The sequence below is a fragment of the Ligilactobacillus faecis genome (assembly GCF_029889745.1).
Taxonomy (GTDB): Bacteria; Bacillota; Bacilli; order Lactobacillales; family Lactobacillaceae; genus Ligilactobacillus; species Ligilactobacillus faecis.
Genome location: NZ_CP123639.1, coordinates 703,187 through 760,857 on the forward strand (window position 1 = coordinate 703,187; position 57,671 = coordinate 760,857).

Below are 57,671 nucleotides of genomic sequence, written 5' to 3' on the forward strand. Positions count from 1 at the left end.
CTGAAGATTCAACGTAAGCAGCTGTTGGGGTCGTTCCCATAACAGAACCAGCTAACATTGAAAATGAATCAGCCATCAAAGCGCGTCCGATCCGGGGCATCTTATCATTTTTCATCAATCCAGCTTGTTGAGCTAGACCAACTAACGTTCCGGCTGTATCAAAGAAAGAAACAAGTAAAAGAACTAGGATCACCGCAAACATCTGCGGCGTATTGATATCTCCTAAATGAGCTAGACCAACGCCAAAGGTTGGTTTCAAGCTTGGGATCGTAGAAACGATCCGGTCTGGCATCGGAATAAGTCCAGTGCAAAGCCCTAAAACGGCAGTCGCTAAGATCCCGATAAAGATCGAGCCTGGAACTTTACGTGCCATCAATAAAGCAGTGATGAAAAAGCCAAAAATCGTCAACCATGTTGTTGGAACAGTCAAAGACCCTAGTTCGACTAACGAAGATTTGCTAGCAACAACGATCCCGCCACCTTTGAGTCCAACAAAAGCGATAAAGATCCCGATCCCAGCTGCCATTGCTAATTTCAGATCATGTGGGATCGCATCGATCACGATCTCCCGGATCTTAAAAAGCGACAGAAGCGTAAAGATCACCGAAGCGACAACAACGCCTGCCATCGCCGTTTGCCATGAGATCCCCATCGTCAAAACGACTGAATATGTGAAGAAGGCATTATCTCCAAGACCTGGCGCGATCCCGATCGGATAATTGGCCAAAAAAGCCATCAATGTACAACCGATGATCGCTGATAAAGCGGTCGCTGTAAAAACAGCTCCTTTATCCATCCCAGCTGCTCCTAAAATATTGGCATTCACAAATAAAATATAGGCCATCGACACAAAGGTCGTCAGTCCGGCGACTGTTTCGCGTCGGGTGTTTGTCTTTAATTCCTTAAAATGAAATGTTTTTGCGATCCAGCTCTCGTTTGTAGCTGGTGCTTCTCCATTAGCCACTGCTTTCACCTCTGATTTATTTTTACTTTGTAAGTATTACACGAATAAAAACAAAAATCAACCCTAAAATAGTTCGTCTTTTATTTTCAGATAAAAAAAGCTACGCCATTTAACGTAGCTTTTTAACTTAATTTTGGAATAATTCGGTCGAAAGATAACGTTCACCATTATCTGGCGCAACTGTCAAAACTTTTTTACCTGGACCTAATTCTTTCGCTAACTCGAGTGCACCATAGATATTAGCACCAGCAGAGATCCCCGGTAAGAATCCTTCATTTTGACCAACTTTACGTGCCATTTCCAATGCTTTTTGACTTGGAACTTCAACGACTCCATCATAAAGCTCAGTATCTAAGATCGCAGGGACAAAACCAGCTGAAAGACCTTGGATCTTATGTTTACCTGCTTTACCTTCCTTTAAAACTGGAGATTCACTTGGTTCTAGCGCATAGATCTTGATATCTGGGCGCGCTGCTTTTAAAACATGTCCGACACCTGTCAGAGTTCCGCCAGTTCCAACCCCAGCAACAAAAGCATCGGGGAGATCTTCGCCAAAAGCAGCTAAGATCTCTTTAGCAGTCGTTTTTTCATGCACTGAGACATTAGCTGGATTGTCAAATTGCATCGGTAAGAAATAGCCTTCTTTTTGCGCTAGCTCTTTGGCTAATTTGATCGCGCCTCCCATGCCTTCACTTCCTGGCGCCAAGATCAATTCTGCTCCGTAAGCTTGCATCAATTTACGCCGTTCGATACTCATCGTTTCTGGCATCGTAATGATCAAACGGTAGCCTTTAGCCGTGGCGACTGCTGCCAAGCCAACACCAGTATTACCTGAAGTCGGTTCGATGATCGTTTGACCAGCAGACAATTGTCCGTTAGCTTCAGCTGCCTCGATCATCGCTAAAGCGATCCGATCCTTGACTGAACCAGCTGGATTGAAAAATTCTAGTTTGACATAAACATCAGCTGCCTTATCTGCAACGACATGATTCAACTTCACGATCGGAGTCTCGCCGATCGTCTCTAAGATCGAATGATACACTTTACTCATAATTAATCGGTCCTTTCAATTTTTAATAACGTTTTTAGCTTTTTTACGTGTTGCGATCAGCGTGAGCCAGTTCTTAAAAAAGAGCTGTTGGGCTTTTCCCCATGAAAATCTTTGAACTTGACTCGCATAAGTTGGGCGCGCTAAGTGAGCTTTTTGGTCTGGATAAGCGGCGACTTCGCGTTGATACTCTTTTTCTAACGCCTGTCGGCCATATTCTAGATGAGAAAATAAAAATGTTTGGTGCGCTTTTTTGGCTCCGATCAAAAAAGCATGTCCAGTCGAAGAATTAGCGCTGATCTGTAGTTCTCGTCGTTGGCTGACTTGGGCAAGATCGATATCAGCATAACGCGCATGCGGCGCTAAAAAACCATCCTTTAGCCCGTGTAAAAGTTTGGAAGGAGCTAAGATCTCCTGTGGGTAAACGCCAAAAACTTTTTGCGCTAGCAGATATTTCTCGATCCCATAAAAGTAATTGAGCGCAGCCATCGCTCCCCAACAAACGTACAGTTGCTCGATCTGATATTTTTCTAAACATGAAAAGAGCTCGTAGAGTTCATCGCTATACGTGATCTCTGTAAAAGATAATCTTTCAAGTGGCGCCCCAGTCACGATAAAACCGTCTAATTTTTTGACTTCGGCTAGCTCAAGTGGACGCGCATATTTAGCGACTTCTGGTGGGACTGAGCGCCCTTTATAGTGATCTTTTGGATAATAAAATGTTATTGCGACATTTATCCCTTGTCCCTCTAAGACCCGTAAAAAGCGGGCACGGGTATCTAACTTATCGTGCATCAAGTTTAAGACCCCGATCCGCAAAGCATCTGCGGGTTGACGCATGACATGACCCCCTTTTTTATGATCACAGCCAAGCTTTACTTGTATTCTGTAAGTTAAATTATACACTAGCTTTGCTTAAAAAACAATTAACGGTATCATCAGCACCTTTTTCATGTTACAATCTTGCTAATAAAAATAAGGATGTGATTGCGATGGCTTTACCATTAAGAAAAGATGTCCCGCAAGAACTCACTTGGGACTTAAGTGCACTTTATGCTGATGACGCTGCTTTTTTCGCTGATCTAGAAAAATTAGCTCAAAAAACGACAGCTTTTTCAGCGCGTTTCAAAGGGCAAGTGACTGATGCACAGCAATTGACAAAAGCTTTGATCGAACTTGAACAGCTTGAACGTTATGCAACTAAGATCGAACACTACGCTTTTTTGCAACAAGCAAGTGATATGACCGATCCGCACTACGACCATTTGCTCACACAAGCTGACCAAGCTTTAGCGACAAAAGAAGCAACTTTAGCTTTCTTTGAACTCGAAGCTGCCAACCTAGATCCAACCGAACTCGAGCTCGTCGCTCAAAAGACACCACGCTTTGCTTCTGTCATTCGCCATTTAAAGACGGCCAAAAAACACCAACTACCTCAAGCGACCGAAGAAGCTTTAGCCTTGCTTGCACCTACTTTCAAAGCACCCGAAAATATTTATACGACTACGCGAGCTGCTGATATGCGCTTTAGTGATTTTGCAGTGGCCGGTCAAACCTATCCGATGTCATTTGTCTTATACGAAAATACGTATCAGTATCATCCAGATCCCGAAGTTCGGCATAAGGCTTTTGCTTCATTTTCTAAGACCTTGCGCCGCTACCAAAATACCGTTGCAGCCACATACTACACCCAAGTTGCCAAAGAAAAAACATTAGCGACTTTACGTGGGTATGATTCTGTCGTCGATTACTTGCTCGAACAACAAGAATCAAACCGCGAGCTCTTTGATCGGCAGATCGATCTGATCATGGAAAAACTCGGCCCGATCATGCAACGCTACGTCAAGCTCATCCAAAAAGAGCATGGCTTAGATCGCTTGACTTTTGCTGACTTACAGATCGATCTTGATCCAACCTTTGCCCCTAAAGTCAAATTAGCCGACGCTCCCCACTACATCAAACAAGCTGTTGCACCTTTAGGGAGTGCCTACGAAAAACTAGTCTTACGCGCCTTTGATGAACGCTGGGTCGATTTTGCTTTGAATGAAGGCAAAGAGACGGGGGGCTTTGAGACAACACCTTACGGGCTCCACCCATATATCTTGATGTCTTGGACAGACGAATTAGCCGATGTCTATACTTTAGTCCACGAACTAGGACATGCGGGTCAAGCACTCTTGACGATGGAAAATAATTCGATCTTAGGAAGCGAACCTTCCATGTACTTAGTCGAAGCACCTTCGACGTTTAACGAATTACTGTTGACTCATTCATTGACTCAAACCAGTTCTGATCCGCGCTTAGAGCGCTTTGCCTATACGAAGATGTTGACAAATACGTTCTACCATAATTTTGTCACTCATCTCCTCGAAGCTGCCTTTCAACGTGAAGTCTATCGCTTGATCGATGCAGGCCAAACGTTTGATGGTGCCAAGCTTTCTGAAATCAAAAAACAAGTTCTACAGCGCTTTTGGGGCGAAGCAGTCGTGATCGATGATGATGCGGCCTTGACTTGGATGCGGCAATCGCACTACTACATGGGGCTTTATTCTTACACATATTCAGCCGGTTTGACCATCGCGACTCAAGCTTATCTCAAATTGCTAGCTGAACCTGAAACAACTGTCAAAGATTGGCTTGCCTTTTTGAAATTAGGTGACTCACTTCCACCGATAGCAGCAGCTAAAGTTGCTGGATGCGATATTTCGACTAAAGAGCCGTTAGAAAATACGCTCGACTTTTTAGCTCAAACAGTCGAGCGGATCGAAACTTTGACTACGCAGCTCTAGTTTCACGTGAAACACAAAACAGCATCAGATCTTCGCAAAGCAAAGTAATTTGCTTTCCAAAGATCTGATGCTGTTTTTTACTGATCACCCATACTAAAATAGGCACTCATAGTATTGTGATCAGCCGCTGTGATCCCAGCGATCGTCATAAAAACGAGGACTTTTCCTAAAATATGGATGAGATCTTTTTTCTCAAGCTCTTCTCTAGTTAAAGGTCCACCTGTCTGATCGACTAATTCATAGTAAGCTACATCCTTATACGAGAAGATCCCTAAGTTAAAGAAATTGAACTCGGCTAAGGCAACAAGTTCTTTTGTCCCTACGATAGCTGCTTTCAAATCGTCTTTTTCATCAACGACGACTACTTGCTCAGTAAATAAAGCTTGTACACCAACAGGGACTGACTTCGTTGGCTTTTCTTCAGGTAAAGTTTTGAGTTCTTCGCGTAACTCTAATAATTTCGCCTTAAATGTCAAAAATGTCTGCTCATCATGAGATCTCATCTCATCTGTGATATATAACCCATCCTTTAATTGGATGACAGGATAATGCATACACCGTTTGACCTCACGCCTGCCTGTCCAAAGGCGCTTATCCAAAATAAGATTACTATATTCTGAATACCTGGTCTGAGCTAAGCGCAATACCTTACCAAAATTTCCGATCAAATTGACTGTCATACCGTTCACATTTTGTTCAGTTAAAAAAGTTACGATAAAATCTTTCAACTTCATGCTTATCACCTATTTTCTTTACTTTCAGTTTGATGATAGCATATTTTTCAACTTTCCAAAACACTTTTTTAGGTCTACCTAAAAACTAACGCTTGCTCCATTTAGCTAAAAGCTCGATCCAGCTGGCATCATCATTTAAGCAAGCTAGAACATCAAATTTTTTTCCGCCAGCAGCCATGAATTTTTGCCGATTTTCGATCTCTAGCTCAAATAGTGTCTCTAAGCAATCTGACACAAAGGACGCTGAGACGACCAAAACCTTTTTATACCCTTTTTCAGGCAACGTCTGAAGCGTCTTATCTAACGCTGGCTCAAGCCATTTAGCTGGGCCAAATTTTGACTGATAACATTGTAAAAAAGTCAACTCAGGCAACCGCTCTTTGAGCATTTTAGTCATCAAGCAACACTGTTTTTCATACGGATCACCTTTTTTGACATAACTTTGCGGAATACCATGATAGGAAAGGATCACACAGTCATAATCTGCTTTTTTAGTCTGTTCTTCGATCTTAGTCGCTAAAAGTTCTAAATATTCTGAACGTTCACTAAATGACGTGAGCATCTTCAAATTTGGTTGATAATTTTTCCCTTGATAAAAGCGCATGATCTCGTCACTGACAGATCCGACAGTTGTCGTCGAATACTGCGGATAAAGTGGGATAAGGGTCAGGTCGGTGATCTCTTCGGCTGCAAAGGCTGCTAAAGCAGTCGTAAGTTGCGGATCACTATAACTAAAAGCATATCTCACCTTAGCTTCAGGACATTTTTTTTGTAAAAGCTCAGCTTGGCGCTTAGTATAGTATTCCAACGGAGAACCATATTCAGCTGACCAAATGGACTGATACATCTTAGCGGAAGTATAGGGACGGCGCGGTAAAATAAATAATTCTAATATTGGACGCCAAAGTATGGGAGACAGGGTGATCACTCGCTTATCTCCTAAAAAAGCCCGTAAATAACGACGGACACTTTGGGGCTCTGGGGTATCAGGTGTCCCTAAATTGATCAGTAAGATCCCTTGTTTTTGATTCATTTTTTACGAACTCCTTCTAAATATTTTTGATAAAGCACTTGCGCGATCGAACTTGGCAAGATCTTTTCAGCAACAAGAAGTTCTAAATATTCTTTGAAATTTGTATCTTCTTTTTCCTCTTGTCCAAGCGCTTGCTTTAACTTGCTAACTTTCTTTTTCAACACAAAATATGAACTTCCGTTTTGAGCTGAAAGTCGAGCAAGTTTAAAATCAGCTGCCGCTAATTGTTGCAAAAATGCCACATCATCTGCATCTAATGCTTCATGCCATTTTTTCCCCATAAGCTCATCCCCTTTTTTATTAAGATTATAAGCTAAATTATAGTAAACTGCATTACTTATTTCGATAAAATTTAAGTAAATTTAATTTTTGTTGAAGTTAACATTTTTTATTTGACCCTCAAAAGCTTAACCAAACTTAAACCGAAAAAAATTTCAAAAGTCAAGGGCACTTATTTTTTTCAAGTATTATATACTTGTCACATCAAGGGCTCTCCATTCCTTGATACACTTGAAAGGGGTGATATTTACTGTTATAGCGCTAGAAAAGATCTGTCATCTAGACTCTTTTTTTCCAGCCATTATTTGTTCTTTCTATAACAGTGCCTGATCGTCAGTCCACGAGTAGCAGTCCCTGACATCCTGCTTTAACTTTTCAGCTGCTACTCTCTCCCAGGGACGGATGTTCTGTGATTTCACACTCCAACTTAATAATTGCCAGGCCCGCGCCAAGTCTACCCCCTTGCGCGCGGGCTCTTTTTGTTTCACTATGCGGAAATCCCCTCATTTTCTTTGCTTACTTGTCAGAACTTGTTATCTTTAGCTACGCAAGGCAGGGAAGATCCATGGAAAATAAAAACCTTCTTTCAACTTTAGTCAATTTTTAAAGTTTATCACAGTCAATGGTAGTGTGCCAAAAGACAGTTAGGCCTCAAGCGAACAACAACTCTTTGTGAGCTCGACTTTTTAGTAAAACGAGGTAAACGGTACTTCTTGCCGACACCACCCATTTCAGCCAAAGAGCCCTAACAGCTCAACTGGTCAGCTATTCCGATCCTGAAACCACTCGTTGATAAGTCCAGTTTAAGTGCTTATGTCAGTTTGATCTTCAATGAGCAGATCGTTATCAGTCAAGTCATCCCTACAGCTTCACACTTAGTCGATCAAAAGCGTTTAGGTGAAAGTCTTCCGCTCAATACAACGACCATGGGAAAATGTGCTTTAGCCTTTCTTGAACCACAACAGCAAGTATATAAGAAGTGTTAGCATCATTAGCACAGGAAAAGTAAAATGCTCTAAGATATAGTCCAAACATTACTTTTAGATGAACTATTTTTTTAAATATAGCTTGTAATTGCTTCCGCTTAGGTATATGCTTTCCTTACCGTAACTGTGATTTTATAAAGGGGAAAAATAATGTTTATCACTACGCTCACTAAAAAAGATTGGTTTCGAATATTTAAATACCTATGGAAAACTAACTGTATGACCTATCCTTATTTCTACTTTGTAAAAGCATATCTATTTTCATTAGATATAATTGCTGTTTACTTTCTATACAATTTTCTTCGTACTAGTTTGACCTCCGATTTCATTTCATTAGCGATAATTATTGGTATCAGATTGTTTTTTCCGTCTATAATATTTTGGCTACTTTCCTCAAAAGAAATAATAATATTTTGGAAAGTTGCTTCGGTAAAGCCACCACATACATTAATTACGTTTGAAAATACCCCGACTGATGAAATACTACATCAAGTCAAGCAACGCTACCCTACTGCTCTAATTAATAGATCTTGTATTTTTTCACCACCGCTCAATAACAAATGGGATCTTCTGATTTTTGAGGATTATTATTTGTTGTACACTCACTATCGCACAATGCTCAAGGGGAAAAAGAAACGATTACACGTTATTCTTCCCATCAAACAAAGCGATATTAGTGATACTACTAAATTTATCGAACAGCTTGAACCTTTTTGTCAGCGCAAGATCGATCTTTCTGATGTCAAATTACATAACTAAAAGGGGGAAATATCCAATGTTTATCACCAAACTTACTAAACGCGATTGGTTTCGAATATTTAAATATCTATGGAATAATAATTGCGTATACAAACTTAATATCTATTCCATAAAAGCTTACCTGTTTTCATTAGATATATTCACTATTTATTTTCTCTATCTTTTCCTTCGTAATGGTTCAACCTCTGATCTTATTTCATCAGCAGTAATTGTAGGGATAAGACTAATTTTCCCTTCCATATTATTTTGGCGTCTTACTTTAAACCGATTGCCCCAAATATTGATTACATTTGAAAAAATTCCAGAAATTAAAATTCTGCGCAAAATAAAGCAACAGTATCCTTCTGCATTCATTAATCGCTTTGGTATTTTTTCACCACCACTCGATAACAAATGGGATCTTTTGATTTTTGAGGATTATTATTTGCTGTATACGAAATACCGCGAGACAAGCAACGGTAGAAGTAAAAAATTTCAAGTATTCGTTCCACTTAAAAAAACTGATATTGTCAATAAAAACGAATTTCTTAAATGTCTTGAACCTATCTGTCAACGCAAGATTGATCTTTCAAATACAAAATTACATTGTTAACTTTATATAAAAGAAAAATCCTCTTCTTTGTAGATTTGAACTTAATAAATCTACAAGAAGAGGATTTCATTTTAATCATTTAAATATGATCAATATCTTCTTTAAGAATTCCTAAAGCCACCAAAAATTCTATAATTAATTTTGGCAAATTAGCAATCCCATTTGCAATTACCATAATCATTCCTACAATAACAATCATAGCAACAACTGGATTTTGTTTCATAACTTTTACTGGATCCAATCCTAATTGATGATAATTTATAGGTGTCAATTTTGTACCAAAAACTACTGCCAACGTCTCTTCAAGATAGGCGTCTTCATATTTTTGGATGTTGAAAGTCATCGTAATATCAAGCGTTCCATCTGAACCTACTGAATGTTCAAACGTAACATTGCCAGCACTGATCTTACTTACAAAGTGAACTTCGTCAAGCTTTTCCATGATCAAACCAGACTGTACTGGTTCAAGACCTAGATCACCAAACATCTTATCGCTGATATTGGCAGAAAGCTTACCGTTTTCGATCGTAAAAATCGTGCCGTTTTTTGGTTCGAGCTCGGTTTTGACTTCGACTGTGATCGCAAAAGGTCCAAGGGGGACTGTGACCTTTTTTCCAAATTCTAGCCCGGCAACGTTGAGTGTTTTGCCGATATCTTTGAGTACGGCTTTCGGACTAACTACTTTAGGAAATGCTGTGATCACTACACCTTGATCACGTCCTGAAGAAGCGTCTTGATCGATCGGTGTGCCGCCGATCGGATACTCAGCAAACTGATCAAAGGCCCAGTTTTTTGGCATCTTAAACCCAAGATTCCCGCTCCAACCATAGGACATATCGGCTACAAAACTGCTTTTTACACCTAGTTTTTCACCATGGAGGCAAACATTTCGTGTCCCGTACAGGCCCACTGCATACTCGCTTCCTGTAAACATCTGCACGAGTGCGCTGATATATGGTTCGATCCCTGCCGCGATCTCACCTTCTTGCACGTCAACATCGACCGCAAAATAGATCGTTGTTCCCTTAGGAAAACCTAGCTTGCGGGCTGCATTGAGTGCAAGCTGTGCATCGATCACACCTTGATCACCCGAAAAATATTCGACTTCATAGCCACCATCTTCATAGATCGGAAAAAGGCGCAAGCCACCATCTGCGATCCGTTTGATCTCAGCTACTGTCAGGTTCTTTGGACGCTTATCTTTTCCGACTCCGACACTTCCAGTCAAATAGCGCCCCACGATCTTAAAGCCAAAACGTTTGAAGTTAGCAATATCAGTTGCTGTGAGTTGTTTTGAAGCATCACATGTATCAGAATCACGTTCAGTGAGTTGGCCCGGCGCGTTGGCATGGCAAAATCAGCTGTTTTACGCTATTTCAATAAAACACGTGAATTTCCGCTAAATCGGCTTCCGGCTTTTGCCAAAGTTTTAGGCGTCAAGCCGGAAACACTCCTTGGACTCTCGGAATATCCAGAAAATCTGCGACCTCTCTCAGGGAAAACGGTCCAGTTACCTGTTCTTGGTAATATCGCCTGTGGCATCCCGATCGATGCGATCGAAAATGTCGATGAGTATCTCTCTGTGCCAGCCGATACTTTACCTAAAGGAAAATTATTCTATCTAGTTGCCAAAGGTGATTCGATGGCACCAACGATCCCCGATGGGGCCTACGTTTTGATCCGTGAACAAGCCGAAGTCGAAGATGGTGAGATCGCAGCTGTTTTAGTAAATAACGACACCCAAGCTACCCTAAAGCGTGTCAAAAAAGAAGCTGGCTTTGTTTTACTTTTGCCTGACAACAATAACTACGATCCGATCATCATCACTAAAGATAACCCTGCTCGGATCATTGGCAAAGCGCTTCAGTTTTTCTCTGAACTTTGATCGTCAAAAAAGACCTCTAAAAGCATGAACTACTGGTTATAATGCCCTCTAAGTATACAGATGAAATAGAAATTTCATCTTATATTTGGAGGGTATTTTATATGTCTAGGAAATCAAAATACAGTGCAGAACAAAAATTAGCTATACTAAATGAACTAAATCGTTCTAGTATCAGTGAGGTAGCTAAAAAGTATGCGGTGGGCAAGAAAACTATTAGAACTTGGGGGTATCTATATAAATATCAGGGCATTGATGGCTTACGATCTACTCACAATAATCATAGATATTCAAAGGAATTTAAAGTATTTTTGGTCCAACAGTATCAAAAATCAGATGAGTCGCTTGAAATATTCGCAATCAAGCATGGGCTAAAGTCCAAAACACAACTGCTAGATTGGATTATGCAGTATAATGAATCAAAACTAAAGGCTTATACGCCAAGAAAGCGAGATTCAATTATGCTAGGAAGAAAAACTACTTTTGAAGAACGATTATCGATAATCGAAGAGTTGATCAAGCACGATGTCAATTACAACTGGGCCGTAGAAAAATATAACGTTAGTTATCAACAAGTTTATGGGTGGTATCAAAAGTATCGTAAAAGTGGCAATGATCCACAATCACTTCGTGATCGTCGAGGCAAAGCCAAGACACAAAAAGAGTGGACAGAAATTGATCAGCTAAAGGCTGAGAATCGATTATTAAAGGCCCAACTTCTCCGTAAAGAAATGGAGGAAGCATACGCAAAAAAAGTGATGGAAATACGCGATCGGGAGGCGAACGATTCTTCAAACAACAAGCCATCAAAGAACTAAATAAAGAATATGGTTGGTCAATCGTTAGCTTGTGTCAAATCGCTGGTATTACTAGAGACGCCTATTACAAATGGGTTCGCAGAAAGCCAAGCAAGCACGAAAATGAACAAGCAGAATTACTTAGTTCAATTCTAGAATTGGAAGAAAAACATAAGTGGACTTTGGGTTATTTAGGTATGACGACACAACTGGCTTTTGAAAATAAACTGAATTTTAAAGTAGGGTTAAAGCGAGTAACCAACTGTATGCGAAAACATGGAATTAGAGCAAATATCCGTAAAAAGAAACATAATCGAGTTAAACGCCATGAGGAGTATATAAATGATAACCTACTCGACGGACAATTTGATCGCCAAAGACCAAATGAAGTTTGGGTAACTGATACTACAGAAGTTCTGTATGGAGTAGATAAGTTAAAGAAGGCTCGAGTGCATATAGTTCTGGATCTGTATGGTCGTTATGCATTGAGTTACAATATTTCCGTTACAGAAACTGCAATTTCGGCAATTGAAGTATTTAGACGAGCATTTAAAATAGAACCTGATGCACATCCGATGATCCATACGGATCGCGGAGCAGCATACCGTTCTATTGATTTTAACGACTATTTAGCCAGTCGAAACTGTATTCATAGTATGTCTCACCCAGGACATCCTTGGGAAAACTCACCGATGGAACGTTGGTGGAATGACTTTAAACTAATTTGGTTAGCAAAACGCGCTCGACCTAAGACGTTGGAAGAATTAGAGGAATCAGTAAAAGAATCTATTGAATATTTCAACACGCAACGTGCATATACATCAAAAAACGGCTTGACCGCAGAAAAATTCCGCGTTCAAACCGCATAAACTATTTTTCTATTTAAACTGTATACTTGACGGGCCCTAGTGCCACTTTTAGAGGTCTTTACTTATTTATTTTTTACGGGCTTGTTTTTGTGTCTTTTCAGCCCATTCGATCGTTCGATCAACTAAAGTCGATTGACTATCGACAAGCGGAAGATCTGTGATCGGCGCGCGTTCTTGGGCTAACGAAAGCTCTGTGCAGCCTAAGATGACGACATCACAAGCTGTCTCAGCGATCATTTGGGCGACTAAACGCGAAAAGAGTTCGCCGTCGACATGATCTTTTTCTTTGATATTCGTATAGATCAACTCATCGGTCAAAGCTTGCACTGCCTCGCTTGGCCGCGCTAATTCGTAGCCGGCCGCTAAGATCTCTTTATCGTAGACGCCGTCATTGACTGTCCCTCGTGTTGCAACAAGTCCGACTTTTTTAGCCTCTGGGTAACGTCGCTTGATCTCTTGGACCGTCTCTTTAGGCATGTGCAAGATCGGGATATCAACGGCTTTCGCCAGTTCATCATAAAAATAATGCGCTGTGTTACATGGTAACGTGAAAAAATCTGGTCCAAGCGTAGCGTATTGTTTAAAATCTTCCAACAGTTCCGGTAAAGGATCTGGCTTAGTATGATCTAAAATATACGCCGTGCGGTCGGGAACAGTCGCATGATTGACTAACGTATAGTTATAGTAATCTTGGTCTTTATGTGCTTTTGTACGGAGGTTCAACTGGTGAATGTAACTCTCAGTCGCCATCGTGCCCATGCCACCAATAATCGTAAAAAAGTTTTTCATAGCTTCAAATTATCCTTTATTTTCTGCAAAATAACGGGCAAAGTTCTTCACGTAGTTATGGTTCATCCACTTGATCAATAACCAGCGTTTTAGATTCATATCTTCTGAATATTCGTACGTTGTTCCGTAACGGTTTTCTTTGATCAAGTCCAAGGCTTTTTGTTTTTCTGCATTTTCACGGGCGTACTTTTTGAATGTTTTAACAGGTACACCAAGCCAAAGTGCGGCGTGATCGTTATGCTCGTTACAATACAACGTTTCTTCATCTTTTAAGTCGCAAGTGACATAATCACGCACGACCCATTGAGCTAGATTATAGCCATTTAAAGTTACAAAAAAGCTACTGCGCCCTTGCCGAAGATTGATCTCAAAGAGTTTATACTTTTGATCTCGCACATCATATTTCATATCAAAATTGGCATAGCCAGTAAATTTGATCTCTTCTAAGAAACGCTTGATCGTATCGTAGATCTCTTGGTTATACTCTGGCATGATCGCCACATAGTTTCCGATCGCTGCTGGCGCTGGATCTTCCAACAATGGATGCCCTAAACACATCATCTTGACTTTATGATCTTGATCGACATAAGCGTTCAAAACACGCATATTACTGTCATCCCCTGGGATAAAGTCTTGTAAAATGAAATCTCCCGTATACCCGTTAGTATAAGCAAGGTCAACGATACGGTCAAATTCAGTGCGCGATTGGATCCGGAAAGCTTTTTTGCGTCCTTCAAATCGAACGTCTAACCATTCGATACTATTAGCTGGCTTCAAAGCTACTGGATAGTCAAAAGGTTGTTCGATCTTAGAAACACCAGCATCATGCATCTCTTTGGTGATGATCTTGGTAGCTGGGTAAGGCAGATCATATTTTTCACACATTTGGTAGAAGTTTTCTTTATTGTTCAGCTGATGTAGCATCTCAACATCAATATATGGACAAACGAAAACATCTTCTAATTCTTTTTTATGACGTACGATCAACTCTGCGTAGCCATCACCACATCCGATCAAGATCACCGGTCCTTCATGATCGCGGTAACGTTCTTTGATCTTCATCATTTCTTCGATCCACACTGGATCTTCAGCAAAACCATCGATCAATTCGAGATCAACGATCTTGGTAAAGCGCGTTGGAGCTAATTCTCGCTCTGCAAAGGCTTTGACTGGCTTATGGAACATCTCGTAAAATGAGCGCGCCATCCCATAAACATTAAAATCACTTCCCAATAAGATCGGGGTAAAATTTGCTGTTTCTAGTGCCATTAGTCGATTTCCTCCAAAATCTCTTGTGCCATTTCAACGTCAGTCGGATAAGCAATCTCCTGACCTTTGACTTTCATATACTTATCTTCACCACGACCAGCTAAAACAACGACATCCGCTGCCGTACTTGCACTGATTGCTTTTCTGACTGCTTCTTTTCGTTCTAGTTCATAGATGACTTCAACTTTTGGTGTGTCGATATGGCGTGCTATTTCCTGGGCAATTTTCAACGGATCTTCAAAACCAGGATCATCCGTTGTTAAATAAGCAATATCTGCTTCTTCACTCAAAGCTTTACCAAACCCTTCACGCCGTGAGATCCCTTTATCACCTGTGCTTCCAAGCACGACACGGATCTTACCGGCATGTGTTTGCTGGCGTAAGAAACGAAGCAAAGCACTCAAACTCGCATAATTATGCGCGTAATCGATATAGACCGTCCCGTGCGTTTTTGAAGCCACCATCTCCATGCGTCCAGGAACTTTGACTAACGGTAACGCCTTTTTAGCAACAGCTTTCCGCGCTCCAGCTAACGCAGAAGCGATCAACGCACTTGTGGCATTGCCTTCATTATAATCGCCAGCTAAGGCGATCTCATAGCGGCCATCGATATCTAACACTTTGCCTTTTTCAGTCAACGCTTTGACCTCAAAGCCACTTTGTTTGAGATCTTCAAAGTCATTTGTGATCTCAAAGTCGACCTCGACTGGGAAAGCGAGCTTTGCCCCCTTACGGCCATAAAGATAGACATTCTCGCTTCCAACACTTGCTTTAGCTGCTTGGTAAACATCTAATAAATGGTCTGTCTCAGCATTGATGACACACGTCCGCGAATTCAACAAAAGTTGTTCTTTACAGAATAAGTAATCTTCAAAAGTCGGGTGCTCATTCCGGCCGATGTGATCGGGAGAAATATTTAAAAAAAGCCCGATATCAAAGGTCAACCCATAGACGCGATCTTTTTTATATGCTTGTGACGAAACTTCCATGACTAAGTGGTCCATCCCATTTGCAACTGCTTGGCGCATATCGTGGAAAAGATCAAGCGACTCTGGTGTCGTTAGATCTGATTTGAAACGCTGTTCTGGTCGATTGCCTAAGATCCGATCGATCGTTGAAAAAAGAGCCGTTCGGTCGCCCGTTGCTTTCTCTAAGATCCCGCGGGCAAAATAAGCCGAAGTCGTCTTCCCCTTTGTCCCAGTATATGCAATGATGAACAGTTCGTTTTGCGGATAACCATAAAATGCTGCCCCCAAAAGCGCCATCGCCTTTTGGACCTCTGACACGATGATCGCTGTCATCCCTTCGCCTTCTGGATAATACTGTTCAGCTACATATGCAGTTGCACCTGCTGCTTTGGCTGCACTTAAGTACTCTTTCCGAAAGTTCCCCTTGCAAATAAATAATGTATTTTCAACTGCTTTACGTGAATCATAAGTGATCGTTGTAAATCGTTCTCTTTCAGGTGCAACTAAAAGAGATTGCAGTAATTGATGTTCTTCTAATAGCTTCTTGATCTCAGGTACAGCAAGCACACCGCCATCTCCTCATTTTAAATAATCATACTTAGTAATTATCGCATGTTTCACAGGAAAAATAAAACCTTCTACGTAATAAAAACTCTTATTTGCTATTTTAGCGTAGCGCTAGCCTCTTTTAAAGTCTTGTAAAAAAAACTTAAGCAAACCAAAAAGCTTAAACTCTTTTTAGAAATGTTATAATTAAAAGTAGTTATCTTTCACCTAAAAGGATGTGAGCCCATGTCAAAAAAACAGCAAAAAGCCCTTTATTTTGGGGTGATCACCGTTATTTTTACCTTTTTGTTCAACCATTTAGAAATAAATCTTTTATTAAAAGGTCTTTTAGCATTTCTTTGTCTTTACTCAAGTGCTCTATTGATCGACCGTTTCGTTTGACCAAAAAAGGGGCTGGGAAAAAACTACTAGCCTGAACTAAAAATACCTGATCAAATCTCGTTTTTGAGAAATTTGATCAGGTATTTTTCTTTTATGCTTGTTTTCGGATCGTTTTTTCAAAAATCCTCCCCCTATTTCTTTGAATAGGTGCCATAATTTTGATATATTGATCGTCAAAAGTATCAGTCCGATCTCATTTCGAACTGCTTTCTCTCCTCTAACATGTACTCGGCGTACGCCAAAATTACCCTTCATATCTCCGAAAATGGTTTCAACATCTGTACGTCTTCTCGCGTAGATCTTTGAACCCTTTTCACTTGAAAGGTCTTCTGCGGCACTATTTTTAAAAAATTCCCAGTTATAATTTATGGCTTTAGTTCGCTGATAGCCCTTAGGTGTCTTAGCTAAGTTTTCAAGTTCTTTAGTGGCCTGGAAAACATCAGCTACGTAAACTTTAAAGTTTCTTTTGAATCCATATTTGTCCACACTTGAACTGTATCTTTGAAACTTAAATACTACACCGTCAGGATCTGTATAATAATCATCTTCTGCATGATATGTCCAATTTTTGATATTGCGTGGATCTTTTTTGTATTTGCGACTCTGTTCTTTTTGATACATTGGATAGGGCATCAAGGGAATTTTTTCAAACATATCAGTAACAGCCTGATAGTTAGCTTCATTCCCATATCCAGCGTCCGCCACTATATATTTGAATAGTTCTAAGTTAGTAAAAGATTTTAAAAATGGCACTAATGTCCGTGTGTCCGTTGGGTTAGGAAATATATCATAATGTAGGACAAAGCGACCGCTAGTCGCGATCTGTAAATTGTAAGCAGGCTTTAGTTGCCCATTTTTCATATGATCTTCCTTTAAACGCATAAAAGTAGCGTCATTATCTGTTTTTGAGAAGCTATTTCGTCCCTGAAAGATCTTCCTATTACGTTCGTATCTTTCTTTTCTTGGCAGAAGATCAGTTTGGAGTTTGCGTTTGATGCTTTTTAGTCTTCGACGAGCTCGCTTATTTTTTGAACCACCTTTTATGACTTTAGGTTCAGTAGCGATATCTTCTTCAATCGCATCTAATTTAAGATCGGTCCCCTTAATAAGCTCCTTTATCGCATCACTGGACCCCAGCATATCTTTTGAAATAGCGATATCAACTTGGTGTTGGATCAGCTCGTCATAGGTCTTAGCTACTCTTTCATCAAGCGACTTTTCAAACTTATCAGAAGCATTTTTCCAGGTAAAACTATAGCGATTAGCATCAGCTTCTAATTTAGTACCATCAATAAATAAAGCTTCATCGGCATCTAACATACCATTTTTAGATAGAAGCAAGGTAAACAGCACAAAGGCTTTTTCGATGATTTCTTTAGCATGATCACTTGACCGGAAGTTATTGATAGTCTTATAACTAACAGAAGTATTTCCGCTTAACCACATCATTGGAAGATAGTATTGATTCAATTTAGCGATCTTTCTACCAGAAAAGACGGATTCATGGTAAGCAAATAAAGTCATTTTTAAAAGCATAGCTGGATGAAAAGCTGGACGACCGGTATGTGAAGTGTCCTCTAAAAGAATATCTTGGGGGATCGAATCAACAAAATGACTGATCAAAACAGCAATATGATCAGCAGGTAATTTCATTGAATAAGTGATATCCAATTCTAATTCAGATGTGTTATAATTTTTATACATGGTAGGTCTCTCCTTTATTATTTTTGGACAACTTAATATTAGCAAGAGATCGATCATATGAAAAGGCTCACGTTGAAAAAATTCGACGTGAGCCTCTTTCTTTATTAGAACTGAGTTTTTTCCCAGCCCCTTTTTATTACTTTTCAACGCGCGCGCCTAAAGTATCGACTTCTAATTTGATAAATTTACCTGTCAATCCTTGTTTTCGGGCTTTTTTGATCAAAGTCTCCATCTTAGCTGGACCGATCAACGTCATGACGGTTGGTCCGGCTCCACTCAAATATGTCCCGTCAGCATTGACTTCATGCGCCAATTTGCGCAAGAGCTGGAGATGCGGAACGAGTTTTTGGCGGTACGGCTCGTGATATAGATCTTGTTCGAGCAATTCTTTAACTAATGCTAAGTCATTTGTCAAAAGCGCTGCTACTAGAGCATTTCCAAGACTACCAGCCCTGACTGCTGTTTTATAGGAAAGCTCATTTGGTAAGACTTGGCGACTTTCTTTCGTGGCAAGTTCAAAATCTGGGATATAGGCTAAAAGTCCCTCAGCCGGAAATGAGGCGCAAATACTGTGCGGACGTCCATTTAACATGACTGAGACTGTCAGACCACCTAATAAGGCTGGCGCCACGTTGTCTGGATGACCTTCGAGATCTGTTGCCACTTGCAACAGATCTTCGGTCGTGTAAGCTGTCTGCGCAAAATATTGTGCAAGTTTCAACCCGGCAACGATCGCACTTGAACTGCTCCCTAAGCCACGCGCTAATGGGATCTGTGAAGTTACCTTCAAACGCTTAGGAGAAAGTTTAGGTTCAAGCGCTAATGCAGCTTTGATGATCAAATTTCTCTCATCATGTGGAATCTTATGTCCAAAGTCATGTTCGATCCGCCACTTGGAAGCTTCATCGTCTAATACTTCTAATGTCAAATAGCGATCAACAGCTAACCCTAAAGAATCAAAACCAGGGCCTAAATTTGCACTACTTGCAGGCACAACGATCTTGACGCTCATCTCTCATTTCCCCCTAAAACTTTATAAGCAGCTAAAAGTTCCATCTCTGGTAGAGCTTTTATCTCTTCTTTAACGGCATTTAACGTTGCTTCACTCATCGCGTGTGTCACCAAGGCTATCTGAGCTTGTTTATGACTAGCACTTGTTTGTTTGATCGCTTTAAAGCTTGCTTGGTGTTTTGCCATGATCTCAGTCAATTTCAACATTTGACCCGGGCGATCTGGGAGAGTCAACGAAAGGTAGTAGGGATAAATAACTTCACTTGCTGGAGCTAACGCTACATTATTTGAATAGCTGTTAAAGCGATTCCCTGTTGTTTCCATCACAATGTCTTTTGTCACGGCGATGATATCGCTCAAAACACTGTTGGCTGTAGGTAATTCGCCAGCACCTGGTCCGTAAAACATCGTTTCTCCGACAGCTTTTCCTGTCACTAAAACCGCATTATTTTCATTTTGGATCGCAGCTAGAGGATTTTTAGCAGGGATCAAAACTGGACCAACAGAAACATCGAGTTTGTCATTTTTTAGATCTGCGATCCCGAGTAGTTTGATCGTATAGCCTAAGTTAGCTGCTTCTTTGATATCTTCAACTGCAACATTTTCGATCCCTTCGAGTTTGACATCGGTTAAAGTCAGATCTTTGCCAAAAGCAAATTGAGTCAAAATGATCATCTTATAGGCAGCATCTTTGCCAGCAACATCATTAGTCGGGTCAGCTTCCGCAAAACCTTTTTCTTGGGCTAGTTGCAACGCTTGCGCATATGAGAGCCCATTTTGAGTCATCTGCGTCAAAATAAAGTTCGTCGTCCCGTTGACGATCCCTAAAACAGACTCGACTTGATCGGCCGCAAAAGAGTTGACGATCGTTCGTAAGATCGGGATCCCGCCTGCAACACTTGCCTCATAAAAGAGGTCACAGTGATTTTCTTTAGCTAAGGCTGAAAGCTCTGGCCCGTGTAAAGCGATCAGATCTTTGTTAGCTGTTACGACGTGCTTATGTTTAGCTAGCAGCTGTTTGATATAAGTCCGTGCTGTTTCGATCGTCCCCATCACTTCAACAACGATCTGGATCTCATCATCAAGTAAGACTTTATTAAAATCATCTGTTAATTCGATCCCGGTCAAGTCAACATTGCGCGGCGCGGTAACGTCACGCACAACGACTGTTTTGACTTTTAATTCGCACCCGGTGATGTCGGTGATCTTTTGGGCATTATCTTGTAAGAGGCGTACGACCCCACTTCCAACTGTTCCTAATCCTAAAACTCCGATCTTGATCGTTTTCATTTCCGACCCGCCTTTCTATCTTTAAGCGCTATTTTTTATTAATCTTAACATATTCAAATTTCCTCCAAAAGGTTTTAAATGTTTAATTTAATTTACTTAATAATTTTTACTTGTTATTTTAACCTTACTTTGGTAGTATAAACACAAATTTACCCGAGAGGAAGGACACCTATGGCCGTTTTGTATCGGAGCACGCGCGCTCAAACATCCCAAACGATTACCGCCTCACAGGCGATCTTGCAAGGGTTGAGTCCTGATGGTGGGCTTTTTGTTCCCGAAAAGCTCCCTCAAATCACTTTAAATTTACAAGAACTAGCGACACTATCTTATCAAGAACTAGCCTTTCGTCTATTACAACCTTTTTTTAGTGATTTTTCTGAAAGTGAATTAAGAGAATGCTTAAATAAAGCTTATGGAAAAAATTTCACTTCGCCAGAGATCACACCAACCGTGTTTAAAGATGGTCTTTTTTATTTAGAACTTTTCCACGGACCAACGATCGCTTTTAAAGATCTAGCTTTACAACTCTTACCGCATTTATTGACGACAGCGGCTAAAAAAAATGGCAGTTCACTTCAAACACTGATCTTGACTGCTACTTCAGGCGATACCGGTAAGGCGGCGATGGCAGGCTTTGCCGATGTCCCTGAAACACAGATCATCGTCTTTTATCCGCAAGATGGGGTCAGTGCGATCCAAGCTCGCCAAATGCAGACACAAACTGGCGCAAACACACATGTCGTTGCGATCACAGGCAATTTCGATGATGCTCAGACAAAAGTCAAAGAGATCTTTGACGACCAAGCTTTTGCAACAAAACTTCACACGGCAGGCTTTCAAACTTCATCGGCGAATTCGATCAATATCGGACGCTTATTTCCGCAAATGGTCTATTATTTTTACGCTTACGGCCAGTTGCTCAAACAAGGTCAACTCAAAGCTGGCCAAAAGATCGACTTTAGCGTCCCCACAGGCAATTTTGGGGATATTTTAGCTGGCTGGTATGCTAAAAAACTCGGACTCCCGATCGGGCGCCTCATCTGTGCCTCTAATGAAAATAACGTTTTAACAGACTTCTTTCAGACTGGTATCTACGATCGCCGTCGTGAATTTCATGTGACGACTTCCCCTTCCATGGATATCCTCGTCTCCAGTAATTTAGAACGTTTGCTCTTTTATGCTTTAGATAAAGATGGTGCTAAAGTAGCGCAACTGATGCATGAACTCAAACAAAATGGCCATTATACTTTACCAAAAGAAGCGCTAGCTAAACTTCAAGCAGAGTTTTTAGCTGATTTTGCAACAGAAGATCAAACAGCAGCTGAGATCAAGCGTGTATTTACTAAAACAGGCTATCCCCTTGATCCACATACTGCGGTTGCTTCGGCCGTTGCCTTCCGCCACACCCACACTACACCGCTTGTCGTTGTGGCGACGGCTAGTCCGTACAAATTTCCCGAAGCTGTTTTAGAAGCTTTAGGACATGAACACGCTTCAGGGCTTAAAGCAGTCAAACAGCTCCACGAAGTGATCAAATGGCCTTATCCACAAACGATCCAAACACTTTTTGAAGCACCAGTAAAAGAAGCACTAAATTGTGCACCAGAAGAGATGCCACAACTGATCTTTGAGATCTTGGCACAAGTTAAATAATTGGGGGAATTTTTTATGAAAGTCGTTAAATTTGGTGGAAGCTCACTTGCCAATGGTGAGCAATTCAAGAAAGTTATCCAGATCATCACTGCAAAACCAGAACGTCAAGCTGTGATCACTTCGGCTCCGGGAAAACGTTTTGCTGAAGATACAAAAGTGACTGATCTTTTGATCTCCTATGCAGAAAAATTTTTACGCTACGAAGATACAGCGGCGATCCAACAAACGCTCTATGAACGTTATCATGAGATCGCAACGTCTTTTGATGTTCCAGAAGCCGAGCTTTTTTGGCTCAAAAAAGGACTTCAAAAGTTGCAAGAAACGACTTATCCAAACGCCGACTATCTAATGGCAGCCTTCAAAGCTCACGGTGAGTATTTCAATGCCCGCCTCTTAGCTTTGATCTTGAATCATCTAGGGATCAAAGCGCGCTTTATCGATCCAAAAGAGATCGGCTTTCTTGTGAGTTCTGATCCGAATAATGCCACCGTCTTACCCGAAACGTATGAAAATTTAGCCCGTTTAGACTATGGCACAGAAAAACTGATATTCCCCGGATTTTTTGGGATAACGCGTGAAGGCGAGATTGCAACTTTTTCGCGGGGCGGTTCTGATATCACAGGTGCGATCGTAGCACGGGGTCTTTCGGCTGAGCTCTATGAGAATTTTACCGATGTCGATGCGATCTATGCGGCTAACCCTAAGATCGTCAAAGATCCCTATGCGATCACGAACATGACGTACCGTGAGATGCGAGAGCTCTCGTACGCAGGCTTTTCAGTTTTCCATGACGAAGCGATCGTCCCTGCGATCGAAGGCCGCGTCAAGATCAACGTCAAAAATACGAACCACCCCGAACGCCCTGGAACGATGATCATTCCTTATCAAGAATTCACGCCTCAGACGCGAGTAACGGGTATCACTAATGCTAAGCACTTTTCAGCCCTTTATCTCCATAAATTTTTACTCAACAAAGAGGCCGGGCTAACGCTAAAGATCCTGGAGATCCTGTATAAATATGGGATCTCATATGAACACATGCCATCTGGGATCGACGATCTGACGATCATTTTTGATAAGAGCCAACTCTCAGAGCAAAAGAAAGAAGCAGTCGCTCTCGATATTCGAGCTGCTTTACGTCCCGATGAGTTGCGGTGGATCGATGACTATTCTTTGATCATGATCGTTGGTGAAGGCATGCGCAACCAAGTCGGGATCATGCGCGATATCATTTGCGCGATCTCAGATCATAATATCAACCTCCACATGATCAACCAGGGAGCCTCTGAGATCTCGATCATGTTAGGTACCAAAAGCGCTGATGCTGATCGGGCAGTCAAATATATTTATGAAGCTTTCTTCGAATAATACAAATAAGCATCCTAAGTTCTATGACTCAGGATGCCTATTTAGTTAGTCTGGTTTTTACAAAAAGCCGTGATCTCTTTTGTGATCGTATTTCCCGCCAGCACATAGACGCTCAAATAGACTGGCAAAAAGAATAGTAACGTATAAGCTAATGGTTGTCCGACTCGGATCCAGAATCCCGTCGTAACTGGATCTGCGATCAAATAACTGAGTCCGAGAGTTCCAAAGACTCCATTTATGAGCCCTAAAACCAGTGGTGGTAAAAATAACCACATATTAGCTGAAAAGACTATCTTTTTTAAGTCCTTTAATTGATAACCTAGTTGATCCAATGTAGCATATTCTTTTAATAGTGAAATTTCTTCGATTCGCGCCGTAAAGTATAAAACCGTGCTGATCGTTACAAAAAATAACAGTGAGATCATCGTGATCAGTAAAAAAGTCGGACTATTAGCACGTGTTATCAACTGATCCCGCTCGGCCGCACTGATATATTCAACTTTAGTCTTTTTAAAAGCAGCTACCAAATTTAGGTCATCCCGTCTATTTTCTCCTTCGAGCGAAGTGATATAGTAGCGTTTTTTAGCATGTGCTTGCCATAATTTTTGAAAATCATGATCGTTTAGCACGACAGTTACCACGCTATTTGCAAAAGCAAACGCATTATTATTAGTTGCCTGCTCAACTTTGAGAGCTAACGCTTCATCTTTGAAAGCAAATTGCTCAGTTACTTTTGTTGTTCCAGCATAGTAATTAATGAGGACTCCCTCACCCGGTGGGATCTTTGCTAACTTTTCTTTTTGTTGGAGTTCCATCAGACGATCGTAACTTGATAATGAGATCAGATCTAAGTGATCACTAGCATGCTTATTTGAGAAATACCATTTTTGTTGCAATTCAAGTTTTAACAAGGGCGTCTTGACTGCCGTAACAGCAAAATCACGTTTGAAGCGTGCTAACTGTGTTGCTGTTAATTGTTCTTTTGGACTAGCCATTGTCTCAAGTGTTACTGGCACGATTCTTTTAGTGGCCTCATACGGATAACTCAAGCTTAAAAACGTTAGACCTAGTAATAAAACAGAAGCTGTTGTTAAAAGTGTCAACACCGTCAACAAACGTCCTTTATTTCTGAGACGATGTCGCATGCGCGGAAGGATCACATTACCCTTAAAATTATAGAGCAGCGCTTTTTTATGTAACAAAAAATCAACGAGATAAGGTAGAGTTTCCAAAATAAACAAGATCGTTCCTAGGCCTAATGCTCCCAATGTTAGCGTCAAAAGGGGCATATACCCCAATTTATCCCAAAGCGAATCAGGCCGAGTCGTCAAGTTCAAAAAAAGACCATCAGCTACTAAAAGCGCAAAAATACCACTAAAAACTAGCACGGGATGCTTTTCTTGTAACTTATCTTGCTGTTGTTGCAAAACTAAAATATCAGTCAAACTTTTTTTGAAGATCAATTCGAGTTCAAGATAGATCGCTAAGAGCAAAAAGAGCGAAACTACTAACATGGTCAAGAAGATCTGTGGTTCGACACGAAAGTGAAGAACAGAGACATCGAGTTCTAATAATCTGACAGCTCCTAGGCGCACGAGAAAATAAAATAATGTTCCCACAAAAACGGCGACGATCTGGGCTAAGATCAGCAAGATCAGATTTTCAAATAAAAATAAGCGTACGATCTCTTGACGCTTGAAACCTAAAAGCGCATAGATCCCCAGTTCTTCTGCGCGCTGGCGGACAAAAAACTGATTGAAATATAGAAAATAAAAAACGATAAAGAGCATAAAGACTAAGCTGATCGTCTGGATCATCGTCTTTATATCAGTATCTTCAGCTAAACGAGCGACGATCACTTGATCATTTGAAAAACACTGTAAGACAAAAAACAAACTAAAGATCAAAATTTGCGCACTAAAGTAGACTTGATAGAGTTTTTGCTGATGTTTTAAATTAGATAGACTCAACTTAAACGACATAGTCCTCACCTCTCTAGCATAAGCATCATGTCGGATAACCGTTTTTGGTACTGGATCTTTGTTTCCTGAACTTCTTTTTCTAGTGTTGCATAAAGCTTACCATCTTTTAAAAAGAGCACTTTTTTAGCGAAACTTGCTGAATACGGATCATGCGTGACCATTAAGATCGTTGTTTGTAATTCTTCATTGATAAGCGCTAGTTGTTGCATGATCGTTTTAGTTGAATTGGAATCCAAGGCCCCTGTTGGCTCATCGGCGATCACAAGTTTAGGTTCTTTGATCAAAGCTCGAATGATCGCGATCCGTTGCTTTTGACCACCTGAGAGCTCATGTGGATAATGCTCTAGTACTTGAAAAACATCAAATTTTTTGCTAAGTCGTGTTACGCTAGTTTCGATCTCTGCCGGTGTTTTATGCAACAAAGATAATGGCACTGTAATATTTTGTTTAGCTGTTAAACTTGCTAACAGGCGGTAGTCTTGAAAAATAAAACCCAGGTTATTGCGCCGAAAAAGAGTCGCTTGCTCACCTGACATTTTTGTAATATCGTCTTTACCAAATAAGATCTGGCCTTTCGTAGGAACATCTAAAGTTGCAATACTATTTAAAAGGGTCGTCTTTCCTGAACCAGAAGTCCCCATGATCGCCATAAACTCACCGGTCGCAAGTGAAAAACTAACATTATCTAATGCCAAAGTATCTGCTTGTCCATAACTCTTGCTGACATTTTCAACTGTAAGTAATTGCATATTTCTCCCTACTTTCTTGTAAGCTTTCGATATATACTACCAAACTATTTTCATGATTTGCTCATTTCTACTAAAAAAGACTTAGACAAACTCTAAGCCTCTTTTTTGATCTTAAAACTCACTTTAGCACCACCAATTAAAGGATCGCTCAATGTTAAGCTCCCGCCGTATTTTAGGCTGACTGCTTTCGCAAAAGCTAAACCGATCCCGTAATGAGCACCACGTCCTTTATTCTCAGTAAAAAATAGTTGAGTCGCCTTTTGTTTAGCTTCTTTTGAAAAAGGTGCGCCATTATTCCAAATCTCAAAAAGTAGCTCTGTTTCGGTCTCGCTGAAACAGACTCGGACTTGTTTATCACCTGCTTTGGCATATTGGCAAGCATTGACAAAAAGGTTTAGTAACGCGCGACTTAAAGCCGGTGCATTACCCCAGAAAGTAGTTCTCGTGACCTCTATTTCACATATTAATTGGACCTGATACATTTTAGCTAATTCTTCAAATTCCAATCGCACCTCCGCAATAAATTGCTGTAGCTCGATCTTGGTTCGCACATCATCATTTATCAAGCGGGCATAAGTCACCATTTCATTAAAATATTTTTCAAAGACTGTGACACTTTTAGAGATCGACTTTAGAAACTCGGTCTGTTGCGCACTAGTCTCAGTAGCCTCTAAAAGTTCGAGATTACCTTTGACGACTGTTAACGGCGTTTTGATGTCATGGGCTAAAGCTGCGATCTGAAAAGAAAGATCTTGTTTTTCTAGCCGTTCTTGCTCAAGTAAAGTAGCTAATTCAGCACTTTTTTGATAAAGGTGCGTCAAGATCGTCTCAAATTCAATGATTTTAATATTTTCTGGATGCTTAGTCAGCTTATTTTGTCCCAGTGTCAATGAGATCTCTTTTATCGCTTGAAAATCTTTATTTAACTCGTGGATAAATTTAAAGATCGCTCCTCCGATCACTGAGCATAACCCTAAGATCAGCAAAAGATAATTCAGCTGGTTATACGCTATAAATTGGCGCAATCGATGCTCAGTAAACTCTGGCACACTATTTTGTCGAATAACGAGCGCACCGTGACGAATCGCAAAATATTTAAATTCTACTCCAGCAACTGTGATATCGAGCTGCTTTTTAGCCGCTTCTTTAAATAACTTGAGTTCATTTGGGACATACCGTCCTAAAATACGCTTTCCAGTATGCTTTTCAAAAATGATATAGTCGACTCGACGTGAATTTAACTCTGAGAGTAGCTGTTTGCGCGAAACATTTTGTGAAATAGTTATTTTATCATCATTAGGAACCGTGATCTTACCTAGACTGAGTAGTACTGATGAACTTATCGAAGAAATCATAAAAACTAGGGTGGTTCCGATAACGATCTCAATGATAACTAACCAGATCCGTTGCTTGAGCGTATATTTTTAAACATTCCACTTATACCCCATCCCACGCACCGTTTTGATCGGATCGATCTGATACTTTGAAAATTTTCTTCTGATTTGATAAACATATTCTGAGATCGAATGAAACAAAACTTCAGCCTCATCGTCATACACATTGGCATAGATCTCTTCACGGGTATAGACTCGTTCAGGTCTTTGCGAGAGCAATTCTAAGATCGCATATTCTTTGCGCGTTAAAATAACGACTTGTCCCCAAACACAAACTTGCTTCTCAGCGAGATAAAATGTGATCGGTCCTAGATTCCTTTTCACCTCTTCAAAATTTTGTTGAGCTCTTTTTCTCCGTGCTTCTCTTTTTAGATCAGCTTCCACTTTGGCAACTAACTGTTTGAGACTAAATGGTTTAGTGATATAGTCATCTCCACCATTTTCTAAGCCTTTCAAAATATCTGCTTCTGTATCTTTAGCACTGATAAAGATGATCGGAACTTCGATATTTTTTCGGAGGAGCTGACAAAGCTCGATCCCATCGATATTTGTCAACATGATATCTAATAAGATCAGATCATAACCTTGAAATTCTGTAATTTTGATCGGGAGTAAAACCTCTTGTCGGGTAGTTACTTCGTAATTTTTTAGCTCTAATGCATGTCGCATGAGCTTTAAGATCTCCAGATCATCATCGACGATCAATATTTTTTGCACGATTATCCACCTCTTTGTAGAAGCACAGTTTTTATCATTTAGCTTTAAAGTTAACATTTAAAAATCAGAGAACTTTCAGAAAATGAAGCCGTTTTTTCTTTAGCATAACAGATATGCCAAAAAATCCCCCTTACTAACGCTCATTTACGTTAGTAAGAGGGATCTTAGAGATTATTTTGTGATCTTGACTTTGCTCAAAGTATCAGCTGTCGTGTCTTCTGGGAAGTAGACTTGATACCATAAGATAAAGGTGTAGATCGTAAAGATCTTTTGCATCGAAGATTTACCGTTGATATGTTCTTGTAAGATCTCAAGTAAAGCTTCGGGTTCAAAGAATTTCTTAGCAACATCAGAGGTGAACGCTTCTTCGATCCGCTTTCTAAACTTATCTTCTTTGATCCAGCTTGCGATCGGAGATGGGAAACCTAATTTTTCTTTATTAGCCACATCTTTTGGCAATTCAGCTGCCGCTGCTGTTCGCAAGGAGACTTTTGTTTCGTCTCCGCGGATCCGCGTCTTGATCGGCATCGTTGCCGCAAAAGCAGCGACTTCTTTATCAACTAATGGCGTCCGAACTTCAAGTGAGTTACACATGCTCATGCGGTCAGCTTTGTGTAAAATATCGAACGGCAACCAAGTGTTGATATCAAAATATTGCATTTGTGTCATTTCATCTTTATCTTTGACATCATCAAAAATGTGTTTTGTATATTCACCTGAATCAACGTTTAACGCCTTGTTTTTCAAGATCTTATCGCGATCATGATAGTTAAAGACGTAGTTGACCCGGTAGTAACGTTCACTCAATGGTTGCGCTCCCCGGACTAAGAAACGTTGCCCGTGGAAACGTGGTAAGTTGATGACCATCTTCGATAAAGCTTTTCGGATCCCAGCTGGGACATAAGTTTGATATTTTTCAAACGGACGTGCTTCAAGGTACGTATTGTAACCGCCAAAGAATTCGTCAGCCCCTTCACCCGAAAGTGCCACTTTAACTTGTTTTCTCGTTCCTTTTGAAAGGTAGTAAAGTTGCATAGCCGATGGGTTAGAGAGCGGTTCGTCCATGTAATACATGATCGTTGGCAAAATGTCGAAATAATCATCGCCATCCATCGTGATCCGCGTATTTTCTTGACCGATCTTCTTTGCAAACCGAGAAGACCAATCTAATTCACTATATTTAGAGTTATTGAAACCAAGTGAGAACGACTTGATCGGTTTTAATTTAGCGGCTTCGTTCAAGACATAACTTGAATCGACCCCACTCGAAAGGAAACTACCGACTTCAACGTCAGCGACCATGTGGGCTTTGACTGAGTTGTCGACTAGACCTTGGATCTTTTTCGCATCTTCTTCGATCGTTTGATTTTCATCGATATGATCGTAGTTGAACTTATAGTATTGATGAATCTCAGTTTGGCCATCTTTGTGGATGAAATAATGACCTGGCAAAAGTTTGTAGACGTTCTTGAACATCGTTTCTTTAGATGGAATAAATTCAAAACTCAAATGGATCGGTAAGAGTTTTTCATTAAATTCTTTGACAAATTTTGGATGATCTAAGAAAGCCTTGATCTCAGAAGCCCATAAGAAACTCTTTTGATCATCATAGTAATACATCGGTTTGATCCCAAAATGGTCTCTTGCCCCGAAAACTTCTTTTTTATTGCGATCATAGATCACGAAAGCGTACATTCCACGCAACTTATCTAAAAGTTTTGGTCCCCAAGCGTCATAACCGTGGATCAAAACTTCTGAGTCAACGTCTGTTCGAAATTCATAACCGAGTTCTTTTAATTCTTCGCGGATCTCTTTATAGTTGTAGATCTCACCGTTGAACGTCAAAACTTTAGTTTCATCACGGTTGAACATCGGTTGGCGTCCGTGGGCCAAGTCGATGATCGAAAGACGTCTAAAGCCCATCGCAGCTCCTTCGTCTGCAAAATAAGCGTCGTCATCTGGACCACGGTGTCTGATGCGATCAGCCATCTTTTCGATCGTATCATCTGGAATATCAGTTTGATTGACATACCCAACAAAACCACACATAAGTATTTCTCCTCTATATTTTTAAGTTTTTAAAATGCTTTGTAATATAATTGTCACAAATTAATAGCCTACTGCATTAGACTACCTTTTCTTGCGTAAATTGTCAAAGTTTACTGTGGCTCTTCTGCATAGGAAATATTAGCAAATTTATTATACGATTTGATGAAGAGCAATTTGACCGTTCCCCGTGCGCCAGCACGGTTTTTTTCGATGATCAGTTCCACTTCACCGACATCTTGATTTTCCGGTTGGCTTGCGCCATTTTCCCCCGCCTCATCGTCGTCACCATCGGCCCGTTCGTAATAATCCTCGCGGTATAAAAAGGCAACGATGTCAGCATCTTGTTCGATCGAACCTGATTCACGGATATCGGAGAGCACCGGGCGTTTATCTTGCCGTTGTTCAACGCCACGCGAGAGCTGTGATAAAGCGATGATCGGAACTGAGAGCTCTTTTGAGAGCTTCTTTAACTGTCGCGAGATCTCAGAAACTTCTTGTTGCCGACTTTCTTTATTTGAACCTTCGATCAGTTGTAAATAGTCGATCACGATCAGCCCAAGATTACCCTTTTCCTTAGCAAGTCGGCGACTTTTGGCGCGGATCTCAGACATTTTGATCCCTGGGGTATCGTCGATAAAGATGCTCGTCTTTGAGAGTGCCCCCACAGCTATGATCAAATTTTCCCATTCTTGTTCATCGAGTTGTCCCGTGCGCAAATGGTTAGCGCTGATCGAACCTTCGGCACAAAGCATGCGGTTAACGAGTGATTCAGCACTCATTTCCAGCGAAAAGAGCGCGATCGTCTTGTCAGTCGTCGTGCCGATATTTTGTGCGATATTTAGCGCAAAAGCAGTTTTACCTACGGCTGGACGCGCCGCTAAGATGATCAAGTTGTCGGGTTGCAGCCCTGCAGTCATTTGATCAAAAGCTTTATAACCGGTCGCAAGCCCCGTGATCTCTTCTTTTTGTTGTGAAAGTTTATCGATCTCATCTAACGAATCAGTCAAAACTTGTTCGATCGGTTTAAAACCGCTTTGGTTGCGATTTTCTGCGATCGCTAAGATCTGACGCTCAGCCGCTTCTAAAACATCACTGACTGGCTCATCTTGTTCTTTGGCTTGCGTGATGATATTTGTCGCTGCTGAGATCACGCGCCGTAAAACAGCTTTTTCAGCAACTAATTTAGCATAGTGCCCGATATTGGCTGCGGTAGGGACGGACGAAGCTAGTTCTGCGATATAAGCTGCGCCCCCGATATCATCGAGTTGATTATTCATCGTCAATCGGTCAGTCACAGTCAAAATATCGATCGCTTCGCCGTCATCATTGAGGTCGATCATCGTTTGGAACAACAGTTGATGGGCACGCCGATAAAAATCGTCAGCCTGCACAAATTCGAGCGCATCAGCAAGTGAATCGGGGCTCAAAAAAACAGCCCCTAAGACTGCTTGTTCAGCCTCGATATTTTGTGGGGGTAAACTATCATTCAAAAGTTCATTTTCCAACTAGCTCCATCCTTTCGTAAGCATATGATACACCAGAAAATTATAACACAGAACCTGCATCTAAGAGCGTAAAAAAAGCATAGCCTAAAATTTACTTTCAACCACTAGAGTTCACCGATATGCGCTCTTCCTTTGTTGCTCAATGATCAATTTTTGGGTGGAAAAGCTTTAATCTACAAAAAAGCTTCCTGCACGATCGCAAGAAGCTTCTTAATCTTGTTTTCTATCCTATTGCTCAGAAATATGCACGCGGATCTTAGCTGAAACGTCATTGTGCAACTTGACTGGTACATTAGCGTAACCCATTGCACGTAACGGTGCTGCTAATTCCATCTTACGTTTGTCGATCTTTAAGCCGTGTTGTTTTTCCATTGCTTGCGCGATCTGTTTTGAAGTGATCGAACCAAATAAACGTCCGTCACTCCCAGCTTTAGCTTTGATCTCAACTACATATTGTCCTGATTCGAGCTTTTCTTTTAAAGCTTTTGCATCAGCTAATTCCTCAGCCTCTTTTTTAGCCTCTGCTCGTTTTTGACCACGTAATTGGCTCATTGCTGCTGCATCGGCTTGTTTTGCTTTATTGCTTTTGATCAAGAAGTTTGCGTATCCATCTGGCATTTCCTTAACTTCGCCACGTTTACCTTTACCGCGAACATCTTGTGTGAAAATGATCTTCATAAAAAAATCCCCCTATACGTAAATACTTCTATCTAATTATTTTCGCTCTGTTCTTTTAGAATTGCAAGTAGTTGTTCTTTAACTTGCGCGACTGTCTTGTCTTTGATCTGCGTAGCGGCGTTGGATAAATGGCCGCCTCCACCCATCTCTTCCATGATGACTTGGACGTTTTCGCGCCCGTTGCTTCGCGCAGAGACCCCGATGAGTTCTGAGGCCCGTTTTGTAATGACAAAGGAAGCTTCGACCCCACTGACATTTAAGAGCGAATCGGCTACTTGGGCCGCGATCACAGGATCATATTGGTGGTTTTCTTCCCCACAACAGATCGCGTGTCCTTGGCCGTCAAAATCCGTCAACTCGACTAAATGATTGCGTTCCATATAACTTGTGACACTTTCTTTCATAAAATGCCGTGCCATCGCTAAGTCAGCACCGACAGAGCGCAGATAGCTCGCCGCATCAAAAGTTCTTGTTCCTGTGCGGATCGCAAAGGATTGGGTATCGATGATGATCCCCGTCAGCATTGCAGTAGCTTCCAATTTATTGATCGGTTCACTATCTTTTGATTGATATTCAAAGAGCTCAGTGATCAACTCACACGTCGAACTTGCATACGGCTCGATATAAACTAAGATCGGATTATCTGGGAATTCTTCACCACGTCGATGGTGATCGATCACCATCACTCGGTTAGCTAATCTCTCATATAATTTTGGTGCTATCGAGATCGACGGTTTCGAGTGGTCGACCATGATCAACAGACTATTTTTAGTCGCTTTTTCGAGTGCATCTTCTGGAGTAATGATCGAACCTTTGATATTTGGATATTGTTCTAATTCTTCCAGTAACTTTTGAATATCAGAGTGCAATTTTTCCTGATCTAAAACGATCCAACACTGCTTGCCATTCATCGCTGCGATCCGGCGCACGCCAAGACAAGCACCTAAAGAATCCATATCTGGATTATCATGCCCCATCACAAAGATCTGATCGGCTTGATTCATCAGTTCGGTCAAAGCTTGCGAGATCATCCGCGCTCTGACCCGCGTCCGTTTTTCCATCGGATTGGTCTTGCCCCCATAGAAACGCGCTTGGTCATCATCTGCTTTGACAACGACTTGATCGCCACCACGGCCTAAAGCTAGATCAAGGTTATTTTGTGAGATCTTAGCTAACTTCGTCAGATCTTCTGCCCCATAAGCGATCCCGATACTCAACGTGATCGGTGAATTTTGCTTAGAAGTCCATTCGCGCACTTCGTCTAGGATCTTGAATTTTTCTTTTTCTAAAACACTCAATGTCTTGGCATATGTCAAAATGAAAAAATGATCTTCATCAACGCGCTTCAAATAGATCCCAAACTCTTTTGCCCAGTCAGATAAAGCATTAGTCACAAAATTTCCCAGGTTAGAGATATCTTTATCATTCATTGAACTAGTAACTTCATCATAGTTATCTAAAAAGATCTGACCGATCACAAGGCGCGAATCTTCATAACGTTTTCTGATCTCAACGTATTTAGTCACATCTGTCAAATAAAGGGCATGGATATCTTTTTGGACCATCAAATTATATGAACGTCCGTGAAGCTTGATCTCAGTTGCTTTGCCTTGCCCTTGTTCATTTTGTAAACTTTCAAATAGTTCTGGATCAACTTCTTTGAGTGGCTTGCCTAAGACGTCTTGCTTATCAAAGTACCGTTGCATGTAAGGGTTGATCCACTCGATAAAATACTCTTTATCATAAAATAAGATCCCGATCGGCATCTTGATCAAAGCATCTTGTTCACCGCGTTTGATCCGATATGATAGATCTGAGATGTATTCACTCGTATCTTCTGTGACTTGACGCAAACTAAAATAAGCACCGCTCAAGGCTAAAACTGCACCAAAGAGAACGAGATAACCTAAAAAAAGTGCCACTTTAAATGCTAAAAAGACACAGACACCTGTAAGGATAAACATCAAAATAGCTAACATCCGCAGGTGCTTATTGAACATAAATTCAGGCCATTGCCAGAGATCCCTTGTAAAAAATTTTTTCACTCGATTTTCCCCGCATTCCTTTCCCAATTTCTAACCTAATTCTTAATACTTATGCTACCTATTCTATCACAAAAGCCCCGCTTTTACCTTTACGCTATATTTTACTGCTGATCGCTCAAAGCTCCATGCAAAAATAGCGCTCTAAAATTCTTGTAATTACCACAATATAAGCAGGTCAGCTGATAAGGGCTAGCTACCCTTTGAGGTGACTTAGTGGAAATAGTTGAGAGTTATAGCCCATCTCGAACACACGGGAGGGGGCTCATAGCATGAAACTATTTAGAAAGGTTAAGCGTGTTGGCGATCGGAAGATATTCCATTGAACTGACGATCGCATATAGGATATACAAAAAGACTATCCACGATTTCAAAGATCGCGATCAGTCCTGACCCTTAAACTCTCAAACCATGTCGGGGGCTATTAGGTCGCGACTGATATCCCCCTTTACAAAGTGTGTGGCTATTGCAAAATAGTCAACATCGATCTAGTCACAAAAAAACCGCAGGATCGTCTGCGGCTAGTGTTATGAGTTAAGTTATTCACTTAAGATAAGTATACCCTTGCTTTTTTAGCTTGTCAGCTGTTTGCGCTCAAAACTTAAGTATTCTTTAGACTTCCTGTCTGAACCAACTTCCCTTTCCAAAGAAAGCATACATATCATTTAAGAAGAAAATACTGTAACTAAAGATCAACGCAAAATTTCCGTCTCCTTGAAGCATCGTTTGAGCCCACAAAGCGATCGTAAAGACGGAGGCGATCGTAAAGACATAGTATTGCTCACGTTTACGGTTCAACTCTAATAAAGCCCCGGTGATCGCAAAAGCTAAGTTCAAACTGTCTAAAAAGACCCGTGGATCACTTGTTAAACTGAAGATAAAATACGTTACGCCCCATGCACAAAAGAAAAAGAGCCCGTATAAGAACCACTCACGACCATTTTCAAATTTTTCAACTTGGATATCGTCATTCCATTTTGGATCTAAAATGCAAAAAATATCTAAAAAGATCAAGTAACCGATCTGTTCCCAAGCCGTGGCAAAGTTTCCAGCCATAAAACCAGTAATTGCGATACAAAGCGCTGAGATCGCCCCGCACCAGCCTTGGATCCCAGAGAGATTTGAGATCCCTAAAACACAAGCAACCGAGAGATTTCCCCCGATAAAGGCTAAGATCGATTGCACTGGGGTCTGGCTAAATGATTGCACAAGTGAAATAATTTGTAAGACGAAGTTGAACGCCAATAAGAAATAACTGAAATAGCTCCAACCAAGGCACTGCTTCATCAACCAACTAAAGTAGCCCTTTCTAAAGATATTTTTTGAGTATTGCGGTAAATGCGTCAATACATCATGATAACGTTCAAACATAAAAGACATCCTTCCCAAACGTAAATAAAAACAATGTAACTATTATAGGCTGTTTGGAAAATAAAATTCAACCTAAAAATCACAATATATTGTGATTTTAATATTATTAAATCTATATATTGTGTTTGTTTTCACTTTATAACTTAAAGTTGAACGTTCACATCGTGCAAAATCCTATCTTTTTTTTAAAAGAACGTTCTTCTTTTCTGGTGGTAAAATGAGAGTGTAGCTAGATTTAAAAATAATGAGGTGTTTCATAAGATGAAATGGAAAAAAATCACGATCTTAACGTTGATCGTCAGCCTACTAGCTAGTTTGAGTGGAAGTTTCTCAGCTTTGGCGGCTGAAAGTTCGACCACTAAAACTTTGAATTCTGCTTATATCGTTTACGGTGCGGGAACAAGCACTGAAGCGCGTGAAAATATCGCTAAAGTTTTAGGCAGTGACTCGTCGTTCAAGACCTTGACTGCCACTGCCGCTGATTATAATACGTATATTGCTAAAGGTTCGAGTGAAACGACTGATGCTGCAATGATCAGTTCTGTTGCGATCGCACCGGGTGATCCTGGTTCAGGTGTCAAAGTCAATATCAAAGACTACAATGGTGAAAATAACATCACGTCTGTGACTGCCCAACAATACGCGATGGTCGCTCAAATGGCTGGTGTGACTGACGTAACGATCGTTGTAACGGCTAACCGAGCTGTTTCAGGGGAATCAGCTTTGACTGGGGTCTATAAAGCCCTCACTCAAGACGGGATCGATTTAAACTCTGAAAATACAGCAACGGCTAACGAGATGTTAAGCGCCACTAAACCAGCGATCGAGGCTAACAAAGATGATGCTAGCTATCCTGGAAAATTGATGGCTGCCGTCGGAAATGTTTCCAAAGATCTGGCCAAAGATAAACAAAACGGACAAGAACTAGCTACAAAACAAGATATCCAAGACATGTTGAATACTGCCCTTGAAAAACAAGGGATCAAAGACCAAACGACTTCTGATCAAGTTTCGCAGATCTCAGTTGCGTTGTATAACTTCCAAAACGCACCGATCAGCTCAAGCAAGACGTATATCAATAACGTCACAAATACGATCAACAACGTCAAAAATTCGACTGGTGATCTGATGAATAAAGCTAAAGACTGGGCCAACAGTGCACAAGCTAAAGAAGCTGTCGACCAAGCAAAAGGTTGGTTCACCCGCTTTATCGAATGGATCAAAGGATTATTTAATCAACAATAATAAGAAAAATGAGTCGCGCTGATTTAGCGCGACTCATTTTTTGCCGTCTCTTAAATCTTTCCTATGCCTATATCGCTATTTGCCAAAATGATCTCATTACCGCTAAAAAATACCGCCTGCTTTTAGCTAATATGGGAGCACAAGCTTCCGCTGATGATGTCACCAGATATCTTGAAAAATTCAAATTACAGTGACCATACAAAAAATTGGGTAGCAAATGCCACGCTCGACATTTACTACCCAATTTTCCTAACTATTAAAAAAAGGCGCTCACAAACGCGCTGAGCCCGATCAAAAACAGAGCCCCACCACTAATGAGCCCAGCCCAGAGACGCCCTGCTGAAAGCATATTTTGTCCCTTAGCTTGCATCTTTTGATAATAGCGCCAAGTTGCATAAAGTTCAAAAGCCCCTAACGCAACGATCACTAAACTTAAAATGATCAGTTTGAACACAGATCTCACCTCAAATAAACTTTCTAGCTTTAGTTTACCATTTTTCATTGTGTTAGAAAGAAGAAATCGTTATCATAAAAGAGGGAAGTACTTTTTCACTTACAAAAGGAGGCGCTCACAATGACCCAGATCGCTTTGAATGATCTGAAAGATCAAATGTATACCAAATCGCTTTTTACGACGATCAAAGTTTGTTCACGCTCGTTTTATCCTTTAAAGCGCCAAACACCATTGACGACCATCTTAGCGCATAATTCCTTTGCAATGACCCAACTTCACTTTGGGACAAATACGATCACGCTCTTTGATCAAAATCGAGCCGTGCTCCAACATTTAAAACCACCTCAGATCAAAGATGTCCAACTTGGCCTTTTCTATGCTAACATCGCTTTAAAACCACTTCATTTTGCCTCAAAACGCTACTTATTCTCACTACTCTTCACCCTCACATCAGGTCAACAACTCCATTTACTTTCAGATGAACTGACTGCATTTCCATCCGTTATCGCTTGGCTCAAAGAAAACCAGATCTCTTTGATCGATCAACTTGAGCTTCAAAAAAATTATCACCCGTACCGCACTTTTTCATTTAGCCAATTTCTGCTACTTTCTCAAGGAACAAAGTACGCACAAATGATCACTTTACCTGAAAACTAAAAAAACTCCGTGATCGGGGAAAATCACGGAGAAAAAGGTTATGTTATTGGGGAAATACTACCTTAATCAATATAAGATAGTTATCACTTACTACATAAAAAGGGGAGAAGATTGATTTATCATCAATCTACATTATCTATAATACACCTAAATCACCTAAAAATGCTAATTTTTTTATTGTTTTTTTCTTAAGATTTTAAATTATATCTTTTATCATTTTGGTAATTGTTCGGAATTAACGTTTCAGTTTTCCACAATGTTATCCACAACTAGTGTTCGCATCCTTACCTTGATGCCTTTTATTCTGTTCTTGTGTGTAGCGCAGTCCCATCTTAAACCAAGAACTGTTCTTAACAAAAACGAACGATCCCCTTAAATAGTTCGTATTTTTTCCAGAAAAATTTTTTCAAAAAAAAAGACCTCGTCTTCACGAGATCTCTTTGATTAATCTTCAGCAACGAATGGTAACAAGCCCATGATACGAGCACGTTTGATAGCTACTGTAAGCTTGCGTTGGTTTTTAGCGCTTGTACCTGTTACACGACGTGGTAAGATCTTACCGCGTTCTGAGATGAAACGCTTAAGAAGATCTGTATCTTTGTAGTCGATGTATTCGATGTGGTTAGCAGCGATAAAGTCAACTTTACGACGGCGACGTCCGCCTCTTCTTTGTTGTGGCATTAGATTTCCCTCCTGTCAGCTTTTAGAATGGTAAGTCATCATCTGAAATATCGATCTGTTGGCCACTATTAGCAAATGGATCAGCCGAAGCGTTGTTATTATTAGCAAAACCGCTATTAAAAGCATCGTTTCCTTGATCATTAGCTGGTGTCCCAAATGGATTAGATGATGGCATATTATTATCAGTTGAAGGAGCTGAACCTTGCACATTAGCGTTGCTTGTACCATGTTGTGCGCGGTAACGTTCAGATTCGGCTTTTGATTCTAACAATGAGAAATCTTCGGCCAGCACTTCAGTAACATAGACTCTTTGACCTTGTTGGTTCTCATAAGAACGCGTCTGGATCCGACCTTGGATCCCGACCAATGAACCTTTGTGGGTAAAGTTAGCAAAGTTTTCAGCAGCTTTACGCCACATCACACAGTTGATAAAATCAGCTTCGCGTTGACCTTGTTGGTTGGTAAAGCGACGATCGATCGCAACTGTAAAGTTAGCGACAGCTGCTCCTGACGGTGTATACCGTAATTCAGGATCACGGGTCAAGCGACCGACCAAGACGACTGAATTGATCAAAGTTCATTCCTCCTTTATTGCTTATTTATGTTTGATCTTAGTCTTCACGTTTAACGATCATGTGGCGTAAAATGCCTTCGTTGATCTTAGCAAGACGGTCAAATTCGTTGATAGCGTCTGCGTTTTCTGCTTTGATGTTTACGATATGGTAGACACCTTCTGTGAAACCACCGATTTCGTAAGCAAAACGACGCTTAGACCAGTCTTTTGATTCTACGACTTCAGCACCATCGTTTTTCAAAACGTTGTCAAAACGTTCAACTAATTCGTTCTTAGCTGCTTCGTCAAGAGCTGGGCTGATGATGTAAGTAATTTCATAATTTGTCATGACTGTTTGCACCTCCTTATGGACTATTGGTTCTTCATCTATTTATAAGAACAAGGAGAATCTAAAGCTTGATTTTGTTTAGATACTCACGAAGTAGAATTATAACATCATTAAAAGCATTTTGCAAGTTGTTATTTGTGCGCCTTACATAATATATATACGCAAAACAAAGTCCTTTTTTCTTTAAAAATAAAAAAGAGAGTCAAACAGTCTTTGACTCTCAAATTTTCAGCTCGTTATTAGCTTTTTTCTTCTTCGACTTCTTCTGGCTCGACTTTTGTCATCGTTGAAACTTTAGCATCATCGTCTAAGTTGATCAATTTGACCCCCATCGTTGCCCGACCAGTTGTGGAAACACTTGCGATATTAAAGCGGATCATGACACCTTTATTTGTGATGACCATGATATCTTCATCCCCAAAGACAGTCGTCATACCGACTAAGTTTCCGTTCTTTTCTGTGATGTTTGCAGTTTTAACACCTTTACCACCGCGACCTTTGATCGGATATTCTAAGGCACTTGTTTGCTTGCCAAAGCCTTTTTCTGAAATGACAAAGACTTTAGAATCTGGTTTGAGCAATGATGCGCCGATCACATAATCACCTTCACGCAACTTGATCCCACGGACCCCAGAGGCTGAGCGCCCCATTGCCCGCACTACTTCTTCTTTAAAGCTGACTGCGTAACCGTTATGCGTTGCAATGATGATGTTTTGCGTTCCGTCTGTGATCGAAACGTTGATCAATTCGTCGCCTTCACGTAAGTTGATCGCTTTTAACCCGTTTTTACGGATATTGCTAAATTCAGTCACAGAAGTGCGCTTCACGATCCCATGAACGGTCGTAAAGAAGAGATAGTTCGAAGCGTTGCGCTTGTCTTCTGCAACATTGATCACAGTTTGGATCTTTTCTTCTTTACTTAGGTCTAATAAGTTGATCATTGGGATCCCTTTGGCTGCCCGTCCATATTCTGGAACTTCATAGCCTTTCATGCGGTAAACTTTACCGATATTCGTGAAGAATAACAGTTCATCGTGCGTCGAAGTCGTGATCAAATGCTCGATGAAATCATCATCATGGACTCCCATCCCTTGAACCCCACGACCACCACGACGTTGAGCTTTGAAATCACTCGTTGGTAAACGTTTGATATAGCCGTTATGGGTCAACGTGATCACAACATTTTCTTCTTCGATCAAGTCCTCATCTTCGATGCTCAAGACTTCACCGACCATAAGTTCCGTGCGGCGCTTGTCGCCAAATTTTTCTTGGATCTCAAGCAATTCTTGATAGATGATCTGATGGATCCGTTCAGCATGCGCTAAAATATCTTCGAAATCAGCGATCGCTCCCATCGTTTTTTGATATTCAGCTTCAACTTTCTCGCGTTCTAAACCAGTCAAACGTACTAACCGCATGTCTAAGATCGCTTGTGCTTGTTTATCGCTCAAATGGTAGTCATTCATCAAGCGATCTTTAGCTACATCGCCACTTTGTGAACTGCGAATGATGTTGATGATCGCTTCGATATGGTCTAAGGCGATCCGCAACCCTTCTAAAATATGAGCCCGAGCTTTAGCTTTTTTCAGATCAAATTGCGTTCTACGCCGGATGACTTCTTCTTGATGCTTCAAATAGTGCGTCAAGATCTGCTTTAAACTCAAGATCTTTGGCGTTCCGTTGACGATCGCTAACATGTTGAAGTTAAAAGTCGTTTGCATCAATGTCAATTTGTATAAATTGTTCAAAACGACAGAAGCACTGACGTCACGCCGGACATCGATCGTGATCCGCATCCCTTCACGGTCTGACTCATCTTTGATATCAGTGATCCCTTCGATCTTTTTATCGCGCGCTAATTCTGCGATCCGTTCGATCAATTTAGCTTTATTGACCATGTATGGCAATTCGTGGACAACGATCTGTTCACGCCCATTTTTGAGTTCTTCGATCTCAACTTTAGCGCGTAAAGTCACTGAACCTTTCCCTGTCTCATACGCTTTTCTGATCCCTGATTTGCCCATCACGATCCCACCAGTTGGAAAATCAGGTCCTGGGATCGCCTCCATCAAGTCAGCTGTCGTTGCTTCCGGGTTTTCCATCAATACATGGAGTCCTGAAATAACTTCAGCCAAATTATGTGGTGGGATATTAGTCGTCATCCCCACTGCGATCCCTGTTGCCCCGTTGACGAGCAAATTAGGAAAACGTGCTGGTAAAACGACAGGTTCACGCTCTGTGCCGTCATAGTTTGGTTGGAAATCGATCGTATCTTTGTTGATGTCACGTAACATCTCTAACGTGATCTTTGACATTCTTGCTTCGGTGTACCGCATCGCGGCTGCTCCGTCACCATCGACCGAACCAAAGTTACCATGCCCATCGACTAAAAGATAACGATAGCTGAAATCTTGCGCCATCCGCACCATCGATTCGTAGATCGCCGAGTCGCCGTGAGGGTGATATTTACCCATAACGTCCCCCACGATCCGGGCCGATTTTTTATAAGGCTTATCAGGCGTGACTCCAAGTTCATTCATTCCGTATAAGATCCGCCGATGTACTGGTTTTAATCCATCACGCACATCCGGCAGAGCCCGCGCGACGATAACGCTCATCGCATAGTCTAAAAATGAAGTCCGCATGACTTTTGACAAGTCGACCTTACTGATTCTATCAGGTACTTCTACCACTCTTTTTTCCTGCTATATATGTGAGCCAGAAAAACTATAGCTTTTCCTTTCCTAAACTTTTTTCACAAATATCAGCCTCACATTTTGATTTTTCCACTGATATCTCATGTTTTCCACTTAGACGTCTAAGTTATCCACAAAGGTCGCATTTTCTTCGATAAATTGACGTCTTGGACCTACTTGATCACCCATCAACATCTCAAAGATCGCATTGGCTTCCTCTGCGTCTGACAATTCCACCCGTAACAAACGGCGGTTTTCTGGATCCATCGTTGTTTCCCACAACTGTTCTGCATCCATTTCCCCCAGACCTTTATAACGTTGGATCACTGGTTTGGGACTTGGTGGTAACTGTCCTAAGACTTCTTCTAATTCTTCATCAGTATCGATATATCGGATCATCTTTCCTTGACGCACTTGATACAAAGGTGGTTGCGCGATATAAACATAGCCTCGTTCGATCATTGGGCGCATGAAACGATAAAAGAGCGTCAACAAGAGCGTACGAATATGGGCTCCATCGACATCGGCATCCGTCATGATGATCAATTTATGGTAATTGACTTTATCAACATCAAAGTCATCCCCAAAACCTGTGCCTAAAGCTGTGAATAACGAGCGGATCTCTTCGTTAGCTAAGATCCGATCTAAAGTCGCTTTTTCCACATTCAAGATCTTCCCCCGGATCGGTAAGATCGCTTGGGTCAACCGCGAACGTCCTTGTTTAGCTGAACCACCTGCAGAATCCCCTTCGACGATGAATAATTCTGAGATCTCAGGGTCTTTACTCGTGTTATCAGCCAATTTACCCGGTAAATTGGAGATCTCAAGCCCATTTTTCTTACGCGTCACTTCGCGCGCCCGTTTAGCTGCGACACGCGCTTTAGCAGCTAACATCCCTTTTTCAACGATCCGGCGTGCGACATCAGGATTTTCCAACATAAATTTGCTGAATGTTTCTGAGAAAGTTTTATCTGTTGCTGCTCGTGCATCTGAATTTCCTAATTTGGTCTTTGTCTGCCCTTCAAACTGTGGATCAGGGTGCTTGACTGAGACAACAGCTGTCAGACCTTCACGCACATCTTCACCCGAAAGATTAGGTTCGTTTTCTTTCAACAGATTTGCTTTCCGCGCATAATCGTTGATCACACGGGTCAAAGCTGTCTTGAAACCTGATTCATGTGTTCCACCTTCATATGTGTGGATATTATTTGTAAATGTCAACAAGTTCGAGTGGAAATCATCAGTATATTGCAAAGCCACTTCAACGGTGATCCCTTTTTGTTGGCCTTCAACATAGATCGGCTCTGCAAATAAGACTTCTTTGCCGCGATTTAAATACTCAACGTAGTGCTTGATCCCACCAGCATAATGAAATTCTGCATGAGTCGGTTCTTCTGGGCGGAGATCATCGATCGTGATCTTTAAGCCTTTATTTAAAAATGCTAATTCGCGGATCCGCGTTGTTAAGACTTTGATATCATAGATCGTCGTTTCAGTGAAGATGTCTGGATCAGGCAAGAAATGCACTGTTGTTCCGTGTTCATGTTCTTGGCTTTGACCGATAACTTCCATCGCATGGGCAACTTTTCCAAGTTTAAAATCCATCCCGTAAACATTTGCGTCACCTTCACGAGTAACTTGGACATCTAAACTTGTGGATAACGCATTGACGACTGAAGCCCCTACCCCGTGGAGCCCACCAGAAACTTTATAACCGCCACCGCCAAATTTACCCCCAGCATGGAGCACAGTAAAGACGGTCTCAAGTGCTGGTCGACCTGTTTTTTCTTGGATATCGACTGGGATCCCACGCCCGTTATCTTTAACAGTGATGCTATTATCTTTTTCAACGATCACATTGATCTCATCGGCAAAGCCAGCTAATGCCTCGTCGATCCCGTTATCGATGATCTCCCACACCAAGTGATGGAGACCTTGAGAGCTCGTTGAACCGATATACATCCCGGGACGTTTCCGGACGGCTTCCAGGCCTTCGAGCACTTGGATCTGGCTCGCATCATATTCTTTAGCTTTTTGCTCTTTTACTTCTTCAAGCTTTTCTTTATCTGTCACTTTAGCTGCCCGCTACATAAGATTTTATGTAGACTGTCCTTTCTTAGCTTTTTCATTTTTAGGGAAAAATGTCACCGTCTTTTTCTCTTCTTCTGAGACCCAGACGATATGTTTCTTTCCCTCTTGTTCATTTTCTGAAATATGACCTGCATCGATATGAAATATCTTTGGTTCTTTGATCAAACGTTGTGTGATCTCACTAAGTCCAGGCGTCGTCAAAAATGTTTGTACTTTCCCTTGGATCGCCTTCAATAAGTGCGTCTGCCGCGCTCCATCAAGTTCTGAGAGTACATCATCGAGCAATAAGATCGGATATTCCCCCGTTTTATGCTTCATCAATTCGATCTCAGCCAATTTGACGGAAAGCGCCGTAGTTCTTTGTTGCCCCTGAGAACCATAGATCTGGACGTTTTTTTTATCGATGGTGAAACTGACATCATCGCGATGCGGTCCTAAAAGAGTTGTTCCTTGCAAGATCTCTTTTGCTTGTAAATTTGCATAACCTTTTTTTAGTTCAATAGCTGTTTTACTTTCATCAGAATCTAAAATGTCTTTCAAACTACTTTCATAATGAAAGGAAAGCATTTCATTACCTTGGGTGATCGCACTGTGGATCTCTTGGGCATAGCTTTCAAGTTCAGCTAAAAAAGCTAACCGTTTACTGATCACCGCTGCCCCAAACGTTGCTAACTGGTCTGAGAGTACTTCTAAGTAAAGCTTATCTTGAGCTTTTTTTTGTTGAAGTTGCTTCAAATAGTTATTGCGTTGCTTTAAGATCGCCTTATATCGAGTAAGATCATAGAGATATTTAGGATCGATCTGCCCAAACTCCATATCGATAAACCGGCGTCGTACAGCTGGTGCACCTTTGACTAGTGCCAGATCTTCTGGAGCAAATAAGATCACGTTTAGATTTCCGATATATTGTGATAAACGTGCTTGTTCTAAATGGTTGACTTTAGCTTTTTTACCTTGACGACTCAAAGTGATCTCCAGTGGGATCGTTCCGAGCTTGCGTTTGATGCGCCCAGCTAAAAAAGCTCCTTTGGCTTTGAAGCGGATCAACTCTCGTTCGTTATTCGTACGGTGGCTCCGCGCCATCGCCAAAACATAGATCGCTTCAAGCAGATTCGTCTTCCCTTGAGCATTTTGGCCGATCAAAACATTGATCTGAGGCGAAAATTCAAGTGTAACTTGGTCATAGTTGCGAAAATCACGTAACTCAAGTTCTTCTAAATACATTTTTAGCGGTCGACTTTCATCAAATACTCACCGTGGTCTTTGATCACGATCTTGTCACCAGGATAGAGTTTCCGTCCTCGTCGTGCATCTTGTTCACCATTAACTAAAATATCGGCTCCATATTCTTGCAAGAACCATTTTGCTTGACCGCCAGAAGAAACAAGATCGGCGATCTTTAGGAGCTGACCTAAAGTGATATAGGGGGTCTTTAAATAGATCTCTTCTGCCAAAATATTGCCTCACTTTCCTAATAGTTACTTATAAATTATACCTTTTTTAAAAACTAAACACAATCGAACGAACGGTTAAAATGCGTTCTGAGCCCATTTTATCTGTGTTCAGTATGATAACATTCAATTGTGATAAAACGCCTGAGAAACTCTTTTATTAGCTCAGAAAGATCTATTTAACTCAAGATACAAAAAAAGCAGAGGCTTGGCTCTGCTTTTTTAAGCTCAGATTGTCCGCACTGGGGTGATCAATTGTACAAAATCCCCGTTAGCTTCGCTTGGCACTAACGTAAACGGGCGAAGTGGTAACGTAAAACTTAATAAAACTTCACTTTGACCAAAAGAACGTAAGGCATCTTTCATATAGTCTGGATTAAAAGAGATCTCTAAGTCATCACCTTTCAATTCAGTAAAAGTCAACTCTTCTTCAACATTTCCGATCTCAGGAGAATTGCTAGAAAGCATTGCTTTATCACTGGTCAACGTCAATTTGACGACATTATTGCGTCCTTCATGCGAAAGTAACGAAGCCCGTTCGATCGCCCGTAAAAATTCAGGAGCATTGACTTCTAAAGTCGTTGTTGCCGTTTGCGGGATCAAACGTGTCGTATCAGGGTAGTTCCCTTCTAGCAGACGCGAGTAAAAAGAAGTATTACCTAAAATGAATAAGATCTGATTTTCAGCGATCTGGATCTCGATATCTTCGCTTTCTTCACCGATCATCTTAGCTAATTCATTCATCGATTGCGCAGGAACGATAATGTCATGATCAGCTTCGTTTTTTCCAGTCAATTGGAGCTTACGTTGGCTCAAGCGGTGGGAATCAGTCGCAACAGCTAACAATTCGCCTTCTTTGAACGCTAGATGGATCCCAGTCAAGATCGGGCGTGTTTCTTGTTTTGAAGCCGCGATCACAGTTTGGTTGATAACTTGTTTCAAAATATCTCCTGAAAGCGTCAATTGTTCGCGCGAATCGATCTCAGGTAAGTGTGGGTAGGCTTCAGGATCGACCCCATTGATCGTGAAATCAGCTGAACCCGAAGTGATCGCAGCTTGGAAACGTTCATTGACTTCAAGCGTCATCGTTTCTGCTGGCAATTTTTTTACGATCTCATTAAAGAAGCGAGCTGGTAACACTACACTCCCAGTCTGTTCAATATTTAGCGCAGCTTGTTCATCAGCGATCGAGATTACTGTTTCGATCGAGATATCTGAGTTGCTTCCAGTCATGGTCAAGCCATCTTCTGACAGATCGAGTTTGATCCCAGATAAAATCTCTAAGGCTGTCTTAGCTGAGATCGCGCGTTGAACGTCGTTTAAATACTGAATGAATGCTGCTCTATGTACAGAAAATTTCATTAGCAGTCATGCCTCCTGTTAAATATATATATTAATAATAATGTAGTAGTAATAGTAGGCCCTGTTGATAATGGGGATAACCCCGTCAAGGCTCAGCTAGTGAAGAAAAATGGTTGTGGATAACCTGTGGATAAAGTGGGTGGTTTATCCACACAGTTTCCACAGCACCACGTTAAGAACTCAAAGATTCACGTAATTTACCGACTTCTTTTTTGAGCTCATCATCTTGCGTCAGTGCTTCAGCGATCTTTTCGTGGGCGTGGATCACGGTCGTATGATCTTTGCCCCCAAATTCGTTGCCGATCTTTGGTAAAGACGCATCAGTCAATTCACGTGCGAGATACATTGCGATCTGACGGGGCACAACGATCGTTTTGACGCGTTTTTTACCTTTAAGATCTGCTACGGAGACGTGATAATACTTAGCGACTTTATCTTGGATCAAGGCGATCGAGAGCTCTTTTTTAGCTTTTTGTCCATTCAAACTTTGCAAGGCTTCAGCCGCTAAGCTCGTCGTCACCGGTTGCTTAGTCATCTTAGCATATGCTTGGACGCGCATCAAAGCTCCTTCAAGTTCGCGGATATTTGAATCGATCTGGCCAGCGATATAACTTAATGTGTCATCTGGGACACTCAGTAGTTCAGCTTCGGCTTTATTGCGCAAGATCGCGATCCTAGTTTCCAGATCTGGCGGAGTGATATCCACTGATAAGCCCCATTTGAAACGCGAAACTAAGCGCTGTTGAAGTTTAGGGATCTCATTTGGTAAACGATCAGAGGAAAGAACGATCTGTTTTTTTTCGTCATATAAAGCGTTGAACGTGTGGAAAAATTCTTCTTGCGTGCCGACTTTATCTGAGAAAAATTGGATATCGTCGACTAACAGCAGATCAACGTTGCGGTATTCTTGGCGAAATTCTTCTTGGCGCTTTGATTTGATCGAATTGATAAAATCGTTGGCAAATGATTCGCTCGTCACATATTTGACCCGCGCATTAGGATTGTTTTGGAGCATCTGATGACCGATCGCATGCATCAAGTGTGTCTTACCGAGCCCAACACCTCCATAAAAGAAGAGGGGATTGTAAAAAAGACCAGGTTCTTCAGCCACAGCTAACGCGGCTGCGTGGGCTAACTGATTGCCTTTGCCAACGACAAAAGATTCAAAAGTATACTTATCGTTTAACGGGCTATTTTTACGCGGTAGCGCTGGTGAACTCACTTGAACACTAGGTTTTTCCGGTGTCTTTTCGAGCGGATCTTGTTCGTCCGGTGTGATCGCCACGATCGTGATCGTGGTTGCAAGCATCTCAGAAAGTTTAGCTGAGATCTCAGGAATGATACTTTGTTTCCAATAATCACGGTGGAGTGGCGACGCAACTTCAACGACTAATGTGTTGTCGGTGAAATGAACTGGGTGCGCAGTCTCGATCCATGTTTTAAATGTGATCGGTGAGAAATCTTGCTTGAAAGTATCACGGATGTATTGCCATAAAGTTTCCAGGTCAAGCACAGAAACGAACACCTCCCTTTCTATGTTGTCTGCATTTATTGTAGCATTAAAGAAAATGGTTTTCCACAGATCAGTGGAAAAAATTCAAAAATAAATCACAGGGTGTTGATATACTTTTCCACAAGCTGTGCATAAAACGAGTTATTTAAAAGATTTTACTCAGTTATGCACAGAAAAGACATCCTGCTTAAACGCTATACATATCAAAGGTTTCAGTTGTTATTCACAAGGGGTTACGCACAAATCCACACACATTAATGAACAGCCTGTGATTTGTGCACAAAGTTGGGGATTACATTGTGGAACGAAATTTTTTATCGACAACCACAAGTGAAAAAAGTGGATAAAATGTGGATAGTTTTGCGAAGAAAAAAAGAGCGACCTTATTAAAAAGTCTTTGAATTTTAGCCAGACTATGATAGTATTAATAAGTAAGTCTGAACTTGACATCAAGCTACGTTTTTTGTAGGATATTAAGTAACATTGTATAAAAGGAGGTGTTTTGTTGTGAAGAGAACTTACCAACCTAAGAAACGCCATCGCCAACGCGTCCACGGTTTCCGTAAACGCATGAGTACAAGCAACGGTCGTAATGTGTTAGCACGTAGACGCCGTAAAGGTAGAAAAGTATTGTCTGCATAGGCCACTGGACCGTCAGTGGTCTTTTTTAGTATTTGCAGACTTTTCAAATCATTTGGAGATGTATTATGCGAAAATCATACCGCGTCAAAAAAGAAGCGGAGTTCCAAGAAGTCTTTACGCAAGGCAAGTCATGTGCTAATCGGATGTTTGTAGTTTACATGATCGAAAAGCCAGGGCAAAAGCATTTTCGGGTCGGGATCTCTGTTGGTAAAAAGATCGGTAATGCCGTTGAAAGAAACTGGGTCAAACGTCGGATCCGTCAAAGTTTGACTGAGTTGAGGCCACAGTTGAAGCCCGATTGTGATTTTATCGTGATCGCGCGCCCGAATGCGACCCACATCTCGACAAGCGATGCGAAGAAGAACTTGATCCATGTTTTACGTCTGGCAAAAGTTTTGTCAGATGACGACCAAATTTAAGTGAGGTACCTACAATTGAAGCAAGGCAAAAAATCGGCCGTTATTCTTAGCGTTTTAGCGGTGATGCTCGTCTTAAGTGGCTGTAGCACTGATCCAGTCACGGCGCAAAGTACTGGGATCTGGGATCACTATATCGTTTGGAACTTTATTCGAGCGATCGAAGCTTTAAGCAATATTTTTGGGCATAATTACGGTTGGGGGATCGTCGTCTTTACGATCATCGTGCGGATCGTGATCTTGCCTTTGATGATCTACCAGATGAGAAGTATGCGCAAGACTTCTGAGTTACAGCCGAAGTTAAAAGAGCTCCAAGCTAAATACCCTGGCCGTGACGTTGAGTCGATGCAAAAGATGCGGGCTGAACAGCAGAAGTTGTACGCTGAAGCTGGTGTCAATCCAGTTGCAGGTTGTTTACCACTCCTAGTGCAAATGCCGATCTTGATCGCGTTGTATCAAGCGATCTATCGTTCAGAGACCCTGAAAACGGGGCATTTCTTATGGATGCAACTAGGTGGGAAAGATCCGTACTACATCTTGCCAGTCTTAGCAGCCTTATTCACGTTTGCAACTTCATGGTTGAGCGTCAAATCTCAACCAGAACAAAATGCGATGACGACGATGATGACTTATGGGATGCCACTTATCATCTTCTTTACCGCTTTGAATGTGCCGGCTGCGTTATCACTTTACTGGGTGATCACAAACGCCTTTTCTGTTGTCCAAACTCTCGTGATCAATAATCCGTTTAAGATACAACGAGAACGCGAAGAAAAGAAGCGCGCTGAAAAAGCACGCCAGCGTAAGATCGAAAAATCAAAACGCAAGGCTCTAAAGAGCAAGAAAAAATAGTAGTATCATAACAAGAGGCTGTGACATAAGTAGTCTCTATAAGAGAAAAGTATCTCAGAAATCGAAAATTTGATTTCTGAGATACTTTTTCTTTACGTATTTTGTTTATCTTGGTCACTACTGTGACTAATTTGTTGATATTCATTGCCAAAACTACAATGCCCATTTCCTTTTCGACTCTTTCGCTCCCCCTAACTGAGAATCGGTTGAATCCCAAAGAAGCCTTCAATCTTCCAAAAACAGGTTCAACATCAATTTTGCGCCGTGCATAGATTGATCCAGTATTAGAAGATGAAAGTAAAGCTCGTTGTTGTGCTTTAAAATATTCCCAGGCATTATTGACCATGATCTTCCTTACGTGTCCACTTTTAGTTAAGGCTCGGGGATCTATCAAATGATCATCATCAAATTTTTCAGCAGTATATACTTTAAAATCTCTAGTAAATCCATACTTATCAGTTCTTTTAGAATAGTTTGAAAAATTGAATCTAACACCGTTAAGGTCTAAATAATAGTCATCTTTTTCATTATAAGACCAATTCATGATTTTATGATCATCAGTTTTCCATTTGCGACTATTCTCTTTGAGCATTGTCCCATAAGGGATCAAAACGGTGCGATCACCGTAATTATCGTCACAAAAACGATAATTACTCTCAGAACCATACCCAGCATCAGCAACGATAGTTGAACCAAGTACGCCATTGTCATTCAAATGGTCAATAAAAGTAGGAAGCGTTCTTGTATCAGTTGGATTAGCAAATAACTTATACCCGGTAATAAACTGGTTACTAGTAGCAATTTGAAGATTATAAGCAGGTTTTAGTTGTCCGTTTAACATTGGATCTTCTTTTACACGCATAAAAGTAGCATCATGGTCAGTTTTAGAGTAACTATTTCGTTCTCTAAGGATGTCTTTTTGTTTTTGGTGATTTTGCATTTTTTCTTTACGCGTTAATAGTTTTTTGTAGGTTGCCTTTAATTTTCGACGTTCTTGTTTCGCAGGGTTCGGCGATACTTGTCTAGTTTCTTCGACTTTTTGATCTAAAGCAACTAGATAATCTTCAAACTTGGCAATTATTACATCTAATGCTTCCAAAGTCAGGTCAGATCCTTTGGGGATCTTTCCGATAACTTTAGCTTCGTGGAGCTCGCCTAAAAGTTCAACAACTTTTTGACGATTGAGCTCATCAAAACGAACGACATTTTTCTTCCAGACAAAAGAATACTTATTAGCATCCGCAAGGATCTTCGTACCGTCAATGAAAGAAATGTCATCAATCAGATTATGTTTTTTTAGAAAAGCTGTCAATTTAGTTAAACTCTCTTGTGTTAAGGTAGCTAACTCATCAGAGATCCGAAAACGACAAATAGTTCGATAAGAAGGGACTTGATCAGCGATCAACCAACCAGCAGGCTTATTTTCGCGAGCAAATCTCTCAATTTTTCGACTACTAAAGATACCATAGCTATAAGCAAGTAAAGTGAGCTTTAGCATAGCAGCTAGATCATATTCACGAGGGCGTCCAAATTGATAGTTATACTTGAGTTCTAAACTTTCAACAAGTTCATTGATGTAGAGAGCTGGATGATTTTTTTCAGGAATATATTCTAAAGAGATGTTCAAAATAGTCTGATTAATGTTATAATGACTGTGTATCATTTTATGTTATCCTTTCGAGGGTAATTGTGAGGTAGCCGGGCGTGGCTACCTTTTTTCTTTGATTATAATTCAAAAGCTGGATATATGAAACACGAAGGTTTCCATACATCCAGCTTTATTTTGTAGACTTATGTCACAGCCTCTTGTTTTTTTTAAAGCAAAGTATAAGTTTCGTCGAGCAGATAGAGATCTGCTTGTTTTAGCCCTAAAACTTTGATCTGCCGGTCTTTAGTCACTAAAACGGCCCCAAAGATCTCTTCTGAGTCAAAAGAGTAATTTTCTAAGTCAGTTAAAGTGTCATTGAAAAAGAGTCGTGTCGTTTCGATCTCGCCGATGACAGAATGTTTAGTAAAGACAGTGACACTGACTAAGTTATTCTCATGTGGATAACCTGTTTTGGGGTCTAAGATATGGTGATAAGTTTTGCCACCACTTTGTAACTGCCGTTCGTAGATCCCACTTGTCACAGCCGAACACGGCCCGATCTTGACTGAGAGGATCGAGTGCCCACGCTTGGCAAAAGGATCTTGGATCCCGATCCGCCATTTCTGATCAGCGTGCTTTGGTGCTGGCCCTGTTAGCAAGAGGTTTCCACCTAGATCGATCATCGCTGAACCGATCCCTTTGGCTTTGAAGAGATCTTGGATCCGATCGGCGATATATCCTTTGGCGATCGCACCTAGATCAAGTTCCATACCTGCTTGTTTTAAGAAGATCGTCAGGTTTTCTTCGTCTAAAAGGACGTTTTTTGGATCACAAAGAGCTAAACGCGCTTTGATCTGCGCTGATTCTGGGACATGGGCATCTGAAAAACCGATCTTCCATAGTTTGACGAGCGGTCCGATCAAGGCATTGAACCCAAAATTTTGGCGACTCGTCAAAAGTGCTAATTTTGTAAGAGCAAAAGTCGCTTCACTGACAGCGACGGGATGTTTACCGGCTGCATGGTTGACCTCCATCAATTCTGAGAGCTCACGATTGACTGTCAAGCGATCTTCATACATTTGCACGAGTGCGTAGGCGTCATCTAGATCGGTCGCGGTTGCCGTCCCAAAGGCCGTTAGACGGATATTTGTCCCCAAGCCACGATATTGCTTGTGGATAGCAGTTTTCTTTGTAGTCATCAGCCTTCAGACGCCCCCGTCGTCGTATCAGGTACTTTTTCAATGATCTCTTCTGTTTGCGAAGCACTGGACAAAGCATCTTCGGTGTAGATCAAGGCCGGCTTTTTTGTTGTTTGCGTCTTGGAAGCACTCGTTACGGCTTGTGGTGTTTCGTTTAGTTCTTCGCGTAAGACAAAGCTGATCCCATTTGCTTCTTCAAAACTTTGTTCGTCACTTTCTGAAGCACCAGTAACATTATCTAAATTATCTAAAACTTTTAAAACTGGATCTTCAGCGGGAAGCAACCTTTTAGTTGGCGTTGGTGTTTTGAGTGGCTTTTTGGCAGGGGTACTTTTCAGTGCTTCTAAAGCACTAGTGTAACGCATAAAGCCGTCAAAACACTGTTCTAACCAGGCAACAGTGCGTTGATCAAGAAGTTCACCATTTTCAGCAAAAGCGTTCTCGGCTTGACCAAGTAAAAACTGAAAACCAGGTAAGACAAATGAACCAAGTCCAGGCGAATCTAGGATCCGGCGTAAGCTCTCTTGGGCTTGGACCGTCCCGAGCTTGCCTAAAGAAGCTCCGACGATCATGACAGGACGCCTTGTCAAAGGATGGACTTTCCAGGAAAGCCATTCGATAACGGATTTTAGCGCAGCAGGAATATCATGATCATATTCAGGTGTTCCAAAGATGACACCGTCTGCTGCTTCGATCTTTTCAGCTAACGCTAAGACACTAGGGGGAGTTTGGGCGTAGTCTTCGCAAAAAAGCGGGATATCTTTGATCTCAACGACTTCGATCGAGGCTTTCGTGGCAAAATGTGTGCTCATAAATTGGAGTAATTTACGGTTGTAAGATTGTGATGCATTCGTTCCAACGATAGCGATGAATTTCATGGCGAAATGACGCACAGGCAATGTACGTCTGTGTTCAACACCTTTCTATGATTTTAAGCTAGGATACTTGTCCACTTATAAATGATATCTTGTGGATAACTACTTACTTAATTATAGGATATCGGGCGTGGTTTTGAAATAGGGACTGTGAGAGGCTTTCTTTTCGTAGGTGAAAATATTTGTTAGAATAGTCTAACGTGCCGAAAAATTATGAAAGGATATCGATAAAATGTTAACTACTTTGAAAACATTGACGAAAGAAGAAAAAAGGACTGAAGTGATCGCTGGGATCACGAGTTTTTTTGCGATCTCTTATATTTTGATCGTTAATCCTTTGATTTTAGCGGATGCGAAGATCCCAGCAAACTTAAGTATTTTTGCGACGATCTTTGCTTCAGCGTTAGGCTGTTTGATCATGGCAGTGTGGGCTGATGCTCCGATCGTGATCACGCCAGGAATGGGCGTCAATGCTTTTTTCACCTACACGTTAGTCGTTTCGATGCATTTGACGTGGCAACAGGCTTTAGCGATCTCGATCTTTAGTAGTGTGATCTACCTGTTAGTTTCTTTTAGTCGTGTCAGTGAGTTGTTATCTCAGGCGATCCCGCCCGAATTAAAGATCGGGATCACGGCGGGGATCGGATTGTTTTTAGTGACGCTTGGCTTAGAAAAGGCGCATTTGATTGCACAAGGTGGTAGTCGTTCGTTACTTGCCCCAGGTAACTTAGCTGCACCAGAAACGCTGTTAGCTTTATTTGGACTGGCGTTGACTTTGGTTTTATATTTACGCCAAGTTCCTGGAAGCTTTATGTTAGGGATCATCGTGACAAGTGCAATAGGAGTCTGTTTAAATATTGGGCTCCAAGCTCCACCTGAAGTAAGCTTTAGTGATATCAGTAAATATCGCGCGCTTTTGTTTCACGCTGACTTTAGCAGTTTATTTACTTTGAAATTTTTATTAGCTGTTTTTTCGATGGCGATGATCTTGATCTTTGAATCGATGGGGATCTTAGAGGGGCTTTTACCTGCTCCGCAAAAATTTAAGCGAACTTTTGAAGCAAGTGCCTTAGCGACTTTTTGTTCTGGTTTTTTAGGGACAAGTCCAACTGTCGCGGCTGCTGAAAGTGCAACCGGGATCGAGTCTGGAGGTAAGACTGGGCTGATGTCTTTTGTCAGTGGGGTACTCTTTTTAATGGCGCTTTTCTTTATTCCTTTGTTACGTTATGTACCTCAAGAAGCGATCGCGCCAGTGATCATTATTACTGGAGCTTTGATGATCCAACAGTTGAAAGAATTGAACATCGCTGATTTTTCGACGTGGTTTCCTGCGTTTTTGATCGTTGTCTTGATCCCTTTATCAGGTTCGATCTCCCTTGGATTAGCGTTTGGATTTGCAGCTTATCCGTTAGTCAAAGTAGCCTCAGCTCGGGCTCAAGAAGTGTCCCCTCTTTTATGGGGGCTAAGTCTCTTATTTATTTTACAATTGATCTGTGAAGCTGTTCTTCTCTAAAAATACTTTGCCCCCAAAAATTCAAACTTTTGGGGGCAAAGTATTTTTTAATATGTTTCGTTATCGAGGTAGTGGTTATAGTATTTGACTTTGACATCGTCTTTAGAAACGATCAATTTTGTTACTGCTCCGTTTTTAGGACCTAAGCGATCAGCACCGAGATCTTTTGCGAAGCGATCGACGATGCTTCTGATCGTAATACTGTGGCTGACAAGTAAGACATTTTCTCCCTCTGGGATATGGGTCCGCAAATAGTCAAAGCCAGCGTCTAAGCGCGCCCAGTATTTTGCATCATCTTCGGCATCTTTGAACGGATCAGTCTCATGCAGTAAGTCGCGGGTCATCCCCAGACCATATTTTTCTAAAATATCGTTATAAGTTCGGCAACCGTGCAAAGCTCCGACCATGAGCCAAGTTTGTGCAGCATCATTTCCTTCGAAATAGCCAAAGCTTTGTTCGCGGAAATACTTGAGTTCTTGGGGGACGAGTGTGCTTGAGTGTTTGTTTTGAGCTAAAATAAATTGACATGTGCGAGTTGCCCGCGTCGTGTCAGAATGAAAAGCATGATCGAACTTGATCTGGGCTAAATGTTTTCCAGCACTTTGAGCGTCATTGAGTCCTTTTGTTGTCAAAGGTGAATCACACCAACCTTGAAGACGGTTATAACTATTGAGTAACGTTTGCCCGTGACGGACCATATAAAGTGTAAATGTCATTTTCATACCTCATCTTGTCTTGCTAATTAATAAGATGATAACATGGAGCTCAGCGCTTTTGAAAGACTAGCTTTTCTCTAAACGTTATGGGTATAATTATTATTAGTAGAAAATGAGCGTAATTTTAGAAGGGATAAGAAATTTGAAAAAGACACGACATATCAAGCTTTTTTCGCATAACGATCTCGATGGTTTTGGAGCCCCTGTTTTATTTGAAACGCTGGCACCATATCTTTTTAAAGATGTTGAATTTGATCTGACGACTTGTTCAGCCGGAAACTTAGATCGTGAATTAGCCTATTGGTTCAAACAACCTGACTTAGGGCGTTTTACCGATGTCTATATCATGGATATGACGCCAGATAGTGAATATTCATTTCAACAGTTGGAACAGCGCTTTGCAAACCACTGGTTGATCTTTGATCATCATGAAAGTGAAGAAAAGTTGCGCCAAGCTTATCAAACAAACTGTGTGATGCCCTTAGATGAGAGCAAAAATCCAAGTGCAGTCAGTTTAGTTTACGATTGGCTGACCAAACGGCCTGGGTTTGAGCAGATCCCCACGCAAAAACAAGCTCAAGTTGCAGAGTTAGTCGAGT

53 protein-coding genes (2 of these 53 running past the window's edge) are annotated in these 57,671 nt (G+C 41.1%); 17 read left to right on the forward strand and 36 right to left on the reverse strand.

Features of this window, described 5'->3' with window-relative positions; all coding sequences use genetic code 11:
- The 3 genes from QFX10_RS03480 to QFX10_RS03490 all read right to left on the reverse strand — a co-directional run.
- Positions 1-925 carry the 5' portion of an NCS2 family permease gene (locus QFX10_RS03480; RefSeq protein ID WP_437178597.1) on the reverse strand. 386 nt of this gene lie to the left of the window's left edge, so 925 of the gene's 1,311 nt are visible here — the first part of the coding sequence; it begins with the start codon at positions 923-925; its stop codon lies off the left edge, out of view.
- 166 nt (positions 926-1,091) lie between these two features.
- Positions 1,092-2,015 (reverse strand): cysteine synthase A, encoded by a 924-nt coding sequence (gene cysK, locus QFX10_RS03485; protein ID WP_280606830.1) that lies wholly within the window; start codon positions 2,013-2,015, stop codon positions 1,092-1,094.
- Positions 2,016-2,030: 15 nt separating this feature from the next.
- On the reverse strand, positions 2,031-2,852 hold the full coding sequence (locus QFX10_RS03490) for a homoserine O-acetyltransferase/O-succinyltransferase family protein (RefSeq protein ID WP_280606831.1): 822 nt from the start codon (positions 2,850-2,852) through the stop codon (positions 2,031-2,033).
- Positions 2,853-3,004: 152 nt separating this feature from the next.
- On the opposite strand from QFX10_RS03490, the gene pepF reads away from it, so the two are divergent.
- Positions 3,005-4,801 carry an oligoendopeptidase F gene (pepF, locus tag QFX10_RS03495; protein ID WP_280606832.1) on the forward strand — a complete coding sequence of 599 codons (1,797 nt, stop codon included), beginning with the start codon at positions 3,005-3,007 and terminating at the stop codon, positions 4,799-4,801.
- Between the two features lie 77 nt (positions 4,802-4,878).
- On the opposite strand, the gene QFX10_RS03500 is transcribed toward pepF, so the two are convergent.
- From QFX10_RS03500 to QFX10_RS03510, 3 genes are all read right to left on the reverse strand, one after another.
- Positions 4,879-5,535: a hypothetical protein gene (locus QFX10_RS03500; RefSeq protein WP_280606833.1), complete on the reverse strand. Its 657-nt coding sequence runs from the start codon at positions 5,533-5,535 to the stop codon at positions 4,879-4,881.
- Between the two features lie 85 nt (positions 5,536-5,620).
- Positions 5,621-6,568: a ferrochelatase gene (gene hemH, locus QFX10_RS03505; RefSeq protein ID WP_280606834.1), complete on the reverse strand. Its 948-nt coding sequence runs from the start codon at positions 6,566-6,568 to the stop codon at positions 5,621-5,623.
- Positions 6,565-6,849 (reverse strand): hypothetical protein, encoded by a 285-nt coding sequence (locus QFX10_RS03510; RefSeq protein ID WP_280606835.1) that lies wholly within the window; start codon positions 6,847-6,849, stop codon positions 6,565-6,567. Before QFX10_RS03510 ends, hemH begins: the two co-directional genes overlap by 4 nt.
- A 771-nt stretch (positions 6,850-7,620) precedes the next feature.
- Here QFX10_RS03510 and QFX10_RS03515 point away from each other — a divergent pair.
- From QFX10_RS03515 to QFX10_RS03525, 3 genes are all read left to right on the forward strand, one after another.
- Positions 7,621-7,833, forward strand: coding sequence for an IclR family transcriptional regulator domain-containing protein (locus QFX10_RS03515; RefSeq protein WP_437178598.1), 213 nt, complete (start codon positions 7,621-7,623; stop codon positions 7,831-7,833).
- Positions 7,834-7,983: 150 nt separating this feature from the next.
- Complete coding sequence (locus QFX10_RS03520) at positions 7,984-8,592, forward strand: hypothetical protein (protein ID WP_280606837.1); 609 nt, start codon at positions 7,984-7,986, stop codon at positions 8,590-8,592.
- 16 nt (positions 8,593-8,608) lie between these two features.
- Positions 8,609-9,184, forward strand: a complete 576-nt coding sequence (locus tag QFX10_RS03525; protein WP_280606838.1) for a hypothetical protein — start codon at positions 8,609-8,611, stop codon at positions 9,182-9,184.
- Between the two features lie 79 nt (positions 9,185-9,263).
- On the opposite strand, the gene QFX10_RS03530 is transcribed toward QFX10_RS03525, so the two are convergent.
- The gene (locus QFX10_RS03530) at positions 9,264-10,412 is read right to left on the reverse strand and encodes a glycoside hydrolase domain-containing protein (protein ID WP_437178594.1); all 1,149 of its coding nucleotides are present in this window, start codon (positions 10,410-10,412) and stop codon (positions 9,264-9,266) included.
- Positions 10,413-10,532: 120 nt separating this feature from the next.
- Between QFX10_RS03530 and QFX10_RS03535 the strand changes: the two genes are divergently transcribed.
- From QFX10_RS03535 to QFX10_RS03545, 3 genes are all read left to right on the forward strand, one after another.
- The gene (locus QFX10_RS03535) at positions 10,533-11,069 is read left to right on the forward strand and encodes a LexA family protein (protein WP_280606839.1); all 537 of its coding nucleotides are present in this window, start codon (positions 10,533-10,535) and stop codon (positions 11,067-11,069) included.
- A gap of 101 nt (positions 11,070-11,170) precedes the next feature.
- Positions 11,171-11,884, forward strand: coding sequence for a helix-turn-helix domain-containing protein (locus tag QFX10_RS03540; RefSeq protein WP_280605683.1), 714 nt, complete (start codon positions 11,171-11,173; stop codon positions 11,882-11,884).
- Positions 11,885-11,913: 29 nt separating this feature from the next.
- Positions 11,914-12,732 carry an IS3 family transposase gene (locus QFX10_RS03545; RefSeq protein ID WP_280605682.1) on the forward strand — a complete coding sequence of 273 codons (819 nt, stop codon included), beginning with the start codon at positions 11,914-11,916 and terminating at the stop codon, positions 12,730-12,732.
- A 66-nt stretch (positions 12,733-12,798) separates the two neighbouring features.
- Here QFX10_RS03545 and QFX10_RS03550 read toward each other — a convergent pair whose 3' ends face one another.
- From QFX10_RS03550 to QFX10_RS03560, 3 genes are read right to left on the reverse strand one after another with little or no spacing between them, the layout of a single operon-like run.
- Positions 12,799-13,521 (reverse strand): aspartate/glutamate racemase family protein, encoded by a 723-nt coding sequence (locus tag QFX10_RS03550; protein ID WP_280606840.1) that lies wholly within the window; start codon positions 13,519-13,521, stop codon positions 12,799-12,801.
- A 9-nt stretch (positions 13,522-13,530) separates the two neighbouring features.
- Complete coding sequence (locus QFX10_RS03555) at positions 13,531-14,790, reverse strand: carboxylate--amine ligase (protein ID WP_280606841.1); 1,260 nt, start codon at positions 14,788-14,790, stop codon at positions 13,531-13,533.
- Positions 14,790-16,325: a UDP-N-acetylmuramoyl-L-alanyl-D-glutamate--2,6-diaminopimelate ligase gene (locus QFX10_RS03560; protein WP_280606842.1), complete on the reverse strand. Its 1,536-nt coding sequence runs from the start codon at positions 16,323-16,325 to the stop codon at positions 14,790-14,792. The genes QFX10_RS03555 and QFX10_RS03560 overlap by 1 nt, the downstream gene beginning before the upstream one ends.
- A gap of 225 nt (positions 16,326-16,550) precedes the next feature.
- On the opposite strand from QFX10_RS03560, the gene QFX10_RS03565 reads away from it, so the two are divergent.
- A complete protein-coding gene (locus QFX10_RS03565) occupies positions 16,551-16,706 on the forward strand; it encodes a hypothetical protein (protein WP_280606843.1) in 156 nt (51 codons plus the stop codon).
- Positions 16,707-16,742: 36 nt separating this feature from the next.
- On the opposite strand, the gene QFX10_RS03570 is transcribed toward QFX10_RS03565, so the two are convergent.
- The 3 genes from QFX10_RS03570 to QFX10_RS03580 all read right to left on the reverse strand — a co-directional run bounded on the left by QFX10_RS03570 (position 16,743) and on the right by QFX10_RS03580 (position 20,711).
- Positions 16,743-18,410 (reverse strand): IS1182 family transposase, encoded by a 1,668-nt coding sequence (locus QFX10_RS03570; protein WP_280605405.1) that lies wholly within the window; start codon positions 18,408-18,410, stop codon positions 16,743-16,745.
- 136 nt (positions 18,411-18,546) lie between these two features.
- Positions 18,547-19,422, reverse strand: a complete 876-nt coding sequence (gene thrB / locus QFX10_RS03575) for a homoserine kinase (protein WP_280606844.1) — start codon at positions 19,420-19,422, stop codon at positions 18,547-18,549.
- Positions 19,419-20,711 (reverse strand): homoserine dehydrogenase, encoded by a 1,293-nt coding sequence (locus QFX10_RS03580; RefSeq protein WP_280606845.1) that lies wholly within the window; start codon positions 20,709-20,711, stop codon positions 19,419-19,421. Before QFX10_RS03580 ends, thrB begins: the two co-directional genes overlap by 4 nt.
- Before the next feature lie 171 nt (positions 20,712-20,882).
- On the opposite strand from QFX10_RS03580, the gene thrC reads away from it, so the two are divergent.
- Entirely contained in the window at positions 20,883-22,364 is a 1,482-nt protein-coding gene (thrC, locus tag QFX10_RS03585) for a threonine synthase (RefSeq protein ID WP_280606846.1), read from the forward strand.
- Between the two features lie 15 nt (positions 22,365-22,379).
- Positions 22,380-23,732 carry an aspartate kinase gene (locus QFX10_RS03590; protein WP_280606847.1) on the forward strand — a complete coding sequence of 451 codons (1,353 nt, stop codon included), beginning with the start codon at positions 22,380-22,382 and terminating at the stop codon, positions 23,730-23,732.
- A gap of 41 nt (positions 23,733-23,773) precedes the next feature.
- On the opposite strand, the gene QFX10_RS03595 is transcribed toward QFX10_RS03590, so the two are convergent.
- From QFX10_RS03595 to pnuC, 9 genes are all read right to left on the reverse strand, one after another.
- Positions 23,774-25,714, reverse strand: a complete 1,941-nt coding sequence (locus tag QFX10_RS03595) for an FtsX-like permease family protein (RefSeq protein ID WP_280606848.1) — start codon at positions 25,712-25,714, stop codon at positions 23,774-23,776.
- Between the two features lie 5 nt (positions 25,715-25,719).
- Entirely contained in the window at positions 25,720-26,463 is a 744-nt protein-coding gene (locus tag QFX10_RS03600) for an ABC transporter ATP-binding protein (RefSeq protein ID WP_280606849.1), read from the reverse strand.
- 92 nt (positions 26,464-26,555) lie between these two features.
- Positions 26,556-27,818 carry a sensor histidine kinase gene (locus QFX10_RS03605; protein ID WP_280606850.1) on the reverse strand — a complete coding sequence of 421 codons (1,263 nt, stop codon included), beginning with the start codon at positions 27,816-27,818 and terminating at the stop codon, positions 26,556-26,558.
- A gap of 69 nt (positions 27,819-27,887) precedes the next feature.
- A complete protein-coding gene (locus QFX10_RS03610; RefSeq protein ID WP_280606851.1) occupies positions 27,888-28,574 on the reverse strand; it encodes a response regulator transcription factor in 687 nt (228 codons plus the stop codon).
- Between the two features lie 171 nt (positions 28,575-28,745).
- On the reverse strand, positions 28,746-30,623 hold the full coding sequence (gene asnB, locus QFX10_RS03615; RefSeq protein ID WP_280606852.1) for an asparagine synthase (glutamine-hydrolyzing): 1,878 nt from the start codon (positions 30,621-30,623) through the stop codon (positions 28,746-28,748).
- A gap of 110 nt (positions 30,624-30,733) precedes the next feature.
- Positions 30,734-32,128, reverse strand: coding sequence for a replicative DNA helicase (dnaB, locus tag QFX10_RS03620; RefSeq protein WP_280606853.1), 1,395 nt, complete (start codon positions 32,126-32,128; stop codon positions 30,734-30,736).
- Between the two features lie 228 nt (positions 32,129-32,356).
- Positions 32,357-32,806 (reverse strand): 50S ribosomal protein L9, encoded by a 450-nt coding sequence (gene rplI / locus QFX10_RS03625; protein ID WP_280606854.1) that lies wholly within the window; start codon positions 32,804-32,806, stop codon positions 32,357-32,359.
- A 32-nt stretch (positions 32,807-32,838) separates the two neighbouring features.
- Positions 32,839-34,851 carry a DHH family phosphoesterase gene (locus tag QFX10_RS03630; RefSeq protein WP_280606855.1) on the reverse strand — a complete coding sequence of 671 codons (2,013 nt, stop codon included), beginning with the start codon at positions 34,849-34,851 and terminating at the stop codon, positions 32,839-32,841.
- 609 nt (positions 34,852-35,460) lie between these two features.
- Positions 35,461-36,219: a nicotinamide riboside transporter PnuC gene (gene pnuC, locus QFX10_RS03635; RefSeq protein WP_280606856.1), complete on the reverse strand. Its 759-nt coding sequence runs from the start codon at positions 36,217-36,219 to the stop codon at positions 35,461-35,463.
- A 261-nt stretch (positions 36,220-36,480) separates the two neighbouring features.
- Here pnuC and QFX10_RS03640 point away from each other — a divergent pair, with 261 nt between their 5' ends.
- Positions 36,481-37,464 carry a DUF1002 domain-containing protein gene (locus QFX10_RS03640; protein WP_280606857.1) on the forward strand — a complete coding sequence of 328 codons (984 nt, stop codon included), beginning with the start codon at positions 36,481-36,483 and terminating at the stop codon, positions 37,462-37,464.
- A 256-nt stretch (positions 37,465-37,720) separates the two neighbouring features.
- Here QFX10_RS03640 and QFX10_RS03645 read toward each other — a convergent pair whose 3' ends face one another.
- Positions 37,721-37,918, reverse strand: a complete 198-nt coding sequence (locus QFX10_RS03645; protein WP_280606858.1) for a hypothetical protein — start codon at positions 37,916-37,918, stop codon at positions 37,721-37,723.
- 120 nt (positions 37,919-38,038) lie between these two features.
- On the opposite strand from QFX10_RS03645, the gene QFX10_RS03650 reads away from it, so the two are divergent.
- Positions 38,039-38,575, forward strand: a complete 537-nt coding sequence (locus QFX10_RS03650) for a hypothetical protein (protein ID WP_280606859.1) — start codon at positions 38,039-38,041, stop codon at positions 38,573-38,575.
- A 444-nt stretch (positions 38,576-39,019) separates the two neighbouring features.
- On the opposite strand, the gene rpsR is transcribed toward QFX10_RS03650, so the two are convergent.
- The 9 genes from rpsR to dnaA form a co-directional block, all read right to left on the reverse strand.
- Positions 39,020-39,256, reverse strand: coding sequence for a 30S ribosomal protein S18 (gene rpsR / locus QFX10_RS03655; protein ID WP_003695889.1), 237 nt, complete (start codon positions 39,254-39,256; stop codon positions 39,020-39,022).
- A 22-nt stretch (positions 39,257-39,278) separates the two neighbouring features.
- Positions 39,279-39,830 carry a single-stranded DNA-binding protein gene (gene ssb, locus QFX10_RS03660; protein ID WP_280606860.1) on the reverse strand — a complete coding sequence of 184 codons (552 nt, stop codon included), beginning with the start codon at positions 39,828-39,830 and terminating at the stop codon, positions 39,279-39,281.
- 37 nt (positions 39,831-39,867) lie between these two features.
- The gene (gene rpsF / locus QFX10_RS03665) at positions 39,868-40,158 is read right to left on the reverse strand and encodes a 30S ribosomal protein S6 (protein WP_280606861.1); all 291 of its coding nucleotides are present in this window, start codon (positions 40,156-40,158) and stop codon (positions 39,868-39,870) included.
- 239 nt (positions 40,159-40,397) lie between these two features.
- Positions 40,398-42,851, reverse strand: coding sequence for a DNA gyrase subunit A (gyrA, locus tag QFX10_RS03670; protein WP_280606862.1), 2,454 nt, complete (start codon positions 42,849-42,851; stop codon positions 40,398-40,400).
- Positions 42,852-42,968: 117 nt separating this feature from the next.
- Positions 42,969-44,927, reverse strand: coding sequence for a DNA topoisomerase (ATP-hydrolyzing) subunit B (gyrB, locus tag QFX10_RS03675; protein WP_280606863.1), 1,959 nt, complete (start codon positions 44,925-44,927; stop codon positions 42,969-42,971).
- Positions 44,928-44,951: 24 nt separating this feature from the next.
- A complete protein-coding gene (recF, locus tag QFX10_RS03680) occupies positions 44,952-46,169 on the reverse strand; it encodes a DNA replication/repair protein RecF (RefSeq protein WP_280606864.1) in 1,218 nt (405 codons plus the stop codon).
- A 2-nt stretch (positions 46,170-46,171) separates the two neighbouring features.
- Complete coding sequence (yaaA, locus tag QFX10_RS03685) at positions 46,172-46,399, reverse strand: S4 domain-containing protein YaaA (protein WP_280606865.1); 228 nt, start codon at positions 46,397-46,399, stop codon at positions 46,172-46,174.
- A gap of 225 nt (positions 46,400-46,624) precedes the next feature.
- Positions 46,625-47,758 carry a DNA polymerase III subunit beta gene (gene dnaN, locus QFX10_RS03690; RefSeq protein WP_280606866.1) on the reverse strand — a complete coding sequence of 378 codons (1,134 nt, stop codon included), beginning with the start codon at positions 47,756-47,758 and terminating at the stop codon, positions 46,625-46,627.
- Positions 47,759-47,930: 172 nt separating this feature from the next.
- Positions 47,931-49,271, reverse strand: coding sequence for a chromosomal replication initiator protein DnaA (dnaA, locus tag QFX10_RS03695; RefSeq protein WP_280606867.1), 1,341 nt, complete (start codon positions 49,269-49,271; stop codon positions 47,931-47,933).
- Positions 49,272-49,778: 507 nt separating this feature from the next.
- On the opposite strand from dnaA, the gene rpmH reads away from it, so the two are divergent.
- From rpmH to QFX10_RS03710, 3 genes are all read left to right on the forward strand, one after another.
- Positions 49,779-49,913: a 50S ribosomal protein L34 gene (gene rpmH, locus QFX10_RS03700; protein WP_003701411.1), complete on the forward strand. Its 135-nt coding sequence runs from the start codon at positions 49,779-49,781 to the stop codon at positions 49,911-49,913.
- Between the two features lie 65 nt (positions 49,914-49,978).
- Positions 49,979-50,332 carry a ribonuclease P protein component gene (rnpA, locus tag QFX10_RS03705; protein WP_280606868.1) on the forward strand — a complete coding sequence of 118 codons (354 nt, stop codon included), beginning with the start codon at positions 49,979-49,981 and terminating at the stop codon, positions 50,330-50,332.
- A gap of 15 nt (positions 50,333-50,347) precedes the next feature.
- Positions 50,348-51,181: a YidC/Oxa1 family membrane protein insertase gene (locus QFX10_RS03710; RefSeq protein ID WP_280606869.1), complete on the forward strand. Its 834-nt coding sequence runs from the start codon at positions 50,348-50,350 to the stop codon at positions 51,179-51,181.
- Here QFX10_RS03710 and QFX10_RS03715 read toward each other — a convergent pair.
- The 3 genes from QFX10_RS03715 to QFX10_RS03725 all read right to left on the reverse strand — a co-directional run bounded on the left by QFX10_RS03715 (position 51,078) and on the right by QFX10_RS03725 (position 54,846).
- Positions 51,078-52,841, reverse strand: coding sequence for an IS1182 family transposase (locus QFX10_RS03715; protein WP_280607227.1), 1,764 nt, complete (start codon positions 52,839-52,841; stop codon positions 51,078-51,080). The genes QFX10_RS03710 and QFX10_RS03715 overlap by 104 nt on opposite strands.
- Before the next feature lie 155 nt (positions 52,842-52,996).
- Positions 52,997-53,968, reverse strand: a complete 972-nt coding sequence (locus tag QFX10_RS03720) for an FAD:protein FMN transferase (RefSeq protein ID WP_280606870.1) — start codon at positions 53,966-53,968, stop codon at positions 52,997-52,999.
- Positions 53,968-54,846, reverse strand: coding sequence for an NADPH-dependent FMN reductase (locus QFX10_RS03725; RefSeq protein ID WP_280606871.1), 879 nt, complete (start codon positions 54,844-54,846; stop codon positions 53,968-53,970). Before QFX10_RS03725 ends, QFX10_RS03720 begins: the two co-directional genes overlap by 1 nt.
- Positions 54,847-55,075: 229 nt before the next feature.
- On the opposite strand from QFX10_RS03725, the gene QFX10_RS03730 reads away from it, so the two are divergent.
- Positions 55,076-56,356: an NCS2 family permease gene (locus QFX10_RS03730; protein ID WP_280606872.1), complete on the forward strand. Its 1,281-nt coding sequence runs from the start codon at positions 55,076-55,078 to the stop codon at positions 56,354-56,356.
- Between the two features lie 47 nt (positions 56,357-56,403).
- On the opposite strand, the gene QFX10_RS03735 is transcribed toward QFX10_RS03730, so the two are convergent.
- The gene (locus tag QFX10_RS03735) at positions 56,404-57,072 is read right to left on the reverse strand and encodes a histidine phosphatase family protein (RefSeq protein ID WP_280606873.1); all 669 of its coding nucleotides are present in this window, start codon (positions 57,070-57,072) and stop codon (positions 56,404-56,406) included.
- A gap of 142 nt (positions 57,073-57,214) precedes the next feature.
- On the opposite strand from QFX10_RS03735, the gene QFX10_RS03740 reads away from it, so the two are divergent.
- Positions 57,215-57,671 carry the 5' portion of a DHHA1 domain-containing protein gene (locus tag QFX10_RS03740; protein WP_280606874.1) on the forward strand. It continues 632 nt past the right edge of the window, so only the first 457 of its 1,089 coding nucleotides appear in the window; its start codon is at positions 57,215-57,217; the stop codon falls past the right edge of the window.

What these genes read in the sequence shown, in the direction of transcription:
- cysK (WP_280606830.1), bottom strand. Translation starts at nt 2,015, where the DNA reads ATGAGTAAAGTGTATCATTCGATCTTAGAGACGATCGGCGAGACTCCG.
- QFX10_RS03490 (WP_280606831.1), bottom strand. Translation starts at nt 2,852, where the DNA reads ATGCGTCAACCCGCAGATGCTTTGCGGATCGGGGTCTTAAACTTGATG.
- pepF (WP_280606832.1), top strand. Translation starts at nt 3,005, where the DNA reads ATGGCTTTACCATTAAGAAAAGATGTCCCGCAAGAACTCACTTGGGAC.
- QFX10_RS03500 (WP_280606833.1), bottom strand. Translation starts at nt 5,535, where the DNA reads ATGAAGTTGAAAGATTTTATCGTAACTTTTTTAACTGAACAAAATGTG.
- hemH (WP_280606834.1), bottom strand. Translation starts at nt 6,568, where the DNA reads ATGAATCAAAAACAAGGGATCTTACTGATCAATTTAGGGACACCTGAT.
- QFX10_RS03510 (WP_280606835.1), bottom strand. Translation starts at nt 6,849, where the DNA reads ATGGGGAAAAAATGGCATGAAGCATTAGATGCAGATGATGTGGCATTT.
- QFX10_RS03520 (WP_280606837.1), top strand. Translation starts at nt 7,984, where the DNA reads ATGTTTATCACTACGCTCACTAAAAAAGATTGGTTTCGAATATTTAAA.
- QFX10_RS03525 (WP_280606838.1), top strand. Translation starts at nt 8,609, where the DNA reads ATGTTTATCACCAAACTTACTAAACGCGATTGGTTTCGAATATTTAAA.
- QFX10_RS03535 (WP_280606839.1), top strand. Translation starts at nt 10,533, where the DNA reads ATGGCAAAATCAGCTGTTTTACGCTATTTCAATAAAACACGTGAATTT.
- QFX10_RS03540 (WP_280605683.1), top strand. Translation starts at nt 11,171, where the DNA reads ATGTCTAGGAAATCAAAATACAGTGCAGAACAAAAATTAGCTATACTA.
- QFX10_RS03550 (WP_280606840.1), bottom strand. Translation starts at nt 13,521, where the DNA reads ATGAAAAACTTTTTTACGATTATTGGTGGCATGGGCACGATGGCGACT.
- QFX10_RS03555 (WP_280606841.1), bottom strand. Translation starts at nt 14,790, where the DNA reads ATGGCACTAGAAACAGCAAATTTTACCCCGATCTTATTGGGAAGTGAT.
- QFX10_RS03565 (WP_280606843.1), top strand. Translation starts at nt 16,551, where the DNA reads ATGTCAAAAAAACAGCAAAAAGCCCTTTATTTTGGGGTGATCACCGTT.
- QFX10_RS03570 (WP_280605405.1), bottom strand. Translation starts at nt 18,410, where the DNA reads ATGTATAAAAATTATAACACATCTGAATTAGAATTGGATATCACTTAT.
- thrB (WP_280606844.1), bottom strand. Translation starts at nt 19,422, where the DNA reads ATGAGCGTCAAGATCGTTGTGCCTGCAAGTAGTGCAAATTTAGGCCCT.
- QFX10_RS03580 (WP_280606845.1), bottom strand. Translation starts at nt 20,711, where the DNA reads ATGAAAACGATCAAGATCGGAGTTTTAGGATTAGGAACAGTTGGAAGT.
- thrC (WP_280606846.1), top strand. Translation starts at nt 20,883, where the DNA reads ATGGCCGTTTTGTATCGGAGCACGCGCGCTCAAACATCCCAAACGATT.
- QFX10_RS03590 (WP_280606847.1), top strand. Translation starts at nt 22,380, where the DNA reads ATGAAAGTCGTTAAATTTGGTGGAAGCTCACTTGCCAATGGTGAGCAA.
- QFX10_RS03595 (WP_280606848.1), bottom strand. Translation starts at nt 25,714, where the DNA reads ATGTCGTTTAAGTTGAGTCTATCTAATTTAAAACATCAGCAAAAACTC.
- QFX10_RS03600 (WP_280606849.1), bottom strand. Translation starts at nt 26,463, where the DNA reads ATGCAATTACTTACAGTTGAAAATGTCAGCAAGAGTTATGGACAAGCA.
- QFX10_RS03605 (WP_280606850.1), bottom strand. Translation starts at nt 27,818, where the DNA reads ATGATTTCTTCGATAAGTTCATCAGTACTACTCAGTCTAGGTAAGATC.
- asnB (WP_280606852.1), bottom strand. Translation starts at nt 30,623, where the DNA reads ATGTGTGGTTTTGTTGGGTATGTCAATCAAACTGATATTCCAGATGAT.
- rplI (WP_280606854.1), bottom strand. Translation starts at nt 32,806, where the DNA reads ATGAAGATCATTTTCACACAAGATGTTCGCGGTAAAGGTAAACGTGGC.
- pnuC (WP_280606856.1), bottom strand. Translation starts at nt 36,219, where the DNA reads ATGTTTGAACGTTATCATGATGTATTGACGCATTTACCGCAATACTCA.
- QFX10_RS03640 (WP_280606857.1), top strand. Translation starts at nt 36,481, where the DNA reads ATGAAATGGAAAAAAATCACGATCTTAACGTTGATCGTCAGCCTACTA.
- QFX10_RS03650 (WP_280606859.1), top strand. Translation starts at nt 38,039, where the DNA reads ATGACCCAGATCGCTTTGAATGATCTGAAAGATCAAATGTATACCAAA.
- rpsR (WP_003695889.1), bottom strand. Translation starts at nt 39,256, where the DNA reads ATGCCACAACAAAGAAGAGGCGGACGTCGCCGTCGTAAAGTTGACTTT.
- rpsF (WP_280606861.1), bottom strand. Translation starts at nt 40,158, where the DNA reads ATGACAAATTATGAAATTACTTACATCATCAGCCCAGCTCTTGACGAA.
- recF (WP_280606864.1), bottom strand. Translation starts at nt 46,169, where the DNA reads ATGTATTTAGAAGAACTTGAGTTACGTGATTTTCGCAACTATGACCAA.
- dnaN (WP_280606866.1), bottom strand. Translation starts at nt 47,758, where the DNA reads ATGAAATTTTCTGTACATAGAGCAGCATTCATTCAGTATTTAAACGAC.
- rnpA (WP_280606868.1), top strand. Translation starts at nt 49,979, where the DNA reads ATGCGAAAATCATACCGCGTCAAAAAAGAAGCGGAGTTCCAAGAAGTC.
- QFX10_RS03720 (WP_280606870.1), bottom strand. Translation starts at nt 53,968, where the DNA reads ATGACTACAAAGAAAACTGCTATCCACAAGCAATATCGTGGCTTGGGG.
- QFX10_RS03725 (WP_280606871.1), bottom strand. Translation starts at nt 54,846, where the DNA reads ATGAAATTCATCGCTATCGTTGGAACGAATGCATCACAATCTTACAAC.
- QFX10_RS03730 (WP_280606872.1), top strand. Translation starts at nt 55,076, where the DNA reads ATGTTAACTACTTTGAAAACATTGACGAAAGAAGAAAAAAGGACTGAA.
- QFX10_RS03735 (WP_280606873.1), bottom strand. Translation starts at nt 57,072, where the DNA reads ATGACATTTACACTTTATATGGTCCGTCACGGGCAAACGTTACTCAAT.